The sequence below is a fragment of the Streptomyces atratus genome (assembly GCF_014648655.1).
GTDB lineage: Bacteria > Actinomycetota > Actinomycetes > Streptomycetales > Streptomycetaceae > Streptomyces > Streptomyces atratus.
Window position 1 is genome coordinate 494188 of the sequence record NZ_BMRN01000002.1, and the last position, 57093, is coordinate 551280.

49 protein-coding genes, 3 tRNA genes and 2 pseudogenes (2 of these 54 cut by a window edge) are annotated in these 57093 nt (G+C 70.2%); 25 read left to right on the forward strand and 29 right to left on the reverse strand.

Translation table 11 applies throughout. The annotated features are described in order from the left end of the window. The 3 genes from IEZ15_RS05195 to IEZ15_RS05205 all read left to right on the forward strand — a co-directional run. Window positions 1-600, forward strand: partial view of an NAD(P)/FAD-dependent oxidoreductase gene (locus IEZ15_RS05195; RefSeq protein WP_114244394.1) — the 3' end only. It extends 660 nt beyond the left edge of the window; the window shows 600 of its 1260 coding nt (coding positions 661-1260); the start codon falls outside the window, past its left edge; its stop codon occupies window positions 598-600. A gap of 145 nt (window positions 601-745) precedes the next feature. Beyond that, window positions 746-2653 carry a DNA primase gene (gene dnaG, locus IEZ15_RS05200; RefSeq protein ID WP_189274561.1) on the forward strand — a complete coding sequence of 636 codons (1908 nt, stop codon included), beginning with the start codon at window positions 746-748 and terminating at the stop codon, window positions 2651-2653. A gap of 273 nt (window positions 2654-2926) precedes the next feature. Continuing rightward, on the forward strand, window positions 2927-4021 hold the full coding sequence (locus IEZ15_RS05205) for an RNA polymerase sigma factor (RefSeq protein WP_189274563.1): 1095 nt from the start codon (window positions 2927-2929) through the stop codon (window positions 4019-4021). Between the two features lie 151 nt (window positions 4022-4172). Here IEZ15_RS05205 and IEZ15_RS05210 read toward each other — a convergent pair whose 3' ends face one another. From IEZ15_RS05210 to IEZ15_RS05225, 4 genes are all read right to left on the reverse strand, one after another. Then, complete coding sequence (locus tag IEZ15_RS05210) at window positions 4173-6104, reverse strand: ABC transporter ATP-binding protein (RefSeq protein WP_189274565.1); 1932 nt, start codon at window positions 6102-6104, stop codon at window positions 4173-4175. Then, entirely contained in the window at window positions 6104-7837 is a 1734-nt protein-coding gene (locus IEZ15_RS05215; protein ID WP_114244390.1) for an ABC transporter ATP-binding protein, read from the reverse strand. The genes IEZ15_RS05210 and IEZ15_RS05215 overlap by 1 nt, the downstream gene beginning before the upstream one ends. Before the next feature lie 169 nt (window positions 7838-8006). Continuing rightward, window positions 8007-9452 carry an FGGY family carbohydrate kinase gene (locus tag IEZ15_RS05220; protein ID WP_189274567.1) on the reverse strand — a complete coding sequence of 482 codons (1446 nt, stop codon included), beginning with the start codon at window positions 9450-9452 and terminating at the stop codon, window positions 8007-8009. Between the two features lie 70 nt (window positions 9453-9522). Beyond that, window positions 9523-9822: a YtxH domain-containing protein gene (locus IEZ15_RS05225; protein ID WP_189274569.1), complete on the reverse strand. Its 300-nt coding sequence runs from the start codon at window positions 9820-9822 to the stop codon at window positions 9523-9525. A gap of 181 nt (window positions 9823-10003) precedes the next feature. On the opposite strand from IEZ15_RS05225, the gene IEZ15_RS05230 reads away from it, so the two are divergent. The 6 genes and pseudogenes from IEZ15_RS05230 to IEZ15_RS05255 all read left to right on the forward strand — a co-directional run bounded on the left by IEZ15_RS05230 (window position 10004) and on the right by IEZ15_RS05255 (window position 14567). After that, window positions 10004-10076 (forward strand) — tRNA-Asn (locus tag IEZ15_RS05230). A 5-nt stretch (window positions 10077-10081) separates the two neighbouring features. Beyond that, window positions 10082-10154 (forward strand) — tRNA-Asn (locus IEZ15_RS05235). Between the two features lie 234 nt (window positions 10155-10388). After that, window positions 10389-10462 (forward strand) — tRNA-Ile (locus tag IEZ15_RS05240). A gap of 488 nt (window positions 10463-10950) precedes the next feature. Further along, complete coding sequence (locus IEZ15_RS05245) at window positions 10951-11160, forward strand: hypothetical protein (RefSeq protein ID WP_189274571.1); 210 nt, start codon at window positions 10951-10953, stop codon at window positions 11158-11160. A gap of 230 nt (window positions 11161-11390) precedes the next feature. Beyond that, window positions 11391-13175, forward strand: coding sequence for an ABC transporter ATP-binding protein (locus tag IEZ15_RS05250; protein ID WP_229845751.1), 1785 nt, complete (start codon window positions 11391-11393; stop codon window positions 13173-13175). Between the two features lie 126 nt (window positions 13176-13301). Further along, a pseudogene (locus tag IEZ15_RS05255) lies at window positions 13302-14567 on the forward strand (MFS transporter). Window positions 14568-14735: 168 nt separating this feature from the next. Here IEZ15_RS05255 and IEZ15_RS05260 read toward each other — a convergent pair. The 3 genes from IEZ15_RS05260 to IEZ15_RS05270 all read right to left on the reverse strand — a co-directional run bounded on the left by IEZ15_RS05260 (window position 14736) and on the right by IEZ15_RS05270 (window position 18972). After that, window positions 14736-16097: a carboxyl transferase domain-containing protein gene (locus IEZ15_RS05260; RefSeq protein WP_189274575.1), complete on the reverse strand. Its 1362-nt coding sequence runs from the start codon at window positions 16095-16097 to the stop codon at window positions 14736-14738. Next, the gene (locus IEZ15_RS05265) at window positions 16090-17475 is read right to left on the reverse strand and encodes an acyl-CoA synthetase (protein ID WP_189274718.1); all 1386 of its coding nucleotides are present in this window, start codon (window positions 17473-17475) and stop codon (window positions 16090-16092) included. The genes IEZ15_RS05260 and IEZ15_RS05265 overlap by 8 nt, the downstream gene beginning before the upstream one ends. Window positions 17476-17763: 288 nt before the next feature. Beyond that, window positions 17764-18972 carry an MFS transporter gene (locus tag IEZ15_RS05270; RefSeq protein WP_189274577.1) on the reverse strand — a complete coding sequence of 403 codons (1209 nt, stop codon included), beginning with the start codon at window positions 18970-18972 and terminating at the stop codon, window positions 17764-17766. 136 nt (window positions 18973-19108) lie between these two features. On the opposite strand from IEZ15_RS05270, the gene IEZ15_RS05275 reads away from it, so the two are divergent. After that, window positions 19109-19540, forward strand: coding sequence for an Lrp/AsnC family transcriptional regulator (locus IEZ15_RS05275; RefSeq protein WP_093897145.1), 432 nt, complete (start codon window positions 19109-19111; stop codon window positions 19538-19540). Here the strand turns inward: IEZ15_RS05275 and IEZ15_RS05280 are convergent. From IEZ15_RS05280 to IEZ15_RS05290, 3 genes are all read right to left on the reverse strand, one after another. Further along, a complete protein-coding gene (locus tag IEZ15_RS05280) occupies window positions 19518-21143 on the reverse strand; it encodes a GAF domain-containing protein (protein ID WP_189274579.1) in 1626 nt (541 codons plus the stop codon). The genes IEZ15_RS05275 and IEZ15_RS05280 overlap by 23 nt on opposite strands. A 21-nt stretch (window positions 21144-21164) precedes the next feature. Continuing rightward, window positions 21165-22202: a rod shape-determining protein gene (locus IEZ15_RS05285; RefSeq protein ID WP_189274581.1), complete on the reverse strand. Its 1038-nt coding sequence runs from the start codon at window positions 22200-22202 to the stop codon at window positions 21165-21167. A 148-nt stretch (window positions 22203-22350) separates the two neighbouring features. Further along, window positions 22351-22917 (reverse strand): hypothetical protein, encoded by a 567-nt coding sequence (locus IEZ15_RS05290; protein WP_189274583.1) that lies wholly within the window; start codon window positions 22915-22917, stop codon window positions 22351-22353. Window positions 22918-22995: 78 nt separating this feature from the next. Between IEZ15_RS05290 and IEZ15_RS47640 the strand changes: the two genes are divergently transcribed. After that, on the forward strand, window positions 22996-23748 hold the full coding sequence (locus tag IEZ15_RS47640; protein ID WP_189274585.1) for an SCO2400 family protein: 753 nt from the start codon (window positions 22996-22998) through the stop codon (window positions 23746-23748). 41 nt (window positions 23749-23789) lie between these two features. Here IEZ15_RS47640 and IEZ15_RS05300 read toward each other — a convergent pair whose 3' ends face one another. Further along, window positions 23790-24233 carry a MarR family winged helix-turn-helix transcriptional regulator gene (locus IEZ15_RS05300; protein WP_189274587.1) on the reverse strand — a complete coding sequence of 148 codons (444 nt, stop codon included), beginning with the start codon at window positions 24231-24233 and terminating at the stop codon, window positions 23790-23792. A 151-nt stretch (window positions 24234-24384) separates the two neighbouring features. Between IEZ15_RS05300 and IEZ15_RS05305 the strand changes: the two genes are divergently transcribed. From IEZ15_RS05305 to IEZ15_RS05320, 4 genes are all read left to right on the forward strand, one after another. After that, window positions 24385-25404 (forward strand): NADP-dependent oxidoreductase, encoded by a 1020-nt coding sequence (locus IEZ15_RS05305; protein WP_189274589.1) that lies wholly within the window; start codon window positions 24385-24387, stop codon window positions 25402-25404. 89 nt (window positions 25405-25493) lie between these two features. Then, the gene (locus tag IEZ15_RS05310; RefSeq protein WP_189274591.1) at window positions 25494-25922 is read left to right on the forward strand and encodes an organic hydroperoxide resistance protein; all 429 of its coding nucleotides are present in this window, start codon (window positions 25494-25496) and stop codon (window positions 25920-25922) included. Between the two features lie 109 nt (window positions 25923-26031). Then, on the forward strand, window positions 26032-26823 hold the full coding sequence (locus IEZ15_RS05315; RefSeq protein ID WP_189274593.1) for an EI24 domain-containing protein: 792 nt from the start codon (window positions 26032-26034) through the stop codon (window positions 26821-26823). Window positions 26824-26838: 15 nt separating this feature from the next. Beyond that, window positions 26839-27447 (forward strand): LysE family translocator, encoded by a 609-nt coding sequence (locus IEZ15_RS05320; RefSeq protein WP_189274596.1) that lies wholly within the window; start codon window positions 26839-26841, stop codon window positions 27445-27447. Window positions 27448-27467: 20 nt separating this feature from the next. On the opposite strand, the gene lgoX is transcribed toward IEZ15_RS05320, so the two are convergent. Then, the gene (lgoX, locus tag IEZ15_RS05325) at window positions 27468-29423 is read right to left on the reverse strand and encodes an L-glutamate oxidase LgoX (protein WP_189274598.1); all 1956 of its coding nucleotides are present in this window, start codon (window positions 29421-29423) and stop codon (window positions 27468-27470) included. A 119-nt stretch (window positions 29424-29542) separates the two neighbouring features. Continuing rightward, entirely contained in the window at window positions 29543-30139 is a 597-nt protein-coding gene (locus IEZ15_RS05330; protein WP_189274600.1) for a TetR/AcrR family transcriptional regulator, read from the reverse strand. A 151-nt stretch (window positions 30140-30290) separates the two neighbouring features. On the opposite strand from IEZ15_RS05330, the gene IEZ15_RS05335 reads away from it, so the two are divergent. Beyond that, on the forward strand, window positions 30291-32762 hold the full coding sequence (locus IEZ15_RS05335) for a beta-glucosidase (RefSeq protein ID WP_189274602.1): 2472 nt from the start codon (window positions 30291-30293) through the stop codon (window positions 32760-32762). A 67-nt stretch (window positions 32763-32829) separates the two neighbouring features. Here the strand turns inward: IEZ15_RS05335 and IEZ15_RS05340 are convergent, their stop codons facing one another. Next, window positions 32830-33846 (reverse strand): aldose epimerase family protein, encoded by a 1017-nt coding sequence (locus IEZ15_RS05340; RefSeq protein WP_114244372.1) that lies wholly within the window; start codon window positions 33844-33846, stop codon window positions 32830-32832. Window positions 33847-33857: 11 nt separating this feature from the next. Next, window positions 33858-34775: an SGNH/GDSL hydrolase family protein gene (locus IEZ15_RS05345; RefSeq protein ID WP_189274604.1), complete on the reverse strand. Its 918-nt coding sequence runs from the start codon at window positions 34773-34775 to the stop codon at window positions 33858-33860. A gap of 351 nt (window positions 34776-35126) precedes the next feature. On the opposite strand from IEZ15_RS05345, the gene IEZ15_RS05350 reads away from it, so the two are divergent. Further along, complete coding sequence (locus IEZ15_RS05350) at window positions 35127-35621, forward strand: DUF3145 domain-containing protein (RefSeq protein ID WP_114244370.1); 495 nt, start codon at window positions 35127-35129, stop codon at window positions 35619-35621. A gap of 139 nt (window positions 35622-35760) precedes the next feature. Here IEZ15_RS05350 and fabF read toward each other — a convergent pair whose 3' ends face one another. The 5 genes from fabF to IEZ15_RS05375 all read right to left on the reverse strand — a co-directional run bounded on the left by fabF (window position 35761) and on the right by IEZ15_RS05375 (window position 40632). Beyond that, window positions 35761-37023 carry a beta-ketoacyl-ACP synthase II gene (fabF, locus tag IEZ15_RS05355; RefSeq protein WP_114244369.1) on the reverse strand — a complete coding sequence of 421 codons (1263 nt, stop codon included), beginning with the start codon at window positions 37021-37023 and terminating at the stop codon, window positions 35761-35763. A 76-nt stretch (window positions 37024-37099) separates the two neighbouring features. Continuing rightward, complete coding sequence (locus IEZ15_RS05360) at window positions 37100-37348, reverse strand: acyl carrier protein (protein ID WP_093542924.1); 249 nt, start codon at window positions 37346-37348, stop codon at window positions 37100-37102. A gap of 65 nt (window positions 37349-37413) precedes the next feature. Further along, window positions 37414-38415, reverse strand: coding sequence for a ketoacyl-ACP synthase III (locus IEZ15_RS05365; RefSeq protein WP_189274606.1), 1002 nt, complete (start codon window positions 38413-38415; stop codon window positions 37414-37416). 13 nt (window positions 38416-38428) lie between these two features. After that, window positions 38429-39343: an ACP S-malonyltransferase gene (locus IEZ15_RS05370; RefSeq protein ID WP_189274608.1), complete on the reverse strand. Its 915-nt coding sequence runs from the start codon at window positions 39341-39343 to the stop codon at window positions 38429-38431. Window positions 39344-39432: 89 nt separating this feature from the next. Continuing rightward, complete coding sequence (locus tag IEZ15_RS05375; RefSeq protein WP_093895541.1) at window positions 39433-40632, reverse strand: PucR family transcriptional regulator; 1200 nt, start codon at window positions 40630-40632, stop codon at window positions 39433-39435. A 116-nt stretch (window positions 40633-40748) separates the two neighbouring features. Between IEZ15_RS05375 and IEZ15_RS05380 the strand changes: the two genes are divergently transcribed. After that, a complete protein-coding gene (locus IEZ15_RS05380; RefSeq protein WP_189274611.1) occupies window positions 40749-41414 on the forward strand; it encodes a pirin family protein in 666 nt (221 codons plus the stop codon). 93 nt (window positions 41415-41507) lie between these two features. Continuing rightward, complete coding sequence (locus IEZ15_RS05385; RefSeq protein ID WP_189274613.1) at window positions 41508-42152, forward strand: dihydrofolate reductase family protein; 645 nt, start codon at window positions 41508-41510, stop codon at window positions 42150-42152. A 238-nt stretch (window positions 42153-42390) separates the two neighbouring features. On the opposite strand, the gene IEZ15_RS05390 is transcribed toward IEZ15_RS05385, so the two are convergent. Further along, entirely contained in the window at window positions 42391-42981 is a 591-nt protein-coding gene (locus tag IEZ15_RS05390; RefSeq protein WP_189274615.1) for a GNAT family N-acetyltransferase, read from the reverse strand. Window positions 42982-43169: 188 nt separating this feature from the next. Here IEZ15_RS05390 and IEZ15_RS05395 point away from each other — a divergent pair, with 188 nt between their 5' ends. Continuing rightward, window positions 43170-44474, forward strand: a complete 1305-nt coding sequence (locus IEZ15_RS05395; RefSeq protein ID WP_189274617.1) for an eCIS core domain-containing protein — start codon at window positions 43170-43172, stop codon at window positions 44472-44474. A 91-nt stretch (window positions 44475-44565) separates the two neighbouring features. Here the strand turns inward: IEZ15_RS05395 and IEZ15_RS05400 are convergent, their stop codons facing one another. Both IEZ15_RS05400 and IEZ15_RS05405 read right to left on the reverse strand, forming a co-directional pair. After that, entirely contained in the window at window positions 44566-44832 is a 267-nt protein-coding gene (locus IEZ15_RS05400) for a DUF397 domain-containing protein (protein ID WP_189274619.1), read from the reverse strand. After that, window positions 44792-45640, reverse strand: coding sequence for a helix-turn-helix domain-containing protein (locus IEZ15_RS05405; protein ID WP_189274622.1), 849 nt, complete (start codon window positions 45638-45640; stop codon window positions 44792-44794). Before IEZ15_RS05405 ends, IEZ15_RS05400 begins: the two co-directional genes overlap by 41 nt. An 85-nt stretch (window positions 45641-45725) precedes the next feature. On the opposite strand from IEZ15_RS05405, the gene IEZ15_RS05410 reads away from it, so the two are divergent. Further along, window positions 45726-46163 carry an ATP-binding protein gene (locus IEZ15_RS05410; protein WP_189274624.1) on the forward strand — a complete coding sequence of 146 codons (438 nt, stop codon included), beginning with the start codon at window positions 45726-45728 and terminating at the stop codon, window positions 46161-46163. 6 nt (window positions 46164-46169) lie between these two features. On the opposite strand, the gene IEZ15_RS05415 is transcribed toward IEZ15_RS05410, so the two are convergent. Beyond that, complete coding sequence (locus IEZ15_RS05415; protein ID WP_189274626.1) at window positions 46170-46991, reverse strand: serine hydrolase domain-containing protein; 822 nt, start codon at window positions 46989-46991, stop codon at window positions 46170-46172. 117 nt (window positions 46992-47108) lie between these two features. Between IEZ15_RS05415 and IEZ15_RS05420 the strand changes: the two genes are divergently transcribed. Beyond that, window positions 47109-47570, forward strand: a complete 462-nt coding sequence (locus IEZ15_RS05420; protein WP_189274628.1) for a MerR family transcriptional regulator — start codon at window positions 47109-47111, stop codon at window positions 47568-47570. After that, window positions 47570-48583 (forward strand): aldo/keto reductase, encoded by a 1014-nt coding sequence (locus tag IEZ15_RS05425; RefSeq protein WP_189274630.1) that lies wholly within the window; start codon window positions 47570-47572, stop codon window positions 48581-48583. Before IEZ15_RS05420 ends, IEZ15_RS05425 begins: the two co-directional genes overlap by 1 nt. Window positions 48584-48701: 118 nt before the next feature. On the opposite strand, the pseudogene IEZ15_RS05430 reads toward IEZ15_RS05425, so the two are convergent. The 4 genes and pseudogenes from IEZ15_RS05430 to IEZ15_RS05445 form a co-directional block, all read right to left on the reverse strand. Further along, a pseudogene (locus tag IEZ15_RS05430) lies at window positions 48702-49106 on the reverse strand (acyltransferase family protein); the annotation flags it as partial. 15 nt (window positions 49107-49121) lie between these two features. Beyond that, window positions 49122-50090, reverse strand: a complete 969-nt coding sequence (locus tag IEZ15_RS05435) for a DUF4429 domain-containing protein (protein WP_189274632.1) — start codon at window positions 50088-50090, stop codon at window positions 49122-49124. A gap of 85 nt (window positions 50091-50175) precedes the next feature. Continuing rightward, complete coding sequence (locus IEZ15_RS05440; RefSeq protein ID WP_189274635.1) at window positions 50176-51387, reverse strand: alpha/beta hydrolase; 1212 nt, start codon at window positions 51385-51387, stop codon at window positions 50176-50178. Window positions 51388-51619: 232 nt separating this feature from the next. Next, window positions 51620-52291 (reverse strand): TetR family transcriptional regulator, encoded by a 672-nt coding sequence (locus IEZ15_RS05445; RefSeq protein WP_189274637.1) that lies wholly within the window; start codon window positions 52289-52291, stop codon window positions 51620-51622. A gap of 117 nt (window positions 52292-52408) precedes the next feature. On the opposite strand from IEZ15_RS05445, the gene IEZ15_RS05450 reads away from it, so the two are divergent. Together IEZ15_RS05450 and IEZ15_RS05455 are read left to right on the forward strand one after the other, a co-directional pair. Further along, window positions 52409-54019, forward strand: coding sequence for an MFS transporter (locus tag IEZ15_RS05450; RefSeq protein WP_114244354.1), 1611 nt, complete (start codon window positions 52409-52411; stop codon window positions 54017-54019). Between the two features lie 174 nt (window positions 54020-54193). Beyond that, the gene (locus IEZ15_RS05455; protein WP_114244353.1) at window positions 54194-54556 is read left to right on the forward strand and encodes a peptidase inhibitor family I36 protein; all 363 of its coding nucleotides are present in this window, start codon (window positions 54194-54196) and stop codon (window positions 54554-54556) included. Between the two features lie 65 nt (window positions 54557-54621). Here the strand turns inward: IEZ15_RS05455 and aceE are convergent, their stop codons facing one another. Next, a protein-coding gene (gene aceE / locus IEZ15_RS05460) for a pyruvate dehydrogenase (acetyl-transferring), homodimeric type (protein WP_114244352.1) crosses the window boundary here: on the reverse strand, window positions 54622-57093 show its 3' portion. Its footprint extends 270 nt past the window's final position; the window shows 2472 of its 2742 coding nt (coding positions 271-2742); its start codon lies off the right edge, out of view — the gene reads right to left on this strand; it ends in the stop codon at window positions 54622-54624.

Below are 57093 nucleotides of genomic sequence, written 5' to 3' on the forward strand. Positions count from 1 at the left end.
GGCCAGGACGGCCTGGTCCTCGCGGTCCGCACCGACGACGGCGAGGAGCACCCCGCCCACGACGTGCTCGCCGCGATCGGTGCCGCCCCCCGTACCGCCCTCGCCGAAGCCGCGGGGCTCGACATGGCCGCGCGCAAGGACGGCGGCGGCATCGCCGTCGACGCCTCCCTGCGCACCAGTGACCCGCACATCTTCGCGGCCGGTGACGTCGCCAACGTGGCCCATCCGCTGCTCGGCGCCCGGCTGCGCGTGGAGCACTGGGCGAACGCGCTGAACAGCGGCCCGGCAGCGGCCCGCGCCATGCTCGGCAAGGACGTCAGCTACGACCGGGTGCCGTACTTCTTCTCCGACCAGTACGATCTCGGCCTCGAATACTCGGGCTGGGCGCCGCCGGGCAGCTACGACCAGGTGGTCATCCGCGGCGACGCGGGGAAGCGTGAGTTCATCGCCTTCTGGCTGAAGGACCGCCGGGTACTGGCCGGGATGAACGTCAACGTGTGGGACGTCACCGAGACCGTGCAGGAGCTGATCCGGTCCGGCCGGCAGGTCGACCCGGACGCACTGGCGGACCCGTCGGTACCGCTGGTCTCCCTGAACTGAGCCGAGCCGAGTCGGCCGTTCCGCCCGGTGGCCCCGGACGGGACGGCTCAGCCGTACGGCACCCGCCAGGCGTCCTCGCCGCCGGGTTCCACGGATCACATTGCCGCGCGGCACAGCTGTCGTACCCCACCCGTAGACTTCACCCGTGGCAGGCAGGATCAATGACGACGATGTGAAGGCGGTACGGGACGCGGTCCCGATCGACGCCGTCGTTTCCGAGTATCTCCAGCTGCGCAACGCCGGCGGTGGCAACCTCAAGGGCCTCTGCCCGTTCCACGACGAGAAGTCCCCCTCCTTCCAGGTCAGCCCGAGCAAGGGTCTCTTCCACTGCTTCGGCTGCCAGGAGGGCGGCGACACGATCGCCTTCGTGATGAAGATCGACCATCTCTCGTTCTCCGAGACGGTCGAGCGGCTCGCCGCCAAGGCGGGCATCACCCTGCGGTACGAGGAGGGTGGGTACAACCCCTCCCACCAGCGCGGTGAGCGCATCCGGCTGGTCGAGGCGCACAAGGTGGCCGCCCAGTTCTATGTCGAGCAGCTGGACAGCCCCGAGGCCGAGATCGGCCGGAAGTTCCTCGCCGAGCGCGGCTTCGACCAGGCGGCGGCCGCCCATTTCGGCGTCGGCTACAGCCCGGCCGGCTGGGACCACCTCACCCGCTATCTGCGCGGCAAAGGCTTCAGCGACAAGGAGCTGATCACCTCCGGCCTCTCCCAGGACGGCAGGCGCGGCCCCATCGACCGATTCCGCGGCCGGCTGATGTGGCCGATCAGCGACACCTCCGGCGAGGTCGTCGGCTTCGGCGCCCGCAAGCTGCGCGACGACGACAACGGACCGAAGTACCTCAACACCCCCGAGACCTCGATCTACAAGAAGTCCCAGGTGCTGTACGGCATCGACCTCGCGAAGAAGGACATCGCGAAGGCCAGCCGGGCCGTGGTCGTCGAGGGCTACACCGACGTCATGGCCTGCCACCTCGCCGGGATCACCACCGCCATCGCCACCTGCGGCACGGCGTTCGGCGGCGACCACATCAAGATCCTGCGCCGCCTCCTGATGGACAACGGCAGCGCCCGGGTGATCTTCACCTTCGACGGTGACGCGGCCGGGCAGAAGGCCGCCCTGCGCGCCTTCGAGGACGACCAGAAGTTCGCCGCCGAGACGTACATCGCGATCGCCCCGGACAACATGGACCCGTGCGATCTGCGCCTGGCCAAGGGCGACGAGGCCGTCCGTGACCTGGTCGAACCCCGCACCCCGCTCTTCGAGTTCGCGCTCCGCCAGATCGTCGGCCGGTACGACCTGGAGACCCCGGCGGGCCGCGGCGCCGCGCTCGACGAGGCGGCACCCGTCGTCGCCCGGATCAAGAACAGCTCCTCGCAGCACGAGGTCGCCGTCCAGCTGGCCGGCATGCTCGGAATCCTGGACACCCAGTTCGTGGTCAAGCGCGTCGGCCAGCTCGCCCGCTGGGCCCGAGAACGGGGTGAGCAGCGGGGCCCCGCGCAGGCCCCGTCCCACGGCGGTCCCCAGCCCCAGCAGGTCCGGGCGCCCGCCGCCACCTCGGGCCCCGCCCTCAACCTCCGCAGCCCCGCCCACCGCACCGAGCGCGAGCTGCTCAAGCTCGCTCTGCAGAAGCCCGCCCTCGTCTCACCGGCCTTCGACGCCTACGGGGCCGACGAGTTCACCGCCCCGCCGTACGCCGCGGTCCGGCAGTGCATCGCTGAGGCGGGCGGCGCCGAGACGGGTGTCCCGGAGACCCGCGAATACCTGGTCCAGGTGCTGGACGCGGCTCCCAACGACACGGTGCGCAATCTGGTCACCGAGCTGGCGGTGGAGGTCTTCCACGGCAAGACCATCGACGAGACCTACGCGGGCATGCAGCTCGTCCAGGTCCGGCTGCGCGCCGTCGACCGCCGGATCAACGACGTACAGGGCAGCCTCGCCCGTCTCGGCAGCAATGTCGCCCCGGACCATCTCGCGGCCGCGCAGAACGAGGTCTGGGTCCTCCAGCAGTACGCCCAGGCCCTGCGCAACAACGGCGCCGACGCGCTCTGACGCGAGGTTCCGGCGCCGCGGCCCGGGAAGACGCACCGGGTCCGTCCGGTCGCAGTTCCGTCCTCGATCGCCGGACGGGCTCAAAAACCCGCCCGTCCCCGTAACCGCTCGGTCACGGACCGGACTCAGAAAGTCCCCGCACGCCCCTCGTGGCAGCGATGTGTCTTCCCCCACACTGGGGGGCGGTGCCTGAGTCATCGGAGCGCGGCCGGCCCACCGAACGGTGGCCCTCCATCCCCGCGATCCGGCAGCGATCACCTGGAGGTCGCCCCCGTGCAGACCCGGACCCTGACCGAAACCGAGCATGTCTCGGCCATACCCGCGCAGAACCGGGCCGTGCGCCATCCGGAGGCCGCGGTGGAGCCGCAGACACCACCCGACCCACCCGAGGCGCTCATGGAGGAGCTGCCGGAGGCGCCCGAAACGCCGGAGTCACGGGGCCGCCCGGAGACCGCCGGCCCGTCCTCCGATCTTTTCCGCCAGTATCTGCGGGAGATCGGCCGGATTCCGCTGCTCTGCGCCGCCGACGAGGTGGAGCTCGCCCGCCGCGTCGAGGCCGGTCTCTTCGCCGAGGAACGGCTCGCGAGCACCCCGGACCCGGACACCCGACTCGCCGTCGATCTCGACCGGTTGGTGGTCATGGGGCGGATGGCGAAGCGCCGTCTCATCGAGGCCAACCTCCGCCTCGTCGTCTCCGTCGCCAAACGCTATGTCGGCCGCGGGCTGACCATGCTCGATCTGGTCCAGGAGGGAAACCTCGGACTGATCAGGGCGGTCGAGAAGTTCGACTACGCCCGGGGCTACAAGTTCTCGACATACGCGACCTGGTGGATCCGTCAGGCCATGTCCCGCGCCCTCGCCGACCAGGCGCGGACCATACGGGTCCCGGTCCATGTCGTCGAACTGATCAACCGCGTCGTACGGGTGCAGCGCCGGATGCTCCAGGAGCGCGGCTACGAGCCGACGCCCGAGGAGGTCGCCGACCAGCTCGACCTCACCCCGGAACGGGTCGGCGAAGTCCTGCGGCTCGCCCAGGAACCCGTCTCGCTGCACGCCCCGGTCGGCGAGGAGGAGGACGTCGCCCTCGGTGACCTGATCGAGGACGGGGACGCCGCGTCCCCGGTCGAGTCAGCCGCGTTCCTGCTGCTGCGCGAGCACCTGGAAGCGGTGCTCTCCACTCTGAACGAGCGTGAGCGGAAGGTGGTCCAGCTGCGCTACGGGCTGGCCGACGGGCGGCCCCGCACACTTGAGGAGATAGGCAGGATCTTCGGCGTGACACGCGAGCGCATCCGCCAGATCGAGTCCAAGACCCTCAACAAGCTGCGGGACCATGCTTTCGCCGACCAGCTTCGCGGCTACCTCGACTGACCCCGCAGGGACGCCGGGCCGTAACGGCACCCGCCGCCGAGCGGGCCGGGTCGGCACCTCGTCCATGGGAGTGGCCCGGTCCGGCCAGAAGAAGGAGGGCCCGTACCGCCGGCCGGCGGTACGGGCCCTCCTCGTGCGCTGACCGCTTCTTCTAGTCGACCTCGGCGACCGCCTGCGCGAACTGCGCCGAGTACAGCCGGGCGTACGCGCCCTCGGCATCCAGCAGTTCGTCGTGCGTGCCCTGTTCGACGATCGAGCCGTTCTCCATCACCAGGATGACGTCGGCATCCCGGATGGTGGAGAGCCGGTGCGCGATCACAAAGCTCGTGCGACCGTGCGCCAGGCGCGCCATCGCCTTCTGGATGAGTACCTCGGTACGGGTGTCGACGGAGCTCGTCGCCTCGTCGAGCACCAGGATCACCGGGTCGGACAGGAACGCCCGCGCGATGGTGATCAGCTGCTTCTCGCCCGCGCTGACGCCGGAGCCCTCGTCGTCGATCACCGTGTCGTAGCCGTCCGGCAGGGTGCGGATGAAACGGTCGGCGTGGGCCGCCTTCGCCGCCTCCTCGATCTCCTCCCGGGTGACCTCGCGCGAAGCGCCGTACGCGATGTTCTCCGCGATCGACCCGCCGAAGAGCCAGGTGTCCTGGAGGACCATGCCAATCCCCGACCGCAGGTCGTCGCGCGACATGTTCGCCACGTTCACCCCGTCGAGGGTGATCCGGCCGCCCGTCACGTCGTAGAACCGCATCAGCAGATTGACGAGCGTGGTCTTGCCGGCGCCGGTCGGGCCGACGATCGCGACCGTGTGACCCGGCTCGACGTTCAACGACAGATCCTCGATGAGCGGCTTCTCCGGGTCGTAGCGGAACGACACCTTCTCCAGCGAGACGCTGCCCCGCAGCTCCTCGGGGTGCTCGCCGGTACCCGGCGCGGGGTCGGCGCCCTGCTCCTCGGCGTCCAGCAGCTCGAAGATCCGCTCGGCCGACGCGATGCCCGACTGCACCAGGTTCGCCATCGAGGCGACCTGGGTCAGCGGCATCGAGAACTGCCGTGAGTACTGGATGAAGGCCTGCACATCACCGATCGACAGCGAACCCGAAGCGACCCGCAGACCACCGACGACGGCGATCAGCACATAGTTCAGGTTGGAGACGAACATCATCAGCGGCTGCATGATCCCGCTGTTGAACTGCGCCTTGAAACCGGCCTCGTACAGGGCCTCGTTCTGCTCGGCGAAGCCCTTCGCGGACTCCTCCTGCCGGCCGAAGACCTTCACCAGGGTGTGCCCGGTGTACATCTCCTCGATATGGGCGTTGAGCTTGCCCGTCACCTTCCACTGCTGCACGAACTGCGGCTGGGACCGCTTGCCGACCTTCGAGGCCACGACCACCGAGAGCGGCACCGTCACCAGCGCGACCAGCGCCAGCAGTGGGGAGACCCAGAACATCATGATCAGCACGCCGACGATGGTGAGCAGGGAGTTGATGAGCTGGCCCATCGTCTGCTGCATCGTCTGCGAGATGTTGTCGATGTCGTTCGTCGCCCGGCTGAGCACCTCGCCGCGCTTGGCCCGGTCGAAGTAGGACAGCGGCAGTCGCGACAGCTTCGTCTGGATGTCCTCGCGCAGCTGGAACACGATCTGGTTGATGATCCGGATCGACAGCCGCGTCGCCACCAGCATCAGCAGCCCGGCACCGACGTAGACCGCCAGTGCCACCAGCAGTACGTCACCCACCGCACCGAAGTCGATGCCGTGACCCGGTGTGAAATCCACCCCGGAGAGCATGTCGGCGAGGCCGCTGTTGGTCCTGCGCAGGCCCTCGACGGCCTGTTCCTTGGTCGTTCCCTCCGGCATGCTCCGGCCGACGACCCCGGCGAACACCAGGTCGGTCGCCCTGCCGAGGATCTTCGGTCCGACCACCGACAGGCCGACGCTCAGCACACTGGCCGCCAGCATCACGTACAGCGGGGTCTTCTCCGCGGCGAAGCGCTTCAGCAGCCGCTTCGATGACCCCTTGAAGTCCATGGACCGGTCGGTCGGCGCCCCGCCCGCCATCATGCGTCCGCCAGGCCCGGCCATTACGCGGCCTCCGCTTCCGTCAGCTGGGAGAGCACGATCTCCCGGTACGTGTCATTGCCGTCCATCAGCTCGTGATGGGTGCCGGAACCGACGACCCGGCCCTCGTCCAGCACCAGGATCCGGTCGGCGTCACGGATGGTGGACACCCGCTGCGCCACGATGACCACGGTCGCCTCGGCCGTCTCCTGCGAGAGTGCCCCGCGCAGTGCGGCGTCGGTCGCGTAGTCGAGCGCGGAGAACGAGTCGTCGAAGAGGTAGATCTCCGGCCGCTGCACCAGCGTCCTGGCGATCGCCAGGCGCTGCCGCTGTCCGCCGGAGACATTGGTGCCGCCCTGCGCGATCGGCGCGTGCAGGCCGTGTTCCAGCGCCTCGACGAACTCCTTGGCCTGCGCGACCTCCAGCGCGTGCCACAGCTCCTCGTCGCTGGCGTCCGGGTTTCCGTACCGCAGATTCGTCGCGACCGTCCCGGAGAACAGATACGGCTTCTGCGGAACGAGACCCACGGTCTTCGCCAGCAGTGCCGGCTCCAGCGTCCGTACGTCCGTGCCGTCGACCAGTACCTGGCCGTCCGTCACATCGAACAGCCGCGGTACGAGTCCGAGCAGCGTCGACTTGCCGCTGCCCGTCGACCCTATGATCGCGGTGGTCTCGCCGGGACGGGCCACCAGATCCACCGACCGCAGCACCGGCTCCTCGGCGCCCGGGTAGCGGAAGTCCGCCCCGCGGACCTCCAGATGACCGTGGGCGCGCAGCTCGCTGACCGGCTCGACCGGCGGAACCACGCTCGACTCGGTCTCCAGGACCTCCTGGATGCGCTCGGCGCAGACCTCGGCGCGCGGCACCATCATGAACATGAAGGTGGCCATCATCACCGACATGACGATCTGCATCAGATAGGCGAGGAACGCGGTCAGCGCGCCGATCTCCATGCCGCCGCTGTCGATGCGGTGGGCACCGAACCAGACCACGGCGATCGAGGACACATTCACGACCGTCATCACGGTCGGGAACATCAGCGCCATCAGCCGGCCCGTGGACAGCGCCACATCGGTCAGCTCGTTGTTCGCGCCGCGGAAACGCTCCTCCTCGTAACGGTCACGGACGAAGGCGCGGATCACGCGGTTGCCGGTGATCTGCTCGCGCAGCACCCGGTTCACGGTGTCGACCCGCTCCTGCATGGTGCGGAACAGTGGCCGCATCCGCTTGACGATCAGGCTCACCGCGATGCCGAGCACCGGCACCACCGCGAGCAGCACGGCCGAGAGCGGGACGTCCTGGCCGAGCGCCATGATGATGCCGCCGACGCACATGATCGGCGCCGACACCATCAGGGTGAACGTCATCAGCACGAGCATCTGGACCTGCTGGACGTCATTGGTCGTACGCGTGATCAGCGAGGGTGCGCCGAACCGTCCGACCTCACGCGCCGAGAACGACTGCACCCGGTCGAAGATCGACGCCCGGACATCGCGGCCGAGGGCGGACGCGGTGCGGGCGCCGTAGTAGACGGCCCCCATGTTGCAGACCACCTGGGCGATGCTGACGGCGATCATGATGCCGCCGAACTCCAGGATGTAGCCCGTGTCCCCCTTGACGACACCGTTGTCGATGATGTCGGCGTTCAGGGTGGGCAGATAGAGGCTGGCGCAGGTCTGCAGGAGTTGGAGGAGGACCAGGAGCAGGATGGGTTTCTTGTACGGACCGAGACAGGCCCGCAGGAGTTTTATGAGCACGCGTGTCTCTCGGAGTCGGCAGAGGTCGGGAGTCGACCCATTTTCCGGTACTCCCGGCGGGGACTTCGAACGATTTTATTCAAGACCAGGTCAAAAAAAAGACCGAGTACACATGTGGAAGGCCGATCTCCGTCAGGTGTACCCAGTCATGTCACGCAGGGTGGGCGGCTCAGGACGCGGAGTCGAACGCCCCCGGATGAATCTGGTCGCGCGTGGCCACGTACTGCTGTCGCACCGCCCGGCCGGCCGCCAGCTCCTCGCCCGGCTCCAGCACCTGCGCCGCGGCGCCCTGCCAGGCCGGGGGAGTGAGCGGATCGGCCGTCCCCCGGGAGGCCCCCAGGGCCCAGGCCGCCTGCCGGGCCGCGCCCAGCGCCGCGTACTCGGCGGGCTGCGGCACCACCACCTGCGTACCGAACAGCGCGGGCGCGAGCCCCTGCACTGCGGGCAGTTCGGCCGCCGCCCCCAGCAGGAACACCCGCCGCACCTCGACACCGCGGCCGCGCAGTACATCGAGCGCGTCGGCCAGCGAGCACAGCATTCCCTCGAACGCCGCCCGTGCCAGATGCTCCGGCTTCATCGACTCGCGCCGCAGCCCGCACAGCGTCCCCGCCGTGTGCGGCAGATGCGGGGTGCGCTCGCCCTCCAGATACGGCAGGAGCACGAGTCCGGAGGCGCCCGGCGTCGACTTCAGCGCCAGCGCGGACAGCTCCTCCAGCCCCTCCACGCCCAGCATCTCGACGGTCCCGCGCAGGGCGCGTACCGCGTTCGACGTGTACACCACCGGCAGATGCATCCCGGTCGCGTCCGCGAACGAAGTGATCATCCCGCTCGGATCGGACAGCGCCTCGTGGTGCACCGCCATGACCGAACCCGATGCGCCCAGCGACACCACCGCATCGCCGGCCCCGACCCCGAGCCCGAACGCCGCCGCCATCGTCTCGCCGGTCCCCGCGGAGATCAGCAGCCCCTCGGGCGTCGTCCCGGCCGCATCGGAGGGGCCGAGCACCTCGGGCAGCGCCGCCTGGTGCCCGAGCGCGAGCTCCACCAGGTCGGGCCGGTAGGCACCACTGCCCGCCGACCAGTAACCGGTGCCGGACGCGGCACCCCGGTCGGTGGTTCGCCGGGCCGGCCGCCCCAGCAGTTGCCACACCAGCCAGTCGTGCGGCTGCAGCACCGAGGCCACGCGCTGGGCCGCCTCCGGCTCGGTCCGCGCCAGCCAGCGCAGCTTCGACACCGGCTGCGCGGCCTGAGGCACCGACCCGACCGCCTCGGCCCAGGCCTGCCGCCCGCCGAGCCCGTCGATCAGATCGGCCGCGGCGACCTGCGCCCGCCGGTCATTGCCGAGCAGCGCCGGGCGTACGAGATTGCCCTGGTGGTCCAGCGGCACCAGGCCGTGCTGCTGTGCGGCGACACCGATGGCCTGCACGCCTTCGAGCAGCCCTCCGGTGGCGGCCTCACCGAGCGAGAGCAGCCACGCCTGCGGGTCGACCTCGGTGGCCTTCGCATCGACGGGGTGTGCGGCGTACCCCCGGCGCAGCACGGCGCCCGTGTCCGTATCGCATACGACGATGTGTGTGAAGGCGGAAGAACTGTCCAAGCCGGCGACTATGCCCATGCCCAAGATTCTGCCGCACCGCCGGAGCGTTTCCGTACCGGTGGCGCGGCAGTGGGCGGGCGGCCCCCGGCTAGGTGTTGGTGGTGCCCCAGTCGTCCTCGTTGTTCTGGCCGCGGTACCGCAACGAGCGCATCCGGTCGGCCACCGAGGCGGGCACCTTCTCGCCGACCTTGTCGCTGACCGCGTGGTAAGCCTTGCCGGCCAGATCGCGGCCGCTCTGTGCCGCGGACTCGGCGGTATTGCGCACGGCCGGATTCTGGGCGAACTGACGTGCGGACTTCTTCAGCTGCTCGTAACGCTCGCGCCCGGCCCGCGCGCCGATCACGTATCCGAGGGCCAGTCCGGCGATGAACGTGAGCCGGTACCGCATGGCTGCCACCCTTCCTTGCTCAGTGCGACGTGTGCTGCCCGCCTACCCGCGGGCACCCGAGATCACCCCGGGCGATACCGATTGGCAAAGCACCCCCCTGCTTGCGCTAATGTATGTGTCGCAGCGAACGCGCGCCGCCCGGCAGGAGCCAGGCAGGTAGGGTTCGGTGCAAACGCAGCAATCCCCTGTAGCTCAATTGGCAGAGCAGCCGGCTGTTAACCGGCAGGTTACTGGTTCGAGTCCAGTCGGGGGAGCGCGATCCCCTGTAGCTCAATTGGCAGAGCATTCGGCTGTTAACCGGAGGGTTACTGGTTCGAGTCCAGTCGGGGGAGCGGAACGGAAGAGGACCCTGCGGGGTCCTTTTTCGCGTGCCTGTCGTCGACCCTTCGCTGTGATGCGTGTGGGGTGCACGTGACTCTTTCGCGTCTACTTCGCTCCGTTCGGAACCGGGCGGGGAGCAGCGCAGTCTTCATGGTCGTGCGAAGCCGACCATCCGCAGCGAGAGATCGTATGACCGGCTATGCTGCGGCAGACGGCGCGCACACTTGTACGCGCCACGCCGAAAAGGGGCGGTAGCTCAGCCGGTTAGAGCAGCGGACTCATAATCCGTCGGCCGTGGGTTCGAGTCCCACCCGCCCCACTGCCGCTGTTCCCGGCAGAAACGTTGCGACCTGTGCATATGCAGGCGGCAGGGCCCCCACGGATTCCGTGGGGGCCCTCACCATAGCCCCGGACCAAGATCAAGTGTTTGCGCCGCGGCCCGGCGCGTCGCCGGTCGGTCCTCTCTCGCCGTCAGGGGTCTTGCGGGCAGGCCCGATTGTGCGTGACGGCGTGCGACCGCGAAGGGATCGTCAGGCCCTCGTCGGGCCCGTGTCGTCCTGCTTCAGGCTCTGGCGGTGAGCTTTGCTGTGGGCAAAGGTGTCCAGTGGCTGAAGGGCTGTCTGCGTCCTGGATCTGGAGGGTGTCCAGAGAGTCACTTATGACAACGCTCCGAAGGTTTGCGGTATTTCGCGACTTTTATCCGAATTACGGCTTGTACGAGTTGTTGGTCGTAGGGGGTAGTCGTAGTGTCGGAAGTGCCGCAGCAAGAGCAAGGAGCGGCGCAGATACCCTCCGAAGGAGACGAAGATGAACGTACGCAGCATCTTCGACCACAGGGACCACGACGGTGATGGTGGACGCGGCGGTTACGGCCGTGGCGGATACGGACGCGGCGGCTACGGCCGTGGCGGCTACGGACGCGGCGGCTACGGACGCGGCGGCTACGGACGCGGCGGCGGCGGTTACGGCCGTGGTGGCGGCGGCCGTGGTGGTGGCGGCGGCGGGTACGGTCGCTGACCCGACATCCCTGACACCATCCCCAAAACGAGGCAGGCTCGCGTTGCGGCGCGGGTCGGCCTCGCGGTTCTGGGGTCCGCGCCTATGGAGATGGTCCATAGTCCGAGCACCTCTGTGACGTGACGCCCATGCGCCTTCGCAGCTCATCCCGGCGCCCAGCGCCCCCCGAAGAGACTTCTCAGGACTCGGTGACGGATGTCCCGATCCGCACGGATCCCGTCAGCATCGTCATGGCGTTCCGGCGCTTCTGGCCACTGACCAAGGGCGACCGGCGCTGGCTCATCCTCATCTTCCTGTGCGCCGTCCTGGCCGCCATCGCAGAGACCATCACGGTCCTGCTCTTCGCCAAACTCACCGACACCGCTCTGCAGACCGGCTCCGTCAGCGCCTTCTGGAAACCTGCCGGCCAGTGGGTCGTCGTGGCCGTCATCGGTGCGGTGGTGGGATATCTGGGCAACTCGCTCGCCGCCTGGGTCGCCGAACGCTTCGTCATGAGGCTGCGGGCACGGGTTTTCAGCCATCTCCAGACGCTTCCGCCGCACTTCTACCAGCGCAATCGCCGAGGTGACCTGGTGGAGCGGCTGACGGGCGACGTGGAAGCCATCGAAGCGCTCGTGGTCTCCGGCATCGTCGGGGCCGCCTCCGCCGTGTTCGGCACGCTCTTCTACGCCGCCGCCGCCCTCTGGCTGCGCTGGGATCTTGCCCTCGCCACCTTTGTCATGGTGCCGCTCTTCTGGTTCACGACCACCCGCTTCGCCGGGCCCCTGCGCGCTGTGTCCCGGCGCGGCCGCGCGGCGGACGGTGCCATCACGGCAGTGGTCGAGGAGACGTTGGTCAACGTCGTCATGACCCAGGCGTACAACAGGCAGCAGGAGGAGGAGACGCGGCTCCTCGACAAGGCACGGATCCGGCTGAGGACAGCGGTGAAGGCGGTTCGCCTCACCGAGTTCTACGAGCAACTCGTCGAGGTCCTCGAAACGTTGTGCGTCCTGGCGATCATCGGCCTGGGGGCGTGGGAGATCTCCGCGGGACGGATGACCCTCGGACAGCTTCTGGCCTTCGCCGCCTTCATCGGCTACCTCTACCCGCCGATCCGCTCCCTGGGGCAGCTCGGTCTGACGGCCACCGCCGCGACCGCGGGAGCCGAACGGCTGCTGGAGATCCTCGACGCCGAGCCCGCCGTCACCGATCCGGCCGCCTCCGTGCCCGCCCCGCCCCGCAATCGCGCGCTCGGCGAGGTGGAGGCGTGTCAGGTCACCTTCCACTACCCCGGCAGCAGCGAGCCGGTGCTCCGGGACCTCTCGTTCACCGCGAGCCCCGGGGAACTGCTGGTCATCACCGGCCCCAGTGGCGCGGGCAAGTCGACCCTGGCGGCTCTGCTGCTGAGGTTCTACGACCCGGATACCGGCAGTGTCCGGCTGGACGGCGTGTCCGTGGACCGGCTGCCGCTGACCTACCTCCGCCGGAACATCACACTGCTGCCCCAGGACACGCTCGTCCTGCACGACACCATCGAGGAGAACATCGGCTGCGGGCGCACGGATGTGAGCCACCGTGACGTCGTGGAAGCCGCGAAGGCGGCCGACGCCCACGGGTTCATCGGCACCCTGCCAGAGGGATATGCCACCGTCATTTCCCCCGGCACTTCGCGGCTCTCCGGGGGCCAGCTGCAGCGCATCGCGATCGCCCGCGCCATGCTGCGCGACGCGCCCGTCCTCCTCCTCGACGAGCCCACCACCGGACTGGACAGGATGGCCGCACAGCGCATCCTCGCGCCGCTGCGACGCCTCGCCGAGGGACGCACCACCATCGTGATCACGCACGACCTGGCCCTTGCCGCGAGCGCCGACCGCATCCTTGTTCTGGACGAGGGACGTCTGGTGGAGTCGGGCACGCATACCCAACTCCTGGGCCGAAGAGGTCTGTACGCCACTCTGTTCGAACGCCGTGCCCAACAACCGCATAACGGCACGGTGTACTCGCCTGCCCGCCCGTCAGGAATCCACTGGCGGTAGGCGGGCGGGAGCGGGCGCCGAACTGCGCGGCCGTGTCGCGCCTCCTGACGCGGAGACGTGGCCGGGAACAGGCTGTGCCCGATGGGGACCGGACCACCGGACACACGCGGGTCGTTACCATCCGCTGTGACCGGAACAGCCGAAGAACCTGCACACCGCACACGAATACTCGCCGATCTGACGCCGCTGCGGACCTCCCCCGACTACCGGCGGCTCTGGTTCGGGAACATGGTATCCTGAATCGGGCAGGGAATGACGGCGCTCGCCGTCTCGCTCCAGGTCTACGACATCACCGGGTCCGCCTTCTCGGTCGGGCTCATCGGGTTCTGTTCGTTCCTGCCGCTGGTCGTCTTCGGGCTGTACGGCGGGGCCGTCGCGGACACCATCGACCGCCGCAAGCTGGGACTGGCCGGCTCCGCGGGGTCGTTCGTCCTCTCCGTCGGGCTGGTCGCCGCCACCGTCGCCGGGGTGGAACAGGTGGGGCTGCTGTACGCGATCGTCGCCCTGCAGGCGGCCTGCTTCGCCGTCAACTCACCGGCCCGCAGCTCGATGATCGCCCGGCTGCTCCCGGCCGAGCAGCTGCCCGCCGCCAACGCACTCAACTCCATGACCGGAACCACCGGCACGCTGGTCGGGCCGATGCTCGGCGGGATCGTCGTCGGGTGGTGGGGGTACCGGGCCGCGTACACCGTCGATGTCATCACTTTCACCGCCTCGCTGTACGCGATGTGGCGGCTTCCCTCGATGCTTCCGGAGCGGGAGGAGGGCGCGGGCGGCAGACGGGCATCCGTCGCGGACGGGCTGCGCTTCCTCGGGACCAGGCCCAATCTGCGGATGACCTTCTTCACCGACCTGTGCGCCATGGTGCTGGCCCATCCCCGGGCGCTGTTCCCCGTCGTCGCCGTCCTCTGGTACGGCGGTGACGCGAAGACCACCGGGCTGCTGGTCGCCGCTCCCGCGCTGGGTGCGCTGCTCGGCGGGGTGTTCTCCGGATGGCTGGGACGCATCCGCCGCCACGGCCTCGCCGTGCTCCTGGCCGTCGCCTCCTGGGGCACCGCCATCGCGATCTTCGGGCTGACCCGTCAGCTCTGGCTCGGGCTGATCTTCCTCGCGCTCGCCGGGTGTGCGGACACCACGTCGATGGTCTTCCGGAACACCATGCTCCAGGCGGCCGTGCCGGACGAGATGCGAGGACGGCTGCAGGGCGTGTTCATCGTCGTCGTGGCGGGCGGACCGAGGCTCGGCGACTTTCTGGCCGGATCGGTCGCCGATCTGGCCTCGCCCGGCCTGGCGGTGACCGGCGGCGGGATCGCCTGTGTCGTCGCCGTATCGCTGCTGGGACTGCGGTGGCGCGGCTTCGCGCGGTACGACGCGAAGGACCCGCAGCCCTGACGGCTCAGAGCCTGTCGGGTGACCTCCGACCGGGCGGCCACGCCCTGGCACGCACGCTTCCCGCGTTGTCGTCAGTCACCAACGCTCCGCGTTGACTCCCTCCTCCGCCTTGGAATCGCACGCACCAGACCGCGTCCGCTATCCGATCGGAGGTCACCCGACAGGCTCTCAGTCCTCGGACGGATCCGGCCGCACCACGGCGCGGGCGATGCCGAGCTCCACCAGATCCTGGGGGCGCAGCCGCAGCTGGTCGGCCGTGGCACGCACCTCGTCCGGGGTGCGCTTCAGGATCGCCGCCGCCGATTCCGGGGCGATCACCGAGAAGTAGCTGTCCTGGGTGACATAGGTGTTCCCCGGTGCCGCCAGGGCCAGTGCGCCGCCCGAACCGCCCTCGCCGATCACCAGCGTCGTGACGGGGACCCTGGCCTCTGCTATCGCCGCGAAGGTGCCGGCGATGGCCGCGCCCGCGCCCGCCCGTTCCGCCTCGGCGTCGTTCGCCGCGCCCGGGGTGTCGATCAGGGTGAGCACGGGAACACCGAGCCGGTCGGCCAGCCGGATCACCCGGGCCGCCGTGCGGTAGCCGGCCGGGCGGGTCGCGGTGCCGCACTGGGCGACGTACGCGATCGTCCGGCCGTCGCGCCGCCCGAAACCGCAGCGCAGCCCCGGATCCGTACCACCGCAGCGGTCGCCGCCGAGCGGGAGCCGGTGGTCGAAATACGCGTCCAGATACGCCTCGGCACGCGGCCGGGAGGGGGAGCGGGCCTGCCGGACCGCGTCCCAGCCGGTCACCGGGAGACCGGTGGCGGACAGGGCGTCCGGCACCGGAGCGGGGCCCAGGGCCGGGGAACCGGGTGCGTGGAGCGCCTGCAGCCAGCGGGCCACTGTCTCCGGGAGCTCGTCCGGCGGGACGACGGCGTCGATCTGGCCCGCGGCCAGCTGGCCCTCGGCGGTGTACGCGTGAGGGTCCGCGTCCGCGGGCCGCACCCGGGACCCGGCGAACCCCACCTGGGCGCCCGGCAGCGCCAGGATCACATCGGCGCCCGCGCCCAGCGTTGCCCAGCCGCCGCCCGTCGTCGGATCACGCAGGACCGCGAGCTGAGCGGGGCCGGCCGCCCGCAGCCGTGCCGAGGCGCGGGCCACGCGCTGCAGCTGGGTCAGTGCGACCATGCCCTCCTGCATCCGGCTGCCGCCCGTCGCGATGAGCGAGACCAGCGGAAGCCCCCGGGTCCGGGCGGCCTCGTACGCGGCCTCCAGCAGGTCCCCGGTGCGCCGCCCGAGTGAGCCGCCCAGGAATCCGAACTCGAACGAGACCAGGACACAGCTCCGGCCGCCGATGGAGGCGAGGCCGTGGACGACGGACTCCTCCTCGCCGGTACGAGCGGCGGCCCGGGCCCGGGAGTCGGCGTACCCGGCCCAGGACAGGGGCCCGTCCCCATCCGTGTCGTGGTCGGCCACGCCGGATTCGACGAGCTCCTCGAACTCGGTGGTGAGGGCCGCGATCGCCGCCCTCGCCGTCAGCCGGTCACGCATGGAGCGACCGCTTCATGATCTTGCCCAGGTCGTTGCGGGGCAGTGCGTCCAGGTAGCGGACCGTGCGCGGGCGCTTGTGCGGGGACAGCTGGGCGGCCACATGGTCCGCGAGCTCGTCCTTGGTCGGGGGTGAGGCGGGGTCGGCCGGCACCACCCAGGCGACGATCCGCTCGCCCAGATCCGGGTCCGGTTCACCGGTGACGGCGGCCTCGTGGACACCGGGGTGATCGAGGAGCGCGTTCTCGATCTCACCGGCGCCGATCTTGTACCCGCCGCTCTTGATCAGATCGGTGGCCTTGCGGCCGACGATCCTGACATAGCCGTCGGTGTCACGGGTGGCCATGTCTCCCGTACGGAACCAGCCGTCCTCGGTGAGCGCGGCGGCCGTGGCGTCGGGTCGGTTCAGATAGCCGGTGAAGAGGTTCGTACCGCGCACCTGGATCTCGCCGATGGCGTCGGGATCGGTGAGGACGGTGCCGTCCTCCTCGACCAGGCGGAGCTCGACGCCGCGCAGGGGTGCGCCGACCGTGCCGGGGCGTGGTTCGCCGTCGGCCCGGACGCCCGTGTTCATCAGGGTCTCCGTCATGCCGTACCGCTCGATGACCCGGCGGCCGGTCGCCGCCGCGATCCGCTCGTGGTCGTGGACCGGCAGTGCGGCAGACCCGGACACCAGCAACCGGGCCCCGGCCAGCGCCTTCGCCAGCTCGGCCGCACCGGGGGCGGAACCGTCGAGGGCCTCGGCCAGCCGGTGGTACATCGTCGGTACGCCGAAGAGCATCGTGCCGCCGGACGACAGCTCCCGGGCCACACCGCCGGTGGAGAACCTGCCCAGGTGCCGCACCGATCCGCCACGGCGCAGCGGACCGAGCACTCCCAGGATCAGACCGTGCACATGGAACAGCGGCAGGGCGTGGACGAGCACGTCGTCGCCGGTCCACTGCCAGGCGTCCTCCAGCGCGTCCAGCGACGCAGCGATCGCCCGCCGCGGCAGGATCGCGCCCTTGGGCGGGCCCGTGGTGCCGGAGGTGTAGACGATCAGCGCGGGGGACTCGGGGGAGGGCTCCGGGAGCGCGGCGCCGCCGCCCTCGCCGTCCGGGGCCGTGTCGACATCGATACGGTCCAGCGTGTCCAGCACCGGCGGGAGCACGTCGCCCGCCCCGGCCAGCACCACGGTCGGTTCGCTGTCGGCCACGATGTGCGCGAGTTCGCGCGTGCCCGTCTTCGGGTTGAGCGGCACCGCCGGCACCCCGGCCCGCAGCGCGGCCACGACGGCGACCACGGTCTCGGGCGTGGGCGTGGCCCAGACGGCGACCCGTCCGGCACCACTGAGACGCGCGGCGAGCGAGGTGGAGGCGGCGGCCAACCGGTCGTACGTCATGGTGTGTTCGCCGAATCGGGTGGCTTCCCGGGCGGAACCGTCATCCGGCACAAACAGAAGAGGAGTCACCTGCCGCACCCTAGCCCGGCACCCCTGGGCCCGTCCGCCGACCGGTTCACCCTCAACCGCCGGACGGGCTCAAAAGATGTCCTCGGACGCCGGACGCGCCCGAAGCTGCCCCGGCCGGCTCCGAAGAAGCCACCGACCCGGCGAGACCACCGAGCCCGTCCGGCGTCCGAGGACGGAACCCGTTGCGTTGGGGCACCCGAACCCGCGTGAAGCCGAGCCCTACTGCCGCTGAAGCCCCCGCATGCGCCCGTACGCGTACACACACCCCGCCAGTGCCAGATCCGACAGCAGCATGAAGCCGATCGAGTACGACCCCTTCGCGCTGTAGATCGCCCCCATCACCAGCGGCGGCACGAAGCCTCCCAGGCCCCCCATCGCGCCGACGATCCCGGTCACGCTGCCCACCTTCGCCTGGGGCGTCACCCGGGAGACCAGGGCGAAGACGCTGCCGCTCGCGGTGCCCAGGCCGGCCGCCATGCAGAGCAGTGCGATCGTGCCGCCGGGGGCCAGTTCCGGGTCGAAGGCCTGGACGATCGCCATCAGGGCGGCCAGGCCGAGCGCCGCCGCCGTGACCAGGGCCGGGTGGATGCGGTCCGAGAGCCAGCCGCCGATCGGCCGGAAGACGACCGTGACCAGGGCGAATCCGGCGGCCTTCGTACCGGCGTCGGTCGGTGAGAGGTCGTACCAGGTCTTCAGATACGTGGGGAGGTAGACACCGAACGCGACGATCCCGCCGAAGCCGATCGCATACAGCGCGGAAAGCTCCCAGGTGACCCGCAGCCGCCCCGCGTCACCCAGCCGATGGGCGAGCGAGTCGGTCGGTACCGGGCGGTCCGGGCGGTCGCTGACCAGCACCGCGGCCAGCGCCGCATACACCACGAGCGCCGCCGCGACCACCAGGAACGGCAGATTGTCGCCGTGTTCGGCGATCCGCGGGGTGAAGTACCCGGACAGGGCGACGCCGCCCATGCCCATGCCGAACACCCCGAGCGCGAGCCCCCGGCCGGCGGGCGGGAACCACGAGTTGACCAGCGGGATACCGATCGCGAACGTCGTGCCGCCCAGGCCCAGCAGAAAGCCCACGGCGAGCATCGCGCCATAGGAGTTCTTCGCCGGGATCAGCAGCAGCACCGGCACGACGGTGAGCGCCGAGATCAGCGGGAACATCAGCCGCGCGCCGTGCTTGTCGGTGAGCGCGCCCACCGGGATCCGGCCCAGCGAACCGACCAGCACCGGCACCGCGACCAGCAGCGACTGCTCGAACGAATTCAGGCCCAGCCGCTCCTTGTAGCCCCCGGCCATGGGCGCGATCAGATTCCAGGCCCAGAAGGTCAGCCCGAAACCGATCGTGGCCATCACGAGGTTGCGACGGGCGGCCGCGGACGGTGCCCCGACCGGGACAGGAGGCTGCTTGACAGCTGTATCCACCCATTCAGTCAAGGGCGGGCACACCCCATGGGCCCGTGGGGATGCGCCATGCGGGGCAACCGGCCGGGAACCGCGCAGAGAGCTCCAGATGCACCTTGCGAAGTCACAATCCGGACAAAGCTGCGACAATCGCAGTATGGACCGTCTGGACAGGGAAATCCTCGGCATCCTGCAGGAGGATGCCCGGATCTCGTACCGCGATCTGGGCGTACGGGTCGGGCTCAGCGCCAACGCCGCGGCCGACCGGGTGCGCCGACTGCGGCGCGACGGTGTCATCCGCGGCTTCACCGTGATCATCGACCCGGCCGCCGACACCCGTACGGGCCTTGTGGTCTTCATCGACGTGTCGCTGCGGATGGACACGACGAACGAGGTGTTCGAGCGGGCGGTGCTCGCCCTGCCCGGCATTACCGAAGTGGTGCATGTGACCGGCGGCCACGACTATCTCGTACGGGCCGCCGTCGCCGACACTGCAGCGCTGGACGGACTGCTGCGCAGGCTCAAGCGGGAGGCCGGCGTCGCCCACTCCAACACCCGCGTGGCGCTCAGAGCGGCGCCTGCCAGGTGAAGGTCGGTGAGCGCGAGCCGTCCTCGTCCCGGCCGTCGTCGGCGACCGCCAGCCGGACCGCGGCCCGCCCGTCCGGCAGCACGGCCGTCGCATCCACCTCCACCTCGATCGCCGATACCCCGGCCCGCCGGTGCGCGGTCGCGAGGGCGCTCCGCAGCGCGGCGAGCAGCCGCCGGTCCACGGGATCCCGGACCAATGTGTCGACCGCCCCGTCGAAGTGCACCGACGGCTGGAAGCCGAGGACGGCGGCGGCGCCCCTGGTCTCCCGCAGCACCCGGCCGCGGAACGTGGTGGGGACCTCGGCGGGCGGCTGCTGGAGGGTGAAGATCGCCGTCCGTACCTCCTGAATGGTGGAGTCCAGCTCGTCGACGGCCTTGCCGAGCAGCTCGTCCGACTCCGGGGCAGCGGCCCTGCGGCGGGTCGACTCCAGCATCATCTCGGTCGCGAAGAGCCGCTGGACGACGAGGTCGTGCAGATCGTGGGCGATCCTGTCCCGGTCCTCGTACACCGCGAGCTGTTCCCGGTCGTGCTGGGCGTCCGCCAGGACCAGGGCGAGTGCGGCCTGCGAGGCGAATTGGGAGGCCAGCTGCCGGTCCGCGGCCGTGTACGGGCGGTCGCCGCGCCGCCGGGGCAGGGCCAGGGTGCCGATCAGCCGCCCGCCGCTCTGCAGCGGCAGCATCATGCTGGGGCCGAACCGCGTCCGCACATGCGTCGTCATCCGCGGATCGGTCGCCGAGTCCTCGATGAACACCGGTTCGCCGCCCAGCAGTTGGACCAGCAAGGCGGAGCCGGGCTCGATGGTCGTACCGACGATCCCGGCCGGATCGTCGAGCGTGGACGCGGTGACGATCTCCATCCCGCCCTCCTTGTTCGGCTGGAGGATCACCCCGGCACAGGCGTCGGCGAGAACTCTGGCCCCCTCGGCGACGGTCATCAGCGCGTCGACCGCGTTCTCGCCGGTCAGCAGGGTGGTGGTGACGGCGGCCGCCCCCTCGATCCAGCGCTCCCGCTGACGGGCGGCCTCGTACAGCCGGGCATTGCCGATCGCGATTCCGGCCTGCGAGGCCAGCACCCGCATCAGCGCCATGTCCGCATCGGTGAAGTGGCCGGTGCGTTTCTCGGTGAGGTAGAGATTGCCGAACACCTGCTTCTGCACCCGGATCGGCGACCCGAGGAAGGAGTGCATCGGCGGGTGGCCGGGCGGAACCCCGCAGGAGCGCGGGTCGGTGGTCAGATCGTCCGAGCGCAGCGGCTCCGGTTCGTCGATGAGGACGCCGAGCATCCCCGAGTGCCCGTCCGGAAGGTGGCCGATGCGCTGCCGCTCGGTGTCGTCGAGCCCCGAGGTGAACAGCTCGCTGATGGTGCCGCGCTCGGTGTCGAGCACGCCGAGCGCACCGTACCGGGCCTCGGTCAGCGCGGCGGCGGTGTCCACGATCTGCTGGAGGGTGGCCCGCAGTTCCAGATCGGTGCCGACGCTCAGCACCGCTTCCAGGAGCATCGGCAGCCGGGGTGCCTGCGGAGTGCCGGACGCGGCGGCCGTCTCCTCGTCCGGGGGCCCGGCGGCCGTGTTCGCCGCCGACGTGTTCGCTGTCTCTTCGGTCATACGCCGCACCCCCCGCGGTGGTCAGCAGGCGAGCGGGTCGAGAACCAACGGCTCGATCTTCCCGTCCAGCATCGCACCGAGCCCCAGTACGGAACACACATCGGGCCGCTCGGCGATGTGCACGGGCACGCCCGTGGCATTCCGCAGCAGCTGTTCGAGACCGGGCAGCTGCGCGCTGCCGCCGACCATCATGATCCCGCAGTCGGCGATGTCGGCCACCAGGTCGGGCGGACAGTCGCGCAGGATCTTGCCGAGGCCGTCGAGCACCGCGGTCAGCGGCGCGTGGATCGCCTGACGCATCGCGGCGGTGTCGACCTGCACCGAGCGGGCCAGGCCGGTCGCCACGTCCCGGCCGTGGATCTCGGTCATGGCCGGCCCGTGCGCGCTCAGACCGCTGCCGCTGAGCGCCACCTGGAGCGGGCGTACGGACTGGCTCGGCAGCATCAGCTCGTGGTGCTGGCGCAGATGCTGGATCACCGCGTGATCGATGGCGTCGCCGCCGACCGGGATGCGTGCGGCGGTCACGATCGAACCGAGCGAGAGCACCGCGATCTGGGTGGTCGCCGCCCCGCACACCATGATCATGGAGGCGGTCGGCTGCTCGACGGGCAGCCCGCAGCCGACGGCCGCCGCGATCAGGGTGTCGACCAGTTCGACCCGCCGGGCGCCCAGACCCACCAGGGTCTCGACGGTGGCCCGCTGGGCGAGCGGATCGCTGTCGTGCGGGGTGCAGGCGGCGGCCCGCAGCCGTGGCTTGCGGCGCAGCTGGCGGCGGAGCTTGTCGCCGAGCAACTGGCGGAGCATGCGCTGGGCCATCTCGATGTCGATGACGGTTCCGCCGGTGACCGGGTGGACCACCTTGATGTAGTCGGGCGTGCGGCCCGTCATCTGTTCGGCGAGCGCGCCGACGGCGATGAGCGAGCCGGTACGGGTGTTCATGGCGGCGGCACTCGGTTCGTCGACGACGAGTCCGAGCCCCTTGACGTACACACGGGTCCGGGCGGCCCCGAGGTCGACGGCGACATGGCAACGGCGCAACTGCTCAAGGCTGACGGTCACGGCAGGTTCTCCCGAGAGCGCTGATTGGGGTACCGGCGGCAGCCGGCTCTCTTCGCATCGTGCGCCGTTCGGAGTCATTGCGCGCGGCGGGATGGGCCGTAGGAGGTACATAGCTGACGAACCGGCAGAAAAGTGCGGTACGGGGAAGTCAGCCGGGCAGCAGCCGCTGGAACAGCCCCCAAGTGAATTCGGCGACATACGGCTCACCCGTCCCGGGCGCGGTGATCGCGAGCGCCCACCGGGTCGGTGCGCTGCCTTCCATGGGGCGGGCCGGTGCGAAGGCCCGCGCGACCTCGTCCACCGTGCCCGACCAGGGACGCAGATCCTCGACCGTACGCAGCTCGGGGCCCGGCGCTCCCGGCGCCCGGACCAGCCATTCGTTCCATACGGCCCCGCCCGGCGCGACCATCACCTCGAACCGCAGATCCGGCCAGAGCGGCACCGGCCACAGCAGTGCGTCGCACTCCAGGTCGCCGATGGTGCGGTGTACGGACGACTCGGGCTCGCCGAGCACCGAACGGTAGCGGCGCAGGGTGCCCCGCCCGCGCGGCGCCCGCACCATGGCCTGCCAACGGCGGTTGGCCTCCCGCATCTCGGCGAGCGAGGCGCTCAGTTCCTGCCGGGCGTCGTCGACGAGGGCGGGTTGATGGTCGGCCATCCGGCGCAACAGGACGAGCTGGAACTCACGAGGGCCGAAATGCGCGGGCGAGGTCATGGAATCAACATTTCCACACAGGATCCTCACCTGAGCGGCTATCTACGTTGTCCTACAGGCATCTAATCTGCGGGCGCCATGGATTACTGCCACCCGTGTCAGCGGCATCTCAACGGTGCGCTGGCCTGTGCCGGATGCGGAACCCCCGCCGAGGCGCTGAGTCACTATGCGACGCCTGCCTTCTCCGGTCACGAACCGGATGCGGAGCGCGAGACGCCCGCGCCGTCCCAGCCCGGGGGCCGACGCCGCCGGGGGCACGGTGCTGCCCAGCCCGCGCGCGGCACACATGGTTCCCACAGGCCGGACCGGAGGGCCGGGGCGCAGGGTCGTGGCCGGCGTACGCACCGCCGCCGCGGCCGTACGGCCCTGCTCGTCGTGCTCGGCGTGGTGCTCGCGGCCGGGGCGCTGAGCCTGGCCGAGCTGGCCATCGAGCCGAAGGGCGACGACGGCGCCTCGGACTACGTACGCGAATCGACCTCGGCCACGACCGAGCCGGCCCCTGACCCCTCGGCGAGCGATGCGGTCGAGCCGCCCGGTCCCGTGGGCGGTCCGTCCGTGCTCCCGGCCACCGATTCCCATCCGGCCGCCGACGGCCGCCAGTCGAGCGCCGGCACCAGCCACTCGCGCCCGGCGGCGCCGGCCTCCACAGCGTCCTCCGCCCCCGCGGAGCCGTCCTCCGGTCCCACCGCCGGGGGAACGCCCCGCGACCCCTCGGGCTCCGCCCGGTCCAGCGGCGAACCGACGAAGTCGACGCCCCCGGCCTCGCCCGCCCCCACGCCCACACCGACCGAGTCCGAGTCGTGCTGGTGGATCCCGTGGTTCTGCCAGTGAGCGGTCCGCGCGGTCGCGTCGCCCCCGGCCGCCCCGCCTCCTCAGTCGTGGCGCGGGGCTGAATCGCCCAGCATCCGCCGCAGCAGGTCCCGCAGCATCGCCCGGTCCCCGTCCGACAGCTCGGCCAGCGGCTCCCGGGCGAAAGTGAGCGAATCGCGCAGCTGCTGCGCCGTTTGCGCACCCTTTTCCGTCGGGGCGGCCAGCTTCACCCGCCGGTCGGCCGGATCCGGCCTGCGCTCCACCAGGCCGCGCGTCTCCAGCCGGTCGACGATGCCGGTGACATTCGACGGCTCGCACTTCAGCTTCTGGGCGATCTTGCGCATGGGCATCGGCTCCAGGGAGAGCAGCCCGAGGACGCGCGCCTGGGCGCCGGTGAGGGAATGGGCCGCCGCGGCCTCGTCGTACTCCTCGTAGTAGCGCGCCACGACGGTGCCGATGAGCTCGACGACTTCGAGGGTCAGAGGGTCTGTACGAGTGGTGGCCATGACGCCCAGGATAGCCAGTTACTTGACAATATGAAATATTCAGGAGCATGGTTGTTTCACGTAATGAAGCATTTCGGCTTCCCCCGGCGGACCCCACCGGCCCGGGCGAAGCTTCCCCCACCCCGTAAGGCATCGAGGAGAACCAGAGCCCATGTCTGCAGCACTTCCCACGTCCAGCCGTGAATGGCACCTCGTCGCCCGCCCCCACGGCTGGCCGAAGGCCGAGGATTTCGCGCTGCGTGAGGCCCCGGTCACCGCTCCCGGCGAGGGTCGCGTCCTCGTCCGCAATCTGTACTTCTCGGTCGACCCGTACATGAGGGGCAGGATGAACGACGTGAAGTCGTACACCCCGCCCTTCAAGCTCGACCACCCCATGGAAGGCGGAGCGGTCGGCGAGGTCATCGCCTCGAACGCGGAGGGCCTCGCGGTCGGCGACCACGTCCTGCACGGTCAGGGCTGGCGCGAGTACGCCGACGTCCCGGCCGAGCACGCCGTGAAGGTCGACGCGTCGCTCGCCCCGCTCTCCGCCTATCTCGGCGTGCTCGGCATGACCGGCCTCACCGCCTACGCCGGCCTCTTCGAGGTCGCTTCCTTCAAGGAGGGCGACGTCGTCTTCGTATCCGGCGCCGCCGGTGCGGTCGGCAGCCAGGTCGGCCAGATGGCAAAGCTCAAGGGCGCCTCGCGGGTCATCGGCTCGGCCGGTTCCGACGAGAAGGTCAAGCTCCTCGTCGAGGAGTACGGCTTCGACGCGGCCTTCAACTACAAGAACGGCCCGGTCGCCGAGCAGCTGCGCGAGGCCGCCCCCGACGGCATCGACGTCTACTTCGACAATGTGGGCGGCGAGCACCTCGAAGCGGCGATCTCCTCGCTCAACCTGCACGGCCGCGTCACCGTCTGCGGAATGATCGCCCAGTACAACGCCACCGAGCCGACCCCCGGCCCGCGCAACCTCGCCCTGGTCATCGGCAAGAGGCTGCGCATCCAGGGCATGCTCGTCGGCGATCACGCCGCGCTCCAGCCGCAGTTCGTCCAGGACGTCGCCGGCTGGCTGGCCTCGGGCGAGCTGAAGTACCGGGAGACCTTCGTCGAAGGCATCGAGAACGGCTTCGACGCCTTCACGGGTCTGCTGCGTGGCGAGAACACCGGAAAGATGATCGTTTCCCTCGCCTGACAGAGGCTTCGGTGCACCCGTCAGGCTCCTCCACAGGCCGTCGCGATCGTTGGCGCGAGTCGCGGCGCACAGCAGAAGGAATTTCCGGCATGGCCATTCAGGACATCACTGTTGCCTACACCGCCGTCGCCACCGCCGAGAACGGCCGTGACGGCCGCGTCTCGTCCGACGACGGCAACCTCGACGTCATCGTCAACCCGCCCAAGGCCATGGGCGGAAGCGGCGCGGGCACCAACCCGGAGCAGCTCTTCGCGGCCGGCTACAGCGCCTGCTTCCAGGGAGCACTCGGCGTCGTGGCCCGTCAGGAGAAGGCCGACATCTCCGGCTCCACGGTGACCGCCGCGGTCTCCATCGGCAGGACCGCCGAGGGCGGCTTCGGCCTGGAGGTCGCGATCACCGCCACCATTCCGAACGTCGACACCGCGACCGCGCAGTCGCTCATCGAGAAGGCCCACCAGGTGTGCCCGTACTCGAACGCCACACGCGGCAACATCAAGGTCGGGCTGTCGGTCGCCTGACCGCTCGAAACCGGCCGAGGGCCGCACCCCCGCGGGGGTGCGGCCCTCGGCCGTGCCCCGGGCACACCGCGGCGGGAAAGGTCCCCGTCCCCACCAGTACGCTGACGCCATGCGTGATCTAGGGGTGGGCTTCGGCTACTTGATAAAGGGACAGCGATGGGTCGGCAGGCACGGACGCTGGTTCGGCTTCGGGCTGCTGCCCGGACTCGTCACCCTCGTCCTGTATGCGGCGGCGCTCGTCGGCCTCGGCTACGGCGCCGACAACCTGGTGTCCTGGGCGACCCCCTTCGCCGACGACTGGTCATCGCCCTGGCTCGGCCTGCTCCGTAACACCCTGACCGTGCTGGTCTTCGCCCTCGGTCTCTTCCTCGCCGTGATCACGTTCACCGCCGTGACGCTGCTGGTCGGCCAGCCCTTCTACGAGTCGCTCTCCGAGCAGGTCGACCGTACGGAAGGCGGCGAGGTCCCCGAGTCCGGCCTGCCGCTCTGGCGGGACCTGTGGATATCCGCCCGCGACAGCGTCCGCATCCTGGTGCGGGTGGGGCTGTACTCGGTGCTGCTCTTCGCCCTCGGATTCATTCCGGTCGTCGGCCAGACCGTCGTCCCCGTGATCGGCTTCTGCGTCACCGGCTACTTCCTCGCCGAGGAACTCACCGCCGTCGCCCTCCAGCGCCGCGGCATGGTCCTGAAGGACCGGCTCGTCCTGCTGCGCGGGCGCCGCATGCTGACCCTCGGCTTCGGCGTACCGCTGGGACTCGCCTTCCTCGTCCCGTTCGTCGCCGTGTTCCTGATGCCGGGCGCCGTCGCCGGAGCCACCCTGCTGGCGAGGGACCTGGTGGCGTCCGACGAGGACGGGGACGATGACGCGGACCCCGCCCCGTACACCCTCGACAAGGACTGAGGAGATTCCACGCCCGTGACCGAGATCATCGCTGTCGCCGTCATCACCGTCCTCGCCGTCATCAGTCCGGGCGCGGACTTCGCGATGGTCATCCGCAACAGCTGTCTCTACGGCCGCACGACAGGGCTCATGGCCGCCGCCGGGGTTGCCGCGGGCGTACTCGTCCACGTCACGTACACGATGCTCGGCGTCGGGCTGCTGATCGCCTCGTCCACCGCCCTGTTCACCGCGATCAAGCTGGTCGGCGCCGCCTATCTCGTCTACATCGGGCTGCGCACCTTCTTCGCCCGCGGCGATCTCGACGTCGACCTGGAGTCCAAGCCGCAGCTGACGCGGTTCGGGGCCCTGCGCACCGGCTTCCTCACCAACGCGCTGAACCCCAAGACCACGCTCTTCGTCGTGTCGACCTTCACCCAGGTCGTCGGGCCCGGAACCAGCGTGTGGCAGCAGGCCGGCTACGGGCTGTTCATGTCCGCCGCCCACTTCGGCTGGTTCGCCTTGGTCGCGCTGTTCTTCTCGAACTCGCGCCTGCGCACCTCGATGCTGAAGTGGCAGAAGGCCCTCAACCGGGGCATCGGGTCGGTGCTCGTCGGACTGGGCGTCACCCTGGGCCTGGCCCGCTGAGCGACGCCCCCGGGCCCGGGTCAGCCGGTGTGCACCTCCAGCGCCGACCTGACCGCCGACTCCAGCGCCCCCTCGATCCAGGCCGGCTTGATCGAGGTGTGGCAGCCGGCGAAGTGCAGCGGCCCCTCGACCGAGCGCACATCGGCGAACAACTCGGTGTGCTGGCCCGGCAACAGCACCGACGCCTCGCCGTACGCGTACGGATCGCGCATCCACGACTGGGTGGCGCCGACGCCCGTGTAGAAGACCTCGATGCGCTGCCCGTACACGTCCTGCACCCCGCCCAGGGCGTGCGGATAGCGCTCGTCGTCGTCCAGCGAGTCCCACTTCAGCGCGTCGTCGGCCCAGCTGTACGAGGCGAGGACGACGCCGCCCGCGCTCCCCTCGACCGGGTGGGACGGCTGGAACATGAAGCGGTTGGGGTTGTCGGTGACCGATCCGCCGCCGATGACATGCGCCGCCTCGGGCTGGTTGCGGGCGGTGGCCCGGTACGCCGCGTAGTGCACGCGCTGGTTGGGCGGGAGATGACCGCGCGGTACGGAGGGGTGGGCGCCCAGCAGCGAACCGTCGGCCGGCGCCTTGCCCAGCCGGTAGGCCTCGTACAGACCGGGCTTGATCTTCTCCAGCTCGGTCTTCCACTCCTTCTCCTCGAACTCCCACCAGCGGCGGCTGAATTCGAGCAGCACCTTGGTCGCCGCGTCGTAGTGGATCTCGGTGATCGCGCGCCGCTTGCCGTACGAGAGCAGGGGCGTGACGGGGATGTGGCGCAGCCCGGAGAACGGCACGGTGATGATCGCCCGGTCGCCGGTGAACGTCTCGCGCACGACCTTGCCGTTACGGCCCTCGGACACCGTCTCGACCCGGACGCTGTCGGCTTCGTAGCTGATCCTGGCGGCCCGGCGGTCCAGCCGCACCAGGTCCTTCACCCGTGCGTACATGGCGTCGGCAAGGGTGGCCGTGCCGTCCGGCAGCTCGAAGAACGCGGTGTCCGGGCTGATCAAGGAGGCCCCGATGAAGCTGTGCACAAAGGCGAGATGGAGCCGGGAGGTGAGGTTCTCGACGGTGCCGATGAGGTCGATGGTGCGCTCGTCGAGCTTGGCCGCCTCGGTCAGGAAGCGGAACATCGACCAGTGTCCGTACCGCTGGATGACCCGCGCCCAGCCCTCGACGAGCTCGCGGCCCTCCTTGCCCTCGAACTCCTTGCGCACGGGGGCGAAGGCCTCCCGCACGATCGTCGCGGCGGTCTTGTTCTCGAACTCCGCGGGGACCCCGAACGAGCGGTTGATCGCCTGCGGCTTCTGTGCGTAGTCGGCCTTGCGCATCCGGATGCCGTTGACGTGGATCCAGGTGCGGTTGACCGGTCGGCCCTCGGTGTCGACATCGACCAGGTAGAAGCGGCGGCGCTTCAGGTCGAAGCTGTCCATGAGCCCGGTGACGAGCGGGTGGCTGTCGGGGATCCGCATGGCGCCGGCCTCGGCGTACTGCTTCGGGTCGGCGAACGGTGCCTTCGCGTTCTCGTGGCCGCCCTTGCGGAAGGTCTTGATCCGGCCGCCGACACGGTTGCCGTTGGCCTCGATCACGGTGACGGTGTGCCCGGCGCTGCGGAGCAGATGGGCGGCGGTGAGCCCGGCCGGGCCCGCGCCGACGACCAGCACCTTCTTGGGGGCCTTGCGGCTGCGCGGCAGGCCCTTGGACAGCAGGATGTCGCGGTAGAGGGGGACCAGCGGCTGGTTCTGTTCATCGCGTACGAGGATGGCGCGGGCGATGTTCAGGCAGGCGTCCCAGTCCGAGCCGGGGGCGGCCGCGGGAGCGAGCGAGGTTGCGGATGCGGCGGGCGCACCAAGGGCGCCCGGCGCGGCGGCACTTGCGGAGCCCACGGCGGTCGTGGCAAGGGCGGCGGCACCGGCGGCGGCACCTGTGATCACGGTGCGCCGGGAGGGCAGGCCGGAGGACGGTCCGGCAGGCTTGGAAGTCATGCGCCCCACCCTGGGGCGCCCGGGACGGTGGCCCTTGCCCGGACGCGCGTAGATCGTTCGGAAATCACCCGCAGGTGGGGATTGTCGATCTTGTCGTACAGGTGTCGGTGCAGGTCATGTCATGATCGAGGGTTCTCGGGGGCACTCGACTCCGTCGACCGCAAAAGTGTCAGGAAATCCTGGAAAGCCGCCGGCATGTCCACCGAATCCGGGTCCAGCAGCCACTGGTACTGAAGCCCGTCCATCATCGCCACCAGCAGCGGCGCCGCGCGCTCCGGAGTCAGGCCGCCCGGCAGCCGCTCGCCGTACTCGGCGCGAAGCATCGCCGCCATGCTCGCCCGGACCTGGGTGTAGCGGCGGGTGAAGAACTCCCGTGCGGGATGGCCCTCCGTCACGCTCTCGCCGAGCAGCGCCGAGAACGTCTGGACGATGCCGGGCCGCATCGCGTTGTACTCGACGAGCGAGGCCAGCAGATCGATCCGCCATGTGCCGTCGCTCCGGGTGCCGCCGCCCGTGTCCCATTGGTCGCGCTCCTCCAGCACGGCGACGAGCAGCGCCTCCTTGGTCGGGAAGTAGTGCAGGAGCCCCTGCTGGCTGAGGCCGACCCGCTCGGCGACAGCACTCAGCGAGGCACCGCGGTAGCCGCGCTCGGCGATCATTTCGAGAGTGGCGCGAAGAATCTCCGCCCGCCGCTCCGCGCTTCTGGCCCGCACCATCTCCCGGCCCCTTCCGGTGCTCCATCGGTTCCGCCCCGAGGACCGTACGCCATCCATACAGATTACAGACTGATAACGAAACCTACTGCTCTACCGGTAACGGAGTCACTATGGAGACATTCAGTGCAGGAACCGACGAGGAGGTACGGCCGTGGCAGGCGCGTCCACATCCACCAATCCCGATGCGGCCCGCGAGGCCGCGGTCGATGCGGCGCTGGCCGCGCTGGGGCTCGACGACAAGACGCGGCTGCTGGCCGGCCAGGACATGTGGTCGCTGCCCGAACTCCCCGCCGTAGGGCTGGGCTCCCTGGTGATGTCCGACGGGCCGATCGGCGTCCGCGGGGTCGCCTGGACCGCCGACGACCCGTCCGTCGCACTGCCCTCGCCCACCGCGCTCGCCGCGACCTGGGACCCGGCGCTGGCCCGCCGGGCCGGCCGGCTGCTGGCCCAGGAGGCCCACCGCAAGGGGGTGCACGTCCTTCTCGCCCCGACCGTGAACCTCCACCGGTCCCCGCTCGGCGGCCGCCACTTCGAGACGTACAGCGAGGACCCGTACCTCACCGGCGAGATCGGCACCGGCTATGTGCGGGGCGTGCAGGACGGCGGCGTCGGTACGACCGTCAAGCACTTCGTCGCCAACGACGCCGAGACCGACCGCTTCACCGTCGACAACATCGTCGCCCCGCGAACCCTGCGCGAGATCTATCTCGCCCCGTTCGAAAGGATCGTCAAGAACGCCCACCCGTGGGGCATCATGGCCGCGTACAACCGGGTCAACGGCTCCACCATGACCGAGCACCGCTATCTGCAGAACGCGGTGCTGCGCGGCGAATGGGGCTTCGACGGCTACATCGTCTCCGACTGGCTGGCCGCCCGCTCCACCGTCGCCACCGTCAACGGCGGCCTCGACGTCGCCATGCCGGGCCCCAGGACCGTGTACGGGAAGGCGCTCGCCGACGCCGTACGGGCCGGTGAGGTCGAGGAGTCCGTCGTCGACGGAGCTGTACGCAACGTGCTGCGGCTGGCCGCCCGTGTCGGCATCCTGGACGGCGCCCCGCCCGTCGTCGACGAGGCCGGACGCCCCGAGACCGTCGACGGAGACGCACTGGCCCGCGAGATCGCCCGCCGCTCCTTCGTCCTCGTACGCAACGAACGCGCCGCGCTCCCCATCGACCCGGCCGCCGTCCGCAAGGTCGCGCTCAGCGGGGCGCTCGCCCGGGACGCCCGGGTCCTCGGCGGCGGTTCCGCCCAGGTCTTCCCGCACCACATCGTCTCGCCGCTGGACGGCCTCGTCGCCGCCCTCCCGGAGGACGTCCTCGACTACCGCGTCGGCGCCGACCCGAACGACGAACTCGTTCCCGCCGAGAAGGGCTTCGAGCTCAGGGCCGTCTGTTACGACGCCTCCGGCACCGTCATCGGCTCCGCCCCGCTGCACAGCGGCACCGTCCAGTGGATCGGCAGCGACTTCCCCGAGGGTGTGACCCGCGAGACGCTGCACAGCGTCGAGATCACCGGCACCTTCGTCCCGCGCGACGGCGGCGAGCACGTCTTCGGCACCCGCGGCACCGGAGCGCTCAGCCTCACCGTCGCCGGCGAGACCCTGTACGACGAGGTCCACCGGGTCACCGGTTCCGCCGATCCCGGCGAGGCGTTCTTCGGCAACCCGCTGGAGCGCGGCCGGATCGCCCTCACCGCGGGCGAACCCGTCGAGGTCTCCCTGCGGCAGATCCCCGACACCCTGGGCGACGACGCACCGATCCCCGGCGTCTCGTTCTCCTTCTGCCACCTCGGCCCGCGCCGCGACCCCCAGGAGCTGATCGCCGAGGCCGTCGAGTCGGCCCGCGCCGCGGACACCGCGATCGTCGTCGTCGGCACCACCGAACGCGTCGAGTCCGAAGGCTTCGACCGCACCGACCTGAAGCTCCCCGGCCACCAGAACGACCTCGTCAGGGCCGTCGCCGCCGCCAACCCGAACACCGTCGTGATCGTCAACTCCGGCTCCCCGGTGGAGCTTCCGTGGCGCGACGAGGTCGCCGCGGTCCTGCTCGGCTGGTTCCCCGGCCAGGAGGCCGGTCACGCCCTTGCCGATGTCCTGCTCGGCGCCGAGGAGCCGGGCGGCCGCCTCCCCACCACCTGGCCGGTCGCGCTCGCCGACGTCCCGGTCTCCTCCACCACCCCCACGGGCGGCGAACTCCACTACGAGGAGGGCGTCTTCGTCGGCTACCGGGCCTGGGAGAAGGCCGGCACCACGCCCGCCTACCCCTTCGGCCACGGACTCGGCTACACCACCTGGGAGTACGAGAGCCTGGTGGCCGGTCCCGACACCGCCACCGTCCGCCTCCGCAACACCGGCATCCGGCCCGGAGCCGAGACCGTCCAGCTCTACCTGGCGCCCCGGGAGGACACCGCCGAACGCCCGGTCCGCTGGCTGGCCGGCTTCGCACGGATCGAGGCGGCCCCCGGCGAGAGCGCCGAGGCGGTGATTCCGCTGGAGCGGCGCGCGTACGAGATCTGGGACGAGACGGCGTACGACTGGACCCTCGTCCCCGGCACGTACGAGGTGCAGGCGGCACGCTCGCTCGGTGACGTACGTCTGACGGCGGCCGTGGACATCAAGGAGTAGCGGCCCCGGGTACGGGAGAGCCCCGGCGCGGTACCTGACCCCGCTCCGGGGCTCTCCTCATGCCGGTTCATGCCGCCGGCGCACCTCGGCGCACCGCGAATCCGTACACCGTCGTCGAGACGTACTCCTCGCCCGGCCGCAGCACCGTGCTCGGGAACTCGGGCCGGTTCGGGGAGTCCGGGAAGTGCTGGGTCTCCAGCGCGATCCCGGCACAGGGCCCGAACGGCCGCCCGTCGAAGTGGTCCGCCGTGTACAGCTGCATCCCGGGCTCCGTCGTGGTGACGGTCAGGACGCGCCCCGACACCGCGTCGTACAGCTCGGCCGCCGGGCCCGGGCCGGCACCGTCCAGCACGAAGTTGTGGTCGTAGCCCGCGCCGACCGGCTTCGGCTCACGGAAGTCGAACCGGGTCCCGTCCACCGGCAGGAACTCGCCCGTCGGGAGCGACTCGGCGTCCGCCGGAGTGATCTGCCCGGCCGCGATCCGCAGCACCTGCCCGAGCGCGCTGCCACTGTCGCCGCCCGCGAGATTCCAGTACGTGTGATTCGTCAGGTTCAGCACCGTCGGGGCGTCCGTCGTCGCCCGGTACGCGATCCGCAGCGCCCCGCCCTCGTCCAGGGTGTACGTCGCCGACACCGTCAGACGCCCCGGGAAGCCCTCCTCGCCGTCCTCGGAGACCAGGGAGAGCCGGACACCGTCCGCCACCTCCCGCGCCTGCCACACGCGCTTGTCGAAGCCCCTGGCCCCGCCGTGCACATGGTTGCGCCCCTCATTGCGCGTCACCCGGTGCGTCCGCCCGTCCAGTTCGAAACAGGCACCACCGATCCGGTTCGCGTACCGCCCGACCAGCGCGCCGAAATACGGACCCGAATACGTCTCGTAACCGGCGAGATCCGGCAGCCCGAGCGCCACACCCGCCCGCTCCCCGTCCCGGCCGGGCACCTCGACCGACTGCACGATGCCGCCGTACGTCAGGACACGCACCCGCGTACCGTCGCGCTCCAGCGTCCAGCGGTGCACCACGGTGCCGTCCGCGAGGGTGCCGAACTCTTCCGTACGCAGCGCCGTGCCCGAACCTGTGTCCATGATCACAAACTCTACGCCGGGGGCCGGGCCGAGGTGACATTGCGGTACGCGATCTCCGCCAGCCGCGCCTGCCCGTTCCGCCCCGGATGGAACCAGTCCCACTGGCTGAGCTGCTTGCCGGTGAACCGGTAGTCGAAAACCGCCCCGCCGTCGTAACGGCAGCGCCGGTCCTTCGCGCAGACCTTCCGCAGCACGTCGTTGTACGCCACGACCCGTTCCTGCACCGAGCTGCGCCGGGCCGTGGCGTGCGCGCCCATGTCGTCCGCGTCACCCAGCATCGACTGACAGATCCCCAGCTTCCAGATCTGCTTGCCCAGCGCGTTGCCGCGCCCCGTCGACCAGAGCCGCTTGAGATCCGGCACGCTCGACACATACACCTGCGCCTTGGGCGCCCCGGCGCGCAACTGACGCATCGAAGCCTCGAACGACGCCCGGAAATCCGCCACCGGAGTCATGAGCCGCGCCGAGTCGCGGCAGGCGTCATTGGCGCCGATCATCACCGTCACCAGATCCGGCTTCTCCTTCGCGGCCAGCGCCATCTGCTCCGGCAACTGCGCGATCCTGGCCCCCGTCTCGGCATGGTTCCAGCTGCGCTCGGCGGCCCCCGACTCACCCAGCAGCCGCACGGCGAGGCTGCGCACCTCGCTGTCCGTGCCGGTCGCCCAGGACACCTTCGGGCAGTCCGCCAGCACCGAACAGGCGTCGAAACCGCGGGTGATGGAGTCACCGACGGCGGCCACCGACCCGGGTCTGCGGTCCCAGAGGGGGCCCGGCTTGGCGGGCGGCCGCCGCTTTTCGGCCGCCGCCCCCTTCGTCGTCTCGTCCCGGCCGGTGTCGCAGCCGGCCAGAGCGGCCGTGCCGAGCAACGAGACGGCCGTCAGGACGGCGGCCACGGTACGCGAACGGTGGCGGGCGGAACGATCCTGCATCCCTTGGCTCCCCTCGGTTATGCCCCCGGCAACCCCTCGTGGCACCGGTCGGAAGGCCCGGCCGCCCTGCAGGGTGAAAGCTGAGCGAATGATGGGCCCAGGACCGACGGTACGTCACACCTCGGACGCCGCCGCGCGGTAGCTTTTCCTCGTCGAACCAGCGGCGCTTCCCCTCACCCGGCTCCATTCGGGTGGTTTTCTGTAAATCACATCACGTCACATACTGTCCCTTTTCAGGAGATTCACCCCGATGCTGTTTACTGATGACAACCTCGGGAACCGGCCGAGAAGAGACGGTACGGGCGCAAGGCCGCTGGGAAAGGCGAACTTCGTCCCACACTGGAGGTCCCGGTGACGACACGTGGAGTTCTGTACGTTCACTCCGCACCGCGCGCGCTCTGCCCCCATGTCGAATGGGCGGTGGCGGGTGTCCTCGGTGTGCGGGTCCAGCTGGACTGGATCAGACAGCCGGCCGCGCCCGGTACCTGGCGGTCCGAGTTCTCCTGGCAGGCCAGGCCCGGCACGGCGTCGAAACTGGCCTCCGCGCTGCGCGGCTGGGATCTGCTGCGCTTCGAGGTGACGGCTGAGCCGAGCCCCACGTCGGAGGGCGAGCGCTACAGCTCCACGCCCGAACTGGGCATTTTCCACGCCGTCACCGGCATGCACGGCGACATTCTGGTGCCCGAGGACCGGTTGCGGGCCGCACTGGCGCGGTCGGTGCGGGGCGAGACCGACCTGGAGGCCGAGATCGCCAAGCTCCTCGGTAAGCCGTGGGACGACGAGTTGGAGTCCTTCCGCCACGCGGGAGAGGGCGCGCCGGTGCGGTGGCTGCACCAGGTGGTGTGAGGGCGCAACTTCAGCCCCTCCGGCGATTGAGGAACGGGGGTCCGGGGGCGAAGCCCCGAGACGCCCCGTGCAACGGACGAAACCCGTCTCCCCAGCTGGGGAGACGGGTTTCGGTGTACCGGGGGCCGCGGACCGCAGGTCAGACGCTGCGGAACGCCAGGACCACGTTGTGACCCCCGAACCCGAACGAGTTGTTGATCGCGGCGATCGACCCCTCGGGCAACGGACGGGGCTCATCGCGCACGATGTCCGCCTCCACGGCCTCGTCGAGGTTCTCCACGTTGATCGTCGGCGGAGCCATCCGGTGGTGCAGCGCCAGGACCGTGGCAACGGTCTCGATGCCGCCCGCGCCACCGAGGAGGTGACCGGTCATCGACTTCGTCGCGGAGATCGCGACATGGTCGAGGTCGTCGCCCAGGACCTGGCGCAGAGCCTTCAGCTCCGCGACATCGCCCTGCGGCGTCGACGTGGCGTGCGCGTTGAGGTGCACGACCTCGGACGGCTTGAGGTCCGTCTGGTCCAGCAGGTTCTGCATCGCGGCGGCGATGCCACGACCGGTCGGCTCGGGCTGCGCGATGTGGTGGGCGTCAGCGGACAGACCCTGGCCCAGCACCTCGCAGTAGACCTTGGCGCCGCGCGCGGCGGCGTGCTCCGCGGACTCCAGGACGACGACCCCGGCACCCTCGCCGAGGACGAAGCCGTCACGGCCCGTGTCGTACGGACGCGACGCCTTCTGGGGCTCGTCGTTGTTCTTGGACATCGCCATCATGTTGGCGAACGCGGCGATCGGCAGCGGGTGGATCGCCGCCTCGGTGCCACCGGCGAGAACCACATCGGCACGGCCGGTGCGGATCATTTCGACGGCGTACCCGATCGCCTCCGCGCCCGAGGCGCAGGCGGAGACCGGAGTGTGCACACCGGCCTGGGCGTTGACCTCCAGGCCGACGTTGGCGGCCGGGCCGTTGGGCATGAGCATGGGCACGGTGTGCGGGGAGACGCGGCGTACGCCCTTCTCCTTGAGCACGTCGTACTGGTCGAGCAGGGTGATCACGCCGCCGATGCCGGAGGCGATGACCGTGCCCAGCCGCTCGGGCTGGATCGTGTCGTCCTCACCGGCCTTACCGGTGAAGCCGGCGTCCGCCCATGCCTCGCGGGCCGCGATCAGCGCGAACTGCGCCGAGCGGTCCAGCTTGCGGGCGAGCGGGCGGGGCAGGACGTCGCCCGGGTCGACGGCCGCGAGGGCGGCGATCCGGACGGGCAGTTCGGCGAAACGTTCGCCCTCGAGAGGCTTGACGCCGGAACGACCGGCCATCAGACCTTCCCAGGTCGACGCCGAGTCGCCACCCAGCGGAGTGGTTGCGCCGATACCGGTGACGACCACGGTGCGATTGGTCGAGTTCACTGGAAAATCTTCTCCACGTGTAGAGGGTCGTGAATCAGCGGCGCCACCGCCGGGTGGCGACACAGAGCCGGCCTGATCAGGCCTGGTGCTTGAGGATGTAGTCGGCAGCGTCGCCGACGGTCTTGAGGTTCTTGACGTCCTCGTCGGGGATCTTGACGTCGAAGCGCTCCTCGGCGGCGACGACGACCTCGACCATGGACAGCGAGTCGACGTCCAGGTCGTCGGTGAAGGACTTGTCCAGCTGGACGTCCTCGACCGGGATGCCGGCGATCTCGTTGACGATCTCGGCGAGACCCTTGACGATCTCTTCCTGAGTGGCGGCCATGTTGGCGCTCCTTCGATGTTTATCTGCAGGGTTCTGGCGTCCGGGCCGAAAAAGGCCTGGTGTGCCTAGGGGAGGGTAACGACCGTCGCGGCGTAGACGAGACCCGCCCCGAAGCCGATGACGAGCGCGGTGTCGCCGCTCTTCGCCTGACCGGTCGCCAGGAGCCGCTCCATAGCGAGCGGAATCGAGGCGGCGGAGGTGTTGCCGGTGGTCTCCACGTCACGGGCGACCGTGACGTTCTCCGGCAGCTTCAGGGTCTTCACCATCGAGTCGATGATCCGCATGTTGGCCTGGTGCGGAATGAAGACGTCCAGGTCTCCCGGGGCGATCCCGGCCGCGTCCAGCGCCTGCTGGGCGACCTTCGCCATCTCGAAGACGGCCCAGCGGAAGACCGCCTGGCCCTCCTGCGTGATGGCCGGGAACTTCTCCGGGCGCTCGGCGTGGAACTCGTCCCACGCCACGGTCTGCTTGATCGTCTCGGACTTGTCGCCCTCGGAGCCCCAGACGGTGGGGCCTATGGCCGGCACCTTGGAGGGGCCGACGACGACCGCGCCGGCGCCGTCGCCGAAGAGGAAGGCCGTCGCGCGGTCCTCCTTGTCGGTGAGGTCGCTGAGCCGCTCCACGCCGATGACGAGAACGTACTCCGCCGAACCCTCGACGATCATGCCCTTGGCGAGGGTCAGTCCGTAGCCGAAGCCCGCGCAGCCGGCCGAGATGTCGAACGCGGCGGGCTTGCCCGCGCCGATCTTGTGGGCGATCTCGGTCGCGATGGCCGGGGTCTGCTTGAAGTGCGAGACGGTGGAGACGATCACGGCGCCGATCTGATCGGGTGTGATCCCGGCATCGGCGATGGCTTTCCCTGACGCCTCCACGGACATCGCGGCCACGGTCTCCTCCTCGGAGGCCCAGTGGCGGGTGGCGATGCCGGAGCGCGAGCGGATCCACTCGTCGGACGAGTCGATCGTCTCGAGGATCACCTCGTTGGGCACGACACGGGTCGGACGGTAGCCGCCGACACCCATGATGCGCGCGTACGCGGCGCCCTGACTGGGCTTGATCTTCGACATGCTCTCGGGCTCCTTAGGCGCCCACGTGCTCGGAGATGAGCGCGCGGGCCGCGTCGAGGTCGTCGGGGGTCTTGAGCGCGAGGGTCTGCACACCGGGCATCGCGCGCTTGGCGAGACCCGTCAGGGTGCCGCCGGGGCACGCCTCGATCAGAGCCGTGACGCCCATCTCCTTGAAGGTCTCCATGCACAGGTCCCAGCGGACCGGGTTGGCCACCTGGCCGACCAGCCGCGAGATGACCTCGTCGCCGATGGCCACGGGCTTCCCGTCGGCGTTCGAGACATATGTCACGACCGGATCGGCGATCTTCAGCTTCAGGGCGGCCTCGCGCAGCCGGTCGACAGCGGGCGCCATGTGGTGCGTGTGGAAGGCACCGGCGACCTTGAGGGGTACCACGCGACGTACGCCCTCGGGCTTGTCCTCGGTCAGCGCGGCGATCTGCGCGGCGGTGCCTGCGGCGACGATCTGGCCGCCACCGTTGACGTTGGCCGGGGTCAGTCCGAGCTTCTCCAGGTGAGGGACCGTCACCTCGGGATCGCCGCCGAGCAGCGCCGCCATGCCGGTCTCGGTGATCGCCGCGGCGTCGGCCATGGCGAGCCCACGGGTGCGTACGAGACGGAGTGCGGCCTCGTCGCCGATGACTCCGGCGAGGGCGGCTGCGGTGATCTCACCCACGCTGTGACCTGCGACGACGTCGGGCGACGCGTCGAGCGCGGCGGCGGACAGCAGACCGGCGGCGACCAGCAGCGGCTGTGCCACCGCGGTGTCACGGATCGCCTCGGCGTCGGCCTCGGTGCCGTAGTGGGCGAGGTCGAGCCCGATGGCGTCGGACCAGGCCGCGATGCGGTCGGCGGCACCGGGGAGTTCGAGCCAGGGGGTCAGGAAGCCGGGCGTCTGAGCGCCTTGGCCGGGAGCGACGAGTACGAGCACCCTCACACTCTCTCTTGTGAACGGTCCGGAACACCCGTGGGGACAGGGACGAAGAACCGTATGGGGAATTGTTGATGTCCGACAAAAGTCTAGGACTGCGGATCTCTGGCGGCCAAGCGCCCGAGGATCAGGGCGATTCGCAGAGTGAACGCCGAGCGGACATCGGAAGGCGACCATCCGGTGACGTCAGTCACACGTCGGAGCCGGTAGCGCACGGTGTTGGGGTGGACGAAGAGCATCCTGGCCGCACCTTCCAGGCTGCTCGCCTGCTCCAGATACACACTCAGCGTCTCCAGGAGCGCAGAACCCGCTTCTTCCAGCGGTCTGTAGATCTCCTCCACCAATTGGTCCCGTGCGGCAGGGTCGCCCGCCATCGCGCGCTCCGGCAGCAGATCGTCGGCCAGCACCGGTCGCGGGGCGTCCTGCCAGGCACTGCACGCCCTGAGCCCGGCGGCCGCCGCCTGCGCGGACCGGGTGGCCGCCAGCAGGTCGGGCACCACGGGCCCGGCGACGACCGGACCTGCGGCGTACGGGCCGATCAGCGCCTTCGCGACTTGCAGCGGATTGTCGCTGCCACCCGCGATGACGACCAGCCGGTTGCCGAGCACCCCGGTCAGGACCTGGAGCTTCGCGTGCCGGGCGGCCCGCCGGATCGCCTCCACCGTCAGTTCGCTGTCGCCGTCCGGGGCCGTACCGAGCAGCACGCACACGTGCTCGGGGGAGTTCCAGCCGAGCGCCGCGGCGCGTGACACGGCGCCCTCGTCGGCCTCGCCGGACAGCACCGCGTTCACCACGAGCGATTCCAGCCGGGCGTCCCAGGCCCCGCGGGCCTCGGCGGCCTGCGCGTACACCTGGGCGGTCGCGAAGGCGATCTCCCGCGCGTAGACGAGCAGCGCCTCCCGCAGCACCGACTCGTCGCCGGGCGCGGCTACCTCCTCGATCGCGGCCTCCATGACCTCGATCGTCGTACGCACCATCTCGACGGTCTGCCGCAGGGTGATCGCCCGGGTCAGCTCGCGCGGAGCCGTACCGAACACATCGGTGGAGATGGCCTGCGGGGTCTCCGGATGCCGGAACCACTCGGTGAACGCCGCGATCCCGGCCTGGGCCACCAGGCCGATCCAGGACCGGTTCTCCGGTGGCATCGCCCGATACCACGGCAGCGACTCGTCCATGCGGGCGATCGCATTGGCGGCCAGCCGGCCGGAGGACTGCTCCAGCCGTTTCAGGGTCGCGGCATGCAGGTGGGCGGCGTTCGCAGCGGGCTGCTCAGGATCGGGTCGGGGCACGGACACAAGACTGCCTTATCGGAGCACGTGCACGGAGGGCCGGGGCGGCCGCGGGTCGTACTGCCGGGTAGCGGCCGGGGAGTCCGGGCGTGCCCCGGCAGGGCTACCGTGGGCGGGTGATTTCCGTACACCGCTCCGAAGACCGCTTCCTGGGCGGGGACCGGGCCGCCGGCATCCTGTCCCGGCACGCCTTCTCCTTCGGCAGCTTCTACGACCCGGACAATCTGCGCTTCGGCGCGATCCTGGCGTGCAACTCGGAACGGCTGGCGCCCGGCGCGGGCTTCGACGAACACCCCCACAGCCACACGGAGATCGTCACCTGGGTCGTCGAGGGCGAGCTGACCCACCGCGATTCGACCGGTCACGCCACGGTCGTACGGGCCGGGGATCTCCAGCACCTCAGCGCGGCGGGCGGGGTACGTCACGTCGAGCGCAACGACGGGGACGGCCCGCTGACGTTCGTTCAGATGTGGCTGGCGCCGCTCGAACCGGGCGGCGAACCCTCGTACACGATCGTTCCCGGCATCGCCGACTCCACTCCGTACGCCCTCCCTGCGGCCGGTGCGGTGCTGCACGTACGCAGACTGGCTCCCGAGGAGCGCACGGCGGTGCCGGACGCGGCGCGGGTCTACGTCCATGTGGTGGCCGGGGGCGTGCGGCTCGGCGACGAGGAGGGCGAGGAGCTGGAGCCGGGCGACTCGGCGCGGATCACCGGCGAGGAAGGGCTGGAACTGGTGGCGGCCGGGGCGGCCGAGGTGCTGATCTGGGAGCTGTCGGCCTGAAACACCACCGCCCCTGGCCGGAAACGGACGCAGCGATGAGTTTTCCCGGCCCGGAGAGTCTCACCACCGTCATCGACAACACAGGAGGAACGCGTGGCTCAGCTACTGAGAGTCCAGAACTTCAACGTCTCAAGTGACGGAATCGGGGCCGGTGAGGACCAGAGTTTCGAGAGGCCGTTCGGCCACGTCGATCCCGAGAGGCTGTTCGCCTGGGCCGGCGCCACGGCGAGCTGGCCCATGCGCACCGACCCCGGGGGGAGCCTGGGCCTCGACGACTACTTCACGCGGGACTACGCACGCAACATCGGCGCCGAGATCATGGGCCGCAACAAGTTCGGGCCCCAGCGAGGGCCCTGGCACGACCATGAGTGGCTCGGCTGGTGGGGTGACGAGCCCCCGTTCCGCACCCCGGTGTTCGTCATGACCCACCACACACGTCCTTCGTACACACTGTCCGACACCACGTTCCACTTCGTCGACGGGGATCCGGCCACGGTCCTCCAACAGGCGCGGGAAGCGGCGCAGGGCAAGGACGTCCGACTCGGCGGCGGAGCGACCACCATCCGGCAGTTCCTCGACGCGGGCCTCGTCGACACCCTGCATGTGGCGGTCTCGCCGGTGAAGCTCGGATCCGGAGTACGACTCTGGGATTCACCCGATGAGTTGCTCGACCGATACCACCTCGAGATCGTGCCCAGCCCGAGCGGCGTGACGCACCACCTGTTCTGGCGAAAGTGACACGAGGGCCCACGCGGGGATGTCGGCGCGGCCGACGCGGCCGTTTCAGTCAGTGATCGCGTAGCTGCGGGCGAGACGTCCGGTACGGGCCGCGGTGCTCGTCCGGAAATCCCGAACCGCCGTATGGTCAGCGGGCCTGTGGTGAACCTTCCCGGCCGGAACGCCCGGAGAGTGCCGGGAAGCGTTCGTCGTGGCGGTGGTGGTGGCTGTGCCACCACCACCCCTCGACGGCGAAGGGCTACCGGTCCCCGTCCCGGCGCCACATCGACCACATCGGCGGTCCTGCCCGGAACGTCATCTCCTCCTGCACAGTGAAGCCGTGCCGCTGGTAGAAGGTCAGATTGCGGCGGTTGCTCGACTCCAGGAACACCGGCCGCCCGTCCGCGTCCGCCCGCTCCAGCAGCCCGCCGAGCACCCGCGCCCCGCGCCCCGTGCCGCGCGCGTCCGCCCGGGTGCCGATGTACTCCACGTACCAGTGCTCGGGACCGGCCGGGTGGCGGTGCTCCATGGTGAACAACCGCTCGGCGGTGCGCGGGAGTTGGGCACGGCCCGCACGCAGGAGCGGACCCGCGTTGCGCAGCAGGTACGTCACCGGCAGCTTCCACTTCCCGGGCTCCGCCCATACGGCCGCCACCGTGCGGTCCGGATCGGTCCACACCCGGCCCGCCGGGACCTGCTGCGTCAGATGTGCGGTGAACAGCAGCCGCAGCCGCCGGTCCCGGTCGCGCGGCATCAGCCAGGACCAGACGGGGTCCTCGGCGTAGGCACTCGCGAGTACGGAGGCGAGCGCGGGGACGTCGGCGGCGGCAGCGCGGACTATGTCGGCCATGGCCGAGGAGGGTAGCGGTTCCTGGGCCGCCGGGCTCCATCCCGCGCAGGATGTGTTGAGCGGTCGCGTCGGCCATGGCTGTCTGTCCGGCGAGTCGGCCGATTCTGCCCTCGTGTACCTGGCCCGCACCGGCGTGGGCCGCGTAGTCATGGAGGGGTCTCCACCGTGCCCCCTCCGGAAGGCTTCTGATGCACGCACGTGAATCCGACCGCATCCTCGGCAGCGGCACCCGCGGTTCCGCTCGCGCGCGTACATCCGCTCGCGCGCGTACACCGGAGGAGAGTCCGGACGAGAGCGAGTTCCCCGCACAGGCGCCGCTCGCCCTCCAGGGCAGCATCGGCAATGCCGCCGTCGTCCAGATGCTCCGGCAGGCCGGGCACCCCTGGGCGCAGCCCGAGGAGCAGCTGCACGATGCGGGCTGCGGGCACGGGCAGGCCGGGCAGCCCCAGGTGCAGCGTTCCGCCGTCCACGAGGTCCTGCGTACCGGCGGCAAACCCATGGACGCCGTGCTCCGGGAGGAGATGGAGGCCCGCCTCGGCGCCGACTTCTCCGACGTACGCATTCACGACGGCAGCGCCGCCCGTGCTTCGGCCGCCGAGGTCGGCGCCCGCGCCTACACCTCCGGCCACCATGTCGTCGTCGGCCCCGGCGGAGGCGACAAACACACCCTCGCCCACGAACTGACCCACGTCATCCAGCAACGGCAGGGCGCCGTCTCCGGCACCGACAACGGCGCGGGCCTGAGGATTTCCGACCCTTCGGACACCTACGAGCGGGCTGCGGAGCAGAACGCCCGCCGGGTCATGTCCGCACCGGTGCGGACCGGGGTCCCCGGCGACCGGGAGGCCCCCGGACCGGCCGTGTCCTCGACCGCAAAGACGCCGGTCCAGCGTGCCGGCGACTGGAAGAACAATCCGACAAAGAACGCCCTGGCCGCGGAGAAAACCGCCAACCCGGGCAACGCACTCGTGCACACCTTGCACCACATCGTGCCCAAGTCGCTGCTCGAAAAATTCGCCGGGCTCCTCACCCCGACCCAGCTGACCGAGGTCGTGACGGCTCTGGCGCCGGTCGCCCCGACGGCGTTCACGACGAACAGCGACCAGCTCGCCTCCGTCTCCAAGGCGCTGAAGAATGTTCCGGCCAATTTCGCTCTCGGCCCTGAACCGCAGTCCAGGAACGACGACCCGGGCAGCAGCGGACCGGACCTCAACTTCACCGAGGACGGTGCCATCACGCCCCGCTCCGAACAGTTGGAGCATGTCTACGACTTCATCGAGGCGAAGGTCAGCGCCGGGGCGGCTGTCACTCAGGCGGATTTGGAGAATGAGTTCATCGATCCGATGAAGGTGGCCTGCGTCGAGCACAACGCCGTGGTCGCTCGTCTCGGTCTCGCGGGCGGCGTGGGCCTCGACCCGAACCGGACGGCCTGGTCGGGGAACGCGGCCACGCGGTCCCAGCGCCGGACCCACATGATCGAACCGCTCATCTGACCCTTGACCGGCCCCCGGTCATGACGGAGGGGCTCGGGACGACAGTCGGTCGTCCCGAGCCCCCTGGGCCGTACGGACTTTCGCTGCGACGTCAGACGAGCCCGTCCACGAAGCTCTGCCAGGCGTCGGCCCCGACGACGAGGACGGGCCCGTCCGGGTTCTTGCTGTCGCGCACGGGTACGGCGCAGGGGAGGCCGTCGGCCACCTCGACGCAGTCGCCGCCGTTGGTGCCGCTGTAGCTGGACTTGCGCCAGGCCGCGCCGCCGGTGACGGTGCACTCGACGCATTCGCCGCCGGTGTTTCCGCTGTAACTGGACTTACGCCACCGCGCGTTCTTCAGCTCGGGACCGGTCTCCATAACGCTCCTCCATCACGCGGGTGATCAGAGCCGCTGAATCCTCGACGGAGAGGGCGGCGGCCTGCAAGCGAGCGTAACGGAGCGCGGCCTCCCTGACCGTGTCGGGGCTGGCCGTCATATGGCCGGAGATGACGTCCTCCGTGTAGACGATGTCGGGGTCGTCGTCGAAGCGCATGGTGGTGAACGATCCGGCGAGGCTGGCGTGTTCACCGGCCGCGAAGGGCAGCACCTGGATCTGCATCCAGCGGTGGTCGGCGACGTCCAACAACCGCTGGAGTTGCTTCCGCATGACCTCGCGGCCCCCGATCGGCCGGTGCAGCACGGCCTCGTCGAGAACGGCCCAGGCGAGCGGCGGCCGTTCCCGCTCCAGGATCCGCTGACGCTCGATCCGGGCCGCCAGCAGGTTTTCGAGGTCGTCCGGCATACCGGTGGCCAGTACCGCCCGCGCATACTCCTCCGTCTGCAACAGCCCGTACACCAACTGCGCCTGGTACGTGGAGATGTATGCCGCGCGGGCCTCCATGTCCGCGTACGGCTGGAACCAGGTCGGCAGCTGGCTGCGCAGGACCAGGCCGACGAGGCGCGAGAACACACCGCCCGTGCCGAGTGCCGCGTCCACCCGCTCGGAGAAGTCGCGGGTGGGGATCTTCTTCGTCGTCTCGATCTGGCCGATCAGGGAGCCGGTGCAGAAGATGATGTCGCCGAGCTGGCCCTGTTTGAGGTTGTTGGCCTCTCTCTGGCGGCGCAGCTCCCAGCCGTAGTAGTCCAACGGGGAAGCACTGGGGTCGAGTGTCTGGACGTTGGGCACGGCGGGGCACCTCCGGCGTTCAACGCCTCACGGCGTTCAGTTCGGTACGTAGCCGAGCGTAATCGTGTCGCTGCACTCTGGTGACATGAATCACGTAATTGATCCGCAGGCCGACGATCTGCTGGAGGCGACCTACCGCGCCGACTTCGCGATGGGCGAGCACTCGGCCCGGCATCTGCGCCGCATCCTGCGCCTTTACCTCACCGTCTGGGGGCTCCTCGACATCGCCGACGCGGCCGAGTTGGCGCTCACCGAGCTGATCGCCAATGTTGTGCGGCACGTCCCCGGCCGCCGCTGCCAGACGCTCATCTTCCTGCTCCCGGCAGGGGGCGTGCGGGTCGAGGTCGCGGACGGCTGCCCGGAACTGCCCCGCGCGGTCATGGGCGATGCACTCGACGAGGGCGGGAGAGGGTTGGTCCTCGTCGACGCCGTCACCGACCGCTGGGGCGCGGAACCGCGCCGCGACGGCCGTGGCAAGACGGTGTGGTTCGAGTGTCTGGCCACGAAAGCGGCCGACGGGTGAGGTCTTTCAGAGGCCGGAGCGCAGCTCCGCGAGCACCGCGTCCGTGAACGGCGGCCACGCCTCCACGGCCCACGGGCCGAAGGCCCGGTCCGTGAGCGCGACGCAGGCCGCGCCCGCCACCGGGTCGATCCAGAGGAAGGTCCCCGACTGGCCGAAGTGGCCGAAGGTCGCGGGCGACGAGGAACTGCCCGTCCAGTGCGGCGACTTGTGGTCCCGGATCTCGAAGCCGAGCCCCCAGTCGTTGGGGTTCTGGTGGCCGTAGCCGGGCAGCACGCCCTTCAGGCCGGGGTGTACGACGGTCTGCGCGGCCAGCACCGTGCGCGGGTCGAGCAGTCGTGGCGCCTGCACCTCTGCCGCGAACCGCGCCAGATCGTCGACGGTCGATATGCCGTCCTTGGCGGGCGAGCCGTCCACCGTGGTCGAGGTCATCCCGAGCGGTTCCAGCACCGCCTGGCGCACATACTCCGGGAACGGGATGTCGGTGGCCTTGGCGATGTGGTCGCCGAGGACCTCGAAGCCCGCGTTGGAGTAGAGCCGCCGGGTGCCCGGAGCGGCCGTCACCCGGTGCTCGTCGAAGGCGAGCCCGCTGGTGTGCGCGAGCAGGTGCCGGACGGTGGAGCCCTCGGGCCCGGCCGGCTCGTCGAGCTCGACCGCGCCCTCCTCGTACGCCACGAGCGCCGCGTAGGCCGCGAGCGGCTTGGTGACGGAGGCGAGCGGGAAGCGGTGCGCGGTCGGGCCGTGCGCACCGACGACGGTGCCGTCCGCTCGTACGACGGCAGCCGCCGCGGTGGGGACGGGCCAGTTGTCGATCATCGCCAGGCTCTGCATACGTATGAGCCTAAAGGCCCGTCCTGCACGGCTCGGAGGGGGTGGCCCGGCCGCCGCCGAAACCCGTCCCTGTTTACGCTTGCTTCGAGTGCACTCCAAGGTTCTAGCGTGGAGGTCATGACGGTGATGGAGAGCACTTCCGCAAAGACGGACGCATGCGCATCGGCGCCCAGGGCGCATCCGCGCCCCGAGGGCCAGGACCGCTACACCATCAGCGAGGTCGCCGCCGTCACCGGGCTCACCGCGCACACCCTGCGCTGGTACGAGCGGATCGGGCTGATGCCGCACGTCGACCGTTCGCACACCGGTCAGCGCCGCTTCACCAACCGTGACCTGGACTGGCTGGCCTTCGTAGGCAAGCTGCGGCTGACCGGGATGCCGGTCGCCGACATGGTCCGGTACGCGGAGCTGTTGCGCGAGGGCGAGCACACCTTCGAGGAACGGCAGGAGCTGCTGGAGGCGACCCGCCGCGACGTGAGGACGCGGATCGCGGAGCTCCAGGACACCCTCGCCGTCCTCGACCACAAGATCGACTTCTATGCGAGTGCCCGACGGGCGCCGGAAAGGCCTTGTGCCTGATGACTGACAACAAGATCACCACCGTGGAGCTCGGCATCGGCGGCCCGCAGGTCGGCGTGCAGGGACTCGGCTGCATGGGCATGAGCGAGTTCTACGGGGACACAGATGAGTCCGCCGCGCGCGAGACGCTGGAGACGGCGCTGGCGGCCGGTGTCACCCTCTTCGACACCGCAGATGTGTACGGTCGCGGCGCCAACGAGGAGTTCCTGGCGCCGTTCGTCGGGGCGCACCGGAGCGAGATCACCCTCGCCACGAAGTTCGCCATAGAGCGGACCGACGACCCGCAGTACCGCGGCGTGCGCAACGACCCCGCGTACATCCGCCAGGCCGTCGAGGACAGCCTGCGCCGACTGAACACCGATGTCATCGACCTGTACTACATGCACCGCCGCGACCCGGCTGTCCCGCTGGCCGAGTCCGTCGGCGCGATGGCCGAGCTGGTGCAGCAGGGCAAGGTCAAGCAGCTCGGGCTGAGCGAGGTGACCGGCGCGGAGCTGCGCGAGGCGTACGCCGTGCACCCGATCGCCGCCCTGCAGTCCGAGTGGTCGCTCTTCAGCCGGGACGTCGAGCGCAGTGCCGTGCCCGCCGCGGTCGAGCTCGGTGTGACCTTCGTGCCGTACTCGCCGCTCGGCCGGGGTTTTCTGACCGGGGCGTTCACGGACGCGGCCAAGGACCTGTCGGACGGCGACTTCCGCAAGTACCAGCCCCGCTTCACGGGCGACAACGCGAAGACCAACGCCGCCCTGCTGGAGCCCGTCCACAAGATCGCGGCGGCGCACGGTGCGTCGGCCGCGCAGGTGGCGCTCGCCTGGGTGCAGCAGCGGGCCCAGGTGCACGGTCTGACCGTGGTGCCGATCCCGGGCACCCGCAAGAGCAGCCGGCTGCTGGAGAACGTGGCAGCGACCCGGCTCACGCTGACGGCGCAGGAGCTGGCACTGCTGGAGCCGATCGCGGGGCAGGTGGCGGGGGACCGGTACCCGGACATGAGCTCGACGTCCGCCGCGCGCGAGTAGTCGTCTCCGGCGGGCTGGGGCGCCCGGCGATCGTTGTGTCCTCAAGCGCCGGACGGGCTTGAAAGATGCGCTCAATCGCCGGGCGGGCCGGGTTTTGCCGGGCGGGCTGGGTTTTCCCCTACGCCGGCCCCAGTGCGTACACCGCGAACCCCGTCGCCGGCAGGCCCGCCGCCGCCCTGCGGACATTCGCCGCACGCGTACCGGCCTGCCACGGGGCCTCGAACCGCCGTGCGTACCGCGCGATCAGTATCAGCAGCCCCGCGAACACCGGCATCCACGCGACGCGCGCCAGGATCCAGCCGACCGTGTCGGGCCCGGTCGTCAGCCCCGGCACCGCACCGGCGAACGACGCCGGGACCGCCGCGGCCAGCATCGCCGTCTGGTGCCGGCACAGGATCGTCATCGCGGACAGGTTGATGACGACGACCGGTGCCCACACCAGCGGCCTGCGCAGGAACCCGCCGATCCGGTCCCGCAGCAGGATCGCCGCACCGCTCTGCGCGGCGGCCGGCGCCAGGACGAGCCCGGCACCGCACCCCTACAACTCGGCGAGCAACTGGGCCTTCTTCGCACTGAACTCGTCGTCCGTCACCAGGCCCGCCCGGTGCAGTTCCCCGAGGTGCCGGATCCGCTCCGCGATGTCCGCGGGATCGCGCCGCCCCACGCCTGCCGGTACGGCGGCCGGCGCGGCGGGGGCCGGATGCTTCCTGCGTACGGATTCCAGTACGGCCGCGGCGAACGGCAGCGACTCGTGCACCGGGCCGTAGCCGAGGCCGAAGACCACGGCGGCCGGGTCCTGGTCGGCCCGGGCGGGGCGGGGGACCATCGGCTGTGCGTTCTGCACCGTGCCGGAACCGAGCCTCGTGACCGGCTCCGTACCCGTGCCGAGGCCGGTACCCGGGCCCGGTCCCGGAGCCGCATATTCCTGGCCTCTCGGCACCAGCCGCAGATAGCCGTCGAAGGCCTCCGGCGAGCGCCACTCGACGCCGCTCAGCTCCGTCACCGGGAACGTCTGGTCGCCGGCCTTCCACTTCGCCGTGGAGGCGCCCGTCCAGAACCACCGGAAGGAGACCCGGTCGCCGTCGAAGCCGGCCCGGCCGTCGTACGCCTTGAACTGCATCGGCGCCTCGGGGGCCGCGACCAGGAACCGGTCGGCGGGCTCCGCGGCGTCGGGACCGAGCAGGGCGCGCAGTTCGTCCGCGTAGTACTCGGCGAGCGTCTCGCGCTCGGCGGGGAGTACCAGCCGGTACGGATCGCAGCCGTCCTTCAGTTGCCCGGCCGCAGCCTCCAGCAACGGGTCGGCACCGGGTCTCGGTACCGCGTGCAGGACCACCGTGCCCCGCTTGCCCGGGGTCAGCGTCACCGATGACAGCGCCGCGTGCGGGACGCGGCGCTCACGCAGGCTCTGGAAGAGCTTCGGTGTGCGTATTCCCCGTTCGAAGCGGATGAGCACGGAGTCGGTGTCGAACTCCCAGGTGGCATGAATTCCGGCCAGCACATCACCCATGTGCCTCATCGTATGCGGCACTTGCCCGCACGTCCCCCTTCGGCGTAAGTCCCGATTTGCGGCCGCCCATGGCTCGCCGTGTTCGTCAGATTCCCTGGCTGCCGGTGACTCCGTCGTGGCAGGCACTGTCGGAGTTCGCACAACTGACCGAGCTGTAGGCGCCCACACCGATGGAGGCGAAGTTGCTGAGGCTCTCGGTGCCCGGCTCGAAATAGCCGCTGTGCCCGACCGCACCGCCCGCCGAGACGATGCGTGCGCCGAAGCCCGGGTCGACCGGATCGGCACCGTGCCCGAGACCGCCCAGTTCCAGGTTCGGTACGTCCTCGATCCAGTCGTCGTGGTCCCGCATCGCCCACACCCTGGCCCCGGTGCGCAGCTGCCCCGCGTTCTCCACCCGCATGCCGGGGCTGCCCGCGACCGCGATGTCGGCGACCCTGGAGGGCAGTTCATGCGCGGCGACACCGCACAGCACCGAGCCGTAGCTGTGGCAGAACAGCGAGATGGGGGCGTCCCCGGGCAGCGCGCCCAGCAGCGCGTTCAGCCGCACCGCCCCGCGCTGGGCGAGGTTCCCTATGGCCGCGTCCATACCGATTCCGGCGGGCGTGGTGTAGTCGGCCCAGGCGATGACGGCGGTACGGGTGCCGGGGCGCGCGGCGCGCTCCGCCGCGTACAGCGACTTCGCCATGCCGACCGGCGCGGCATTCACCATGGGGGCGGACCGCTCCAGCGTCAGCAGGTTGGTGTCGACCCCGGGCACGATCACCGAGACCCGGTCGGCCCGGTCGAGATCACCGAACACCTCTGCGGCTCGGCCCTTTCCGGACGGGTCGAAGGCGAGGATGTGCCGCCCCTCGGCGAGCATCGACCGGAAGCGGTTCATCCGGCGGAGCGCCTCGGCGCGGCCGTCGGGGGAGAGCCTGGCGTCGTGCATGCGCTGCCGCTCGACCTTCCGCGCCTGCGCCAGGGCCAGCCGGTTTGCGTGGTAGCGCAGGGTGACCGGGGCGCCGTTCAGATTGCCCACGACCAAGGGGTACTTGTCGGCGAGACGGGTGCGCTGAGCGGCCGTGAGCGTGGCGAAGAACTGCGCCAGACGGCGCGGTGGTGCGTCGGCGTCCGGCAGTGCACGACCCGCCACGTGGCCCCGCGCCCAGGAGGCGAGTGCGACGGTGCGTGGCTCGTCGGAGTGTGGGTGACGTACGGCGGTCCAGCCAGTGGTCGCCAGCATCACGAACACAACCGCGACGGCGAGCAGTGCGCGCCATGCGGTGAGCGTGGGGGAGGAGTCGAAGGAAGTCACTCCGGCCCACATTAGGAGACGCGCGACGGCAGCCGTGAAGAGGGTGACACACATCACCCGGCTGTCGGGAATTCAAGGCGGTTCATTTCACGCTGTGTTGGTGCGGCGCGCACACTCGGGCGCGCGGAATGCCCCCGGAGCGTCGCATATGGCCACCGGGGCACGGCGGTTGTGAAGTCGGTCATGCCGCGGCAGTGAGGCGTGCGGCACATCGGACGGAGTTTCCATGTCGCTACCCGGGCCCGGCGCCGGCCCCCGCCCGCCAGTTTCCGGCCAGTGCCGGTCCGAGCTGGTCCAGGTACACCTCGGTCAGGGCGCGCAACGAGTCCATGCTGGTGTCCCGCCCGTGCCCCCAGAGCTGCCCGGTCACCCGCATCACCCCGGAGAACGCGGCCACGGCGACCCTCGGCCGGGGGTCCGTCCGCACGTCGAGCCCCTCGCGCTCGGCGATCAGCAGCGCGACCTGGTTCTCCAGATCCACGCTGCGCCGCAGGTGGGCGGCGAGCAGCGACGGCGTCGACTCGATCATCCGGTACGTGCGCATATGGAGTTCGACCGTGATGATCGCCTCGATCGCCTCACCGATGCTGTTCCAGGCGCAGAGGACCGCGCTGCGCATTGCCTCGAACGGGGCTTCCGAGGCGGGACGCCGGCGCAGCTCCGAGAGGAAGTGCGACTCCACCATCTCCTGGATGGCGAAGGCGGCCTCCTCCTTGCTGGCGAAGTAGCGGAAGAAGGTGCGCTGGGAGACCTCGACGGCGTCGACGATCTCGTCGACGGTGGTCTCCTCGTACCCCTGTCCGGTGAAAAGATCGAGGGCGGCGTGCAACAGGGCGTCCCGGGTGCGTCGCTTCTTCCGTTCGCGCAGTCCGGTCGGATACACGGCCTGCTGCTCATCGGTCACTGAAGTGGTCCTCTTTCACCTGCTTTGTCCAGCTCAGCTTGCGTGTGAGCTACGTGACAGTTACCGGCATGTGAAATGGTTTGTCAACTGTCAGCGGCTGACACTAATCTCCCGGGCATGACTAGTCAGACCACCGTCGAAAAGGCGTCGCGGGAGCCGCAGGACACCGCCGTGCCCGCACCTGCCAAGGGGCTGCGCGGCCACCCCTGGCTGACGCTCTTCTCCGTGGCCATCGGCGTGATGATGGTCGCGCTCGACGGCACGATCGTCGCGATCGCCAACCCCGCCATCCAGCAGGACCTGGGCGCCTCGCTCGCCGACGTCCAGTGGATCACCAACGGCTACATGCTTGCCCTCGCGGTCTCTCTGATCACTGCGGGCAAGCTCGGTGACCGGTTCGGCCACCGCCAGACCTTCCTCATAGGTGTCGTCGGCTTCGCCGCGGCATCGGGGGCCATCGGCTTCTCCAGCAGCGTCGCACTGGTGATCGCGTTCCGGGTGCTCCAGGGCCTCTTCGGCGCCCTGCTGATGCCCGCCGCGCTCGGCCTGCTGCGCGCCACCTTCCCGGCCGAGAAGCTGAACATGGCGATCGGCATCTGGGGCATGGTGATCGGCGCCTCCACCGCGGGCGGCCCGATCCTCGGCGGTGTGCTCGTCGAGCACGTCAACTGGCAGTCGGTCTTCTTCATCAATGTGCCGGTCGGTGTGATCGCGCTTGTGCTGGGCCTGGTGATCCTCAGGGACCACCGTGCCGAGAACGCGCCGCGTTCCTTCGACATCGGCGGCATCGTGCTGCTGTCACAGGCGATGTTCTGCCTGATCTGGGCGCTCATCAAGGGCGCCGAGTGGGGCTGGGGCGACTACAAGACGCTCGGCTTCCTGGGCGCCGCCGTGGCCCTGTTCGTGGTCTTCGCCTTCTCCCAGAAGAACGTCAGGGAGCCGCTGATCCCGCTGGCGATGTTCCGGTCCGTGCCGCTGTCCGCGGGTGCGGTCCTGATGGTGCTGATGGCCTTCGCCTTCATGGGCGGGCTGTTCTTCGTCACCTTCTACCTCCAGAACGTGCACGGTCTGAGCCCCGTCGACAGCGGTCTGCACCTGCTGCCGCTGACCGGAATGATGATCGTCGCCTCGCCGCTCGCGGGCGCCATGATCACCAAGTTCGGCCCGCGGGTTCCGCTGGTCGGCGGCATGGTGTGCACGGCGGTCGCCATGTTCGGCATGTCCCAGCTGGAGATCGGCACCAGCACCCTGACCATGTCGATCTGGTTCGGTCTGCTCGGCCTCGGCCTCGCCCCGGTGATGGTCGGTGCCACCGAGGTCATCGTCGGCAACGCGCCGATGGAGCTCTCCGGTGTCGCGGGCGGCCTCCAGCAGGCCGCCATGCAGGTCGGTGGCAGCCTCGGCACGGCGGTGCTGGGCGCGGTCATGGCCTCCCAGGTCGACTCGAAGCTGGCCGACAACTGGACGGCCGCGAAGCTTCCGCCCCTTACGCCGGAGCAGCTGGATGCCGCTTCCTCGGCCGTCGAGGTCGGTGTACCGCCGGTGGACGGCAACACTCCGCCGGAGGTCGCGGCGCAGATCGCGGGTGTCGCCCATGACACGTTCGTGTCGGGCATGAGCACGGCGTTCACGGTGGCCGGCATCGTCGCGGTGGTCGCCGCGCTGGTCGCCACGCTCACCAAGCGCGGTGCGAATGCCGAGGCGGGCGCGGGCGCGGGTCACATCTGATCGCTCGTCGCGATGCCCCGAGGCGTCAACACAGTGCGTACAACAGCCCCGTCGGACCGTTCCGGCGGGGCTGTCGCCTATCAGGGTGGTGCGACCCGCAACCCCTTCCCCGGGCGTCGCCCCGCAGGTCAGGGTGCGTGCAACTGATTCGCACCACCACGGGGGTCGATTTCCATGCGTACGACCGTTCTTGCCGCCGCCCTGGCCGCCACCGCCTTGATTCCGCAGGCCGCGGCCCACTCCGCACCCGCCCGGCCCGGGGCCTGCGGAAGCGGTCAGCTCTGTCTCTGGGAGAAGCCGGACTTCACCGGCGCCCGGCAGATCCACGAGCTGTCCACGATCGACATCGAGAGCTGTGTCCCGCTGCCGGCGGGCAGCGAGGTCCAGTCGCTCGCCAACCGCACGGGCCGGCCCGTCACCACGTACCAGTCGGCGGAGTGCGCCGAGACGGGTGAGTTCGAGACCTATCCGGGCGGCGGCACCTGGGTGCCCCGGTCCCCGTACCAGGTCAGGGCATTCAAGGTCTGGGAGAACTGACCGGACACGCCGAAGGGCGGCGGGACCAGGAGGTCCCGCCGCCCTTCATCCGCGGTTCGTCGTGCCTACGCGTCGCCGCCGGCCGCACCCGGGGCGGCCGCGGTCACATCCAGCAGCTCGTACCGGTCGATCGCCGTCTTCAGCAGCGAACGGTCGATCCGGCCCTCCTTCGCGAGCTCGGTGAGCACCGCGAGGACGATCGACTGCGCGTCGATGTGGAAGAACCGGCGGGCCGCACCACGGGTGTCGGCGAAGCCGAAGCCGTCCGCCCCCAGCGACTGGTACGCACCGGGTACCCAGCGCGCGATCTGGTCCGGTACGGAACGCATCCAGTCCGAGACCGCCACGAACGGGCCCTCGGAGCCGGAGAGCTTCCGCGTGACGTACGGGACGCGCTGCTCCTCCTCGGGGTGCAGCAGGTTGTACCGCTCCACGTCCACGGCCTCGCGGCGCAGCTCGTTCCAGGAGGTCGCCGACCAGACGTCCGCCCGCACGTTCCACTCGTCGGCGAGGATCCGCTGCGCCTCCACCGCCCACGGGACCGCCACACCGGACGCCATGATCTGGGCCGGGATCTCGCCCCGCTCGGCGCTCTTGTAGCGGTACACGCCCTTGAGGATGCCTTCGACATCCACGTTCTCCGGCTCGGCCGGGTGCTGGATCGGCTCGTTGTAGACGGTGAGGTAGTAGAAGACGTCCTCGTTCTCGTCGGGGGTCCCGCCGTACATCCGGCGCAGACCGTCCTTGACGATGTGCGCGATCTCGTAGCTGAAGGCCGGGTCGTACGCGACACAGCCCGGGTTGGTCGAGGCGAGCAGCTGCGAGTGGCCGTCCGCGTGCTGGAGACCCTCACCGGTCAGCGTCGTACGACCGGCGGTCGCACCCAGCACGAAGCCGCGCGCGAGCTGGTCGGCCATCTGCCAGAACTGGTCGCCGGTGCGCTGGAAACCGAACATCGAGTAGAAGACGTACACCGGGATCAGCGGCTCGCCGTGGGTGGCGTACGCCGAACCCGCGGCGATCAGCGACGCCGTGCAGCCGGCCTCGGAGATGCCGTCGTGCAGCATCTGACCGGTCGGCGACTCCTTGTACGCGAGCAGCAGATCGCGGTCCACCGCCTCGTACTGCTGACCCAGCGGGTTGTAGATCTTCGCGCTCGGGAAGAACGCGTCCATGCCGAAGGTGCGGTACTCGTCGGGCGCGATCAGCACGAAACGCCTGCCGATCTCCTTGTCCCGCATGAGGTCCTTCAGGATGCGGACGAACGCCATGGTCGTGGCGATCGACTGCTGGCCCGAACCCTTCTTCGCGGTCGCGTACGTCTTGTCCTCGGGGAGAACCAGCGGCTTCGCGCGCACCACACGGGTCGGGACGTAACCGCCCAGACCCTTGCGGCGGTCGTGCATGTACTGGATCTCCTCCGAGTCGCGGCCCGGGTGGTAGTAGGGCGGGTAGCCCTCGTCCAGCTGCTTGTCCGTGATCGGGATGTGCAGCCGGTCGCGGAACCTCTTGAGGTCCTCGACCGTGAGCTTCTTCATCTGGTGGGTCGCGTTGCGGCCCTCGAAGTTCGGCCCCAGCGTCCAGCCCTTGACCGTCTGCGCCAGGATCACCGTCGGCTGGCCCTTGTGGGCCTTGGCCGCCGCATAGGCCGCGTAGACCTTCTTGTGGTCGTGACCGCCGCGGCCCAGGTGCAGGATCTGGTCGTCGGTCATGTCCTTGACCATGTCGCGCAGCCGCGGGTCGTCCCCGAAGAAGTGCTCACGGATGTACGCGCCGGACTCGGTGGCGTACGTCTGGAACTGGCCGTCCGGCGTGGTGTTCAGCTTGTTGACCAGGATGCCCGTGCGGTCCTGCGCGAGCAGCGGGTCCCAGGAACGGTCCCAGACCAGCTTGATGACATTCCATCCGGCGCCGCGGAACTGCGACTCCAGCTCCTGGATGATCTTGCCGTTGCCGCGCACCGGACCGTCGAGGCGCTGCAGGTTGCAGTTGACCACGAAGGTGAGGTTGTCCAGGCCCTCACGGGCGGCGATGGAGAGCTGGCCGAGCGACTCGGGCTCGTCCATCTCGCCGTCGCCCAGATACGCCCACACATGCGACTGGGAGGTGTCGGCGATGCCGCGCGCCTCCATGTAGCGGTTCATCCGGGCCTGGTAGATCGCGCCGAGCGGGCCGAGGCCCATCGAGACGGTCGGGAACTCCCAGAAGTCCGGCATCAGCCGCGGGTGCGGGTAGCTGGACAGGCCGTTCGGCGCCTTCGACTTCTCCTGACGGAAGGCGTCGAGCTGCGCCTCGCTCAGCCGGTCGAGCAGGAAGGCGCGGGCGTAGATACCCGGGGACGCGTGCCCCTGGAAGAAGATCTGGTCACCGCCCAGACCGTCGTCCTTGCCCCGGAAGAAGTGGTTGAAGCCCACGTCGTACAGCGAGGCGGAGGAGGCGAAGGTGGCGATGTGGCCGCCGACACCGATCCCCGGACGCTGGGCGCGCGACACCATCACGGCCGCGTTCCAGCGGGTCGCGTTGAGGATCTTGCGCTC

Excerpts from the sequence above, each read along its gene's own strand:
- IEZ15_RS05210 (WP_189274565.1), bottom strand. The coding sequence starts at position 6,104 with ATGGCCGGGCCTGGCGGACGCATGATGGCGGGCGGGGCGCCGACCGAC.
- IEZ15_RS05220 (WP_189274567.1), bottom strand. The coding sequence starts at position 9,452 with ATGGGCATAGTCGCCGGCTTGGACAGTTCTTCCGCCTTCACACACATC.
- IEZ15_RS05225 (WP_189274569.1), bottom strand. The coding sequence starts at position 9,822 with ATGCGGTACCGGCTCACGTTCATCGCCGGACTGGCCCTCGGATACGTG.
- IEZ15_RS05245 (WP_189274571.1), top strand. The coding sequence starts at position 10,951 with ATGAACGTACGCAGCATCTTCGACCACAGGGACCACGACGGTGATGGT.
- IEZ15_RS05250 (WP_229845751.1), top strand. The coding sequence starts at position 11,391 with ATGGCGTTCCGGCGCTTCTGGCCACTGACCAAGGGCGACCGGCGCTGG.
- IEZ15_RS05260 (WP_189274575.1), bottom strand. The coding sequence starts at position 16,097 with ATGCGTGACCGGCTGACGGCGAGGGCGGCGATCGCGGCCCTCACCACC.
- IEZ15_RS05265 (WP_189274718.1), bottom strand. The coding sequence starts at position 17,475 with ATGACGTACGACCGGTTGGCCGCCGCCTCCACCTCGCTCGCCGCGCGT.
- IEZ15_RS05275 (WP_093897145.1), top strand. The coding sequence starts at position 19,109 with ATGGACCGTCTGGACAGGGAAATCCTCGGCATCCTGCAGGAGGATGCC.
- IEZ15_RS05280 (WP_189274579.1), bottom strand. The coding sequence starts at position 21,143 with ATGACCGAAGAGACAGCGAACACGTCGGCGGCGAACACGGCCGCCGGG.
- IEZ15_RS05290 (WP_189274583.1), bottom strand. The coding sequence starts at position 22,917 with ATGACCTCGCCCGCGCATTTCGGCCCTCGTGAGTTCCAGCTCGTCCTG.
- IEZ15_RS47640 (WP_189274585.1), top strand. The coding sequence starts at position 22,996 with ATGGATTACTGCCACCCGTGTCAGCGGCATCTCAACGGTGCGCTGGCC.
- IEZ15_RS05300 (WP_189274587.1), bottom strand. The coding sequence starts at position 24,233 with ATGGCCACCACTCGTACAGACCCTCTGACCCTCGAAGTCGTCGAGCTC.
- IEZ15_RS05305 (WP_189274589.1), top strand. The coding sequence starts at position 24,385 with ATGTCTGCAGCACTTCCCACGTCCAGCCGTGAATGGCACCTCGTCGCC.
- IEZ15_RS05310 (WP_189274591.1), top strand. The coding sequence starts at position 25,494 with ATGGCCATTCAGGACATCACTGTTGCCTACACCGCCGTCGCCACCGCC.
- IEZ15_RS05315 (WP_189274593.1), top strand. The coding sequence starts at position 26,032 with ATGCGTGATCTAGGGGTGGGCTTCGGCTACTTGATAAAGGGACAGCGA.
- lgoX (WP_189274598.1), bottom strand. The coding sequence starts at position 29,423 with ATGACTTCCAAGCCTGCCGGACCGTCCTCCGGCCTGCCCTCCCGGCGC.
- IEZ15_RS05330 (WP_189274600.1), bottom strand. The coding sequence starts at position 30,139 with ATGGTGCGGGCCAGAAGCGCGGAGCGGCGGGCGGAGATTCTTCGCGCC.
- IEZ15_RS05340 (WP_114244372.1), bottom strand. The coding sequence starts at position 33,846 with ATGGACACAGGTTCGGGCACGGCGCTGCGTACGGAAGAGTTCGGCACC.
- IEZ15_RS05345 (WP_189274604.1), bottom strand. The coding sequence starts at position 34,775 with ATGCAGGATCGTTCCGCCCGCCACCGTTCGCGTACCGTGGCCGCCGTC.
- IEZ15_RS05360 (WP_093542924.1), bottom strand. The coding sequence starts at position 37,348 with ATGGCCGCCACTCAGGAAGAGATCGTCAAGGGTCTCGCCGAGATCGTC.
- IEZ15_RS05365 (WP_189274606.1), bottom strand. The coding sequence starts at position 38,415 with ATGTCGAAGATCAAGCCCAGTCAGGGCGCCGCGTACGCGCGCATCATG.
- IEZ15_RS05390 (WP_189274615.1), bottom strand. The coding sequence starts at position 42,981 with ATGGCCGACATAGTCCGCGCTGCCGCCGCCGACGTCCCCGCGCTCGCC.
- IEZ15_RS05395 (WP_189274617.1), top strand. The coding sequence starts at position 43,170 with ATGCACGCACGTGAATCCGACCGCATCCTCGGCAGCGGCACCCGCGGT.
- IEZ15_RS05400 (WP_189274619.1), bottom strand. The coding sequence starts at position 44,832 with ATGGAGACCGGTCCCGAGCTGAAGAACGCGCGGTGGCGTAAGTCCAGT.
- IEZ15_RS05410 (WP_189274624.1), top strand. The coding sequence starts at position 45,726 with ATGAATCACGTAATTGATCCGCAGGCCGACGATCTGCTGGAGGCGACC.
- IEZ15_RS05415 (WP_189274626.1), bottom strand. The coding sequence starts at position 46,991 with ATGCAGAGCCTGGCGATGATCGACAACTGGCCCGTCCCCACCGCGGCG.
- IEZ15_RS05420 (WP_189274628.1), top strand. The coding sequence starts at position 47,109 with ATGACGGTGATGGAGAGCACTTCCGCAAAGACGGACGCATGCGCATCG.
- IEZ15_RS05425 (WP_189274630.1), top strand. The coding sequence starts at position 47,570 with ATGACTGACAACAAGATCACCACCGTGGAGCTCGGCATCGGCGGCCCG.
- IEZ15_RS05435 (WP_189274632.1), bottom strand. The coding sequence starts at position 50,090 with ATGGGTGATGTGCTGGCCGGAATTCATGCCACCTGGGAGTTCGACACC.
- IEZ15_RS05450 (WP_114244354.1), top strand. The coding sequence starts at position 52,409 with ATGACTAGTCAGACCACCGTCGAAAAGGCGTCGCGGGAGCCGCAGGAC.
- IEZ15_RS05455 (WP_114244353.1), top strand. The coding sequence starts at position 54,194 with ATGCGTACGACCGTTCTTGCCGCCGCCCTGGCCGCCACCGCCTTGATT.